The following is a 57523-nucleotide window of genomic DNA, read 5'->3' as shown; positions in this document are numbered from 1 at the left end:
CATTGAGCGCCTGCAGCGTGAGGTCGCGCGCACTGTTGTACAGGTCGTTGACCGAGTTGAGCGTGGACTGCGACGTATTCAGGCGCGTGTTGGCCGCATCGATGTTGGCGGTGTACTGGGTATTGGCCGCGATGATGTGGTTGAGGCTGACCATGCGTCCGGCGCCGGCCGGGTCGTCGGAGGCCACGTTGATGCGCTTGCCGGAACTCACCTGGTTCTGCGCAGCGGCCAGCGCGCTCTGCTGGTTGAGCATGGTGCCGAGCGATTGCTGGTACATCCAGTTGGTCGAGAGGCGCATGGCGGTTACCCGTGAACGGCCGAGAGCAGGCTGTTGAAGATGGTCTGGGCGGTGGAAATGACCTGCGCGGACGCCTGGTAGGCCTGCTGGTACTTCACCATGTTGGCGGCCTCCTCATCGAGGTTGACGCCGGAGACGGCCTGCTGCGACGACATCGCCTGGCTGTGCAGGCTGGTCTGCGTGGTGACGTTGCTGGCCGCCTGCGCACCGGCATTGCCGATCTCGGTGGTCAGCAGCGTGTAGTTGCCGATCACCGAGCGGCTGCCGCCGGCGAGGACCTTGCTGTCGGCCAGCGACGAGAGGGCAAGCGCGTTCGAGTTGTCGTTCAGACCGTTGCTGTTGGCGCTCACCGCGTAGCTGTCGCCGGCGGCCGGTGCGCCGGAGAGGGTCAGGCTCCAGCCATTGGCCGCGAGCGCCTGCCCCGGCGTGTAGGCGCCGCTGCCGAGCACAGTGCCGCTGGCGGTGTCGGTGATCGCATAGGTGCCGGCCGTCGGGAAGCTCACGGTCACGTTGCTGGAGAGCGCCGCATTGCTGGCATCGGTCACCTGCAGCGACGACACCGCCGAACTGCCCGTATTCCCGCTGGCCGGCTGCGCCTGCACCGCCGCGGCGGCAGCGATCCCGGACGGATCGGTCATGGCCACCGCCAGCCCGGTGGAAGCATTGCGGGTCGGCTCGATGCGGAAACTGTCGCCCGCCTGCGCCGCGCCGGACACGCTCAGGGTGAGCCCGGCACCGCTCAGGGTGCCGTCGGGGTTGGTGGTGAGCGCCACCGGCTGGCCGGCCGTGGTGCTCATGCTCCAGTTGCTGCCGTCGTAGCGCAGCGTGTAGTCCGCGTTGTCCAGCGCGTTGACGTCGCTGACCTGCACGCCCACCGCGGCATTGCCGGTGTTGTTCTTGGAGGCCATCGCCTGCGGCGTCGGCAGCGAGAAGATCGGCGCGCCGAGCTGGCCGTTGAGATCCAGGCCCTTGCCCTGCTGCGCATTGACGCTGGTCGCCAGCGCGATGGCCGCCTGGCCGAGGCGGTTCTGCGCCGGCTCCAGCACGTTGGCCCGGTAATCCAGCATCGCTCCCAGCGAACCGCCGGACAGGCGCGTGGTGATATCGGTGCCGCTGCTGTCGAACACATTGGTGCGGCTGGCGTCGTAGGCATCGTTGGCGACGCTGAGCTTGAACGCACTGCTGCCGCTGACCAGTGCCTGGCCACTGCTGCTGTAGACGCTCATGGTGCCGTCGGTCTGCGCCACGGCGGTGACCCCGAGATAGCCGGACAGCGTGTTCACCAGCGCGTCGCGCTGGTCCAGCAACGCGTTGGGCGTGCTGCTGCCCAGAGTCTCGTGGATCTTCTTGTTGAGGCTGGCAATGTTGTCGAGCGTGGTGTTGACGCTGGCGACGGTGCTGCCGATCTGCCCGTTGATCTGCTGCTGCTGGCTGGCGAACTGGGTGCCCAGCGTGTTGAACACGGAAGCCAGCGCGGACGCGTTGCCCAGCGCCGCCTGCCGCGCCGAGCTGTCGTTGGGCGTGTTGGCGACCGTATCGAAGCCGCCGTAGAAACTGTCCAGCGCCCCCTGCAGGTCGCCGCTGGCATTGAGCATGCTGTTCAGCGTGCCGGCCAGGTCGTTGTAGGTGGTGGCACGCTGCAGGTTGCCGTTGCTGGTCCACACCGCCTGGGTCAGGTAGCTGGAATAGGCGCGCTCGACCGCGGTCACGTCGACGCCGCCGCCGACCGTGTAGCGCGCGGCCTGCGGCACGACGCGCTCGGCCTGCAGTACCACCTCGCGGCTGTAGCCGTCGGTGCCCGCATTGGCGATGTTGTTGCCCACGGTGTTCAGCGCGACCTGGGCCGCATTGAGGCCGGAGACACCGGTACTGAAGAGATTGGCCATGGGCTAGATCCAGGCGTTCATTCGGAGGACATCGGCGCGAACGCGCCGTTCTTGAGCGCGTCCAGCGCCTGGCGCATCGCCGGGCTGTTGGCGATCGCCGCGATCTTGCGGGCGTAGTCCGGGTCGGTCGCGTAGCCGCCCTGGACCAGGCCGTGGGCAAACCCGGCCACGTCGTCGCCCTTGCCCAGCGCCTGCGCGTAGCGCGGGTTGTCGCCGAGCAGCCGTGCGTAGTCGTTGAACGACTGCGCGGGCGACTCGTAGGCGCGGAACGCCGCGCGCCGGCGCACCGGCACGCCACCCTCCACTTCCAGGGTCGGCACGCTGACGCTGCCGCCGTCCCAGCTGGAGCCGGCCTTCATGCCGAACAGGTTGTTGCTGGACGTGCCGTCGACATGGCGCGGCATGTGCTGTCCCCACTTCGTCTCCAGTGCAGCCTGCGCCAGCACCGCACGCACCGACACGCCGAGCTTCTGCGCCGCCTTCCTGGCGAACGGCGCCATCGTGGTGACGAAACTGACCGGGTCGCCCGGCACCAGCCGGGAGGCCGCCGTGGCCGCGCTGCCCAGCGCGCCGGCGACCGAGCTCATGGTGTCGGCCTCGGGGTCGTCCCAGCCGGACGAGCCGGACGAGCCAGAGCTCGCCGAAGCCGGTGCGGCGGCGCCGGTGGAAGCCCCCAGTGCGGCGGCGACCGAACCCAGCCGGGATTGCCAGTCGTTGCCGGTGGCACCGCTTGCGGCTTGCGCGTCCTTGCCGCCGAGCTGGCGCACCAGCATCTCGGCGATGCCCAGGCCATGCCCCTGCGAGGACAGGGTGACCGCCAGCTGCTGGTCGGCCAGTCCCTGCCAGGAGGTGCTCGCCTGGCTGTCGAAGTTGGGATCGCCGAAGTTGGCGTCGCGCATCGACTTGAGCACCATCTGGGTGAAGATCGATTCGAACTGCTTGGCGACGATCGGCAGCGCGGCCTTGGCGTCGCTCTGCGCGGTGTTGCGCAGCGCATTGAACCCGGACAGATCGGTCCAGGTACTGACGCCCTGCGCAACGCTGTCGACGCCACCGGCCATGTCAGATCACCACGAGGTCCGCATGCAGCGCACCGGCCTGCTTGAGCGCCTGCAGGATCGAGATCAGGTCGCTCGGCGCCGCACCCACCTGGTTCACCGCGCGCACGATGGTGTCCAGGCTCACGCCGGGACCGAACTTGAACATGTGCCCGCCGTTCTCGCTGACCTGCACGTCGCTGGATGGAACCACCGCGGTCTGGCCTTTGCTGAAGGCATTCGGCTGGCTGACCAGCGGCTGCTCGCTGATGGTCACCTGGATCGAGCCGTGCGCCACCGCCGCGGCGGTGACCCGCACGTCCGAGCCGATCACCACGGTGCCGGTGCGCGAGTTCACCACCACCCGCGCCGGCGGATCGCCGGGGGTGACGTCGATGTTCTGGATGTCGCCCAGCCAGGAGACCTTCTGCGACGGATCCGGCGGACTGCGCACGGCGATCGAGCCGCCGTCCAGCGCATTGGCGGTACCGGCGCCGTAGGCGGCGTTGATCGCCTGAACCACGCGCGAGGCGGTGGTGAAGTCCGGCGTGTTGAGGTTGAGCACCAGGTCGCCGCCGCTGGCGAACGACGAGGGCACGGCGCGTTCCACCGTGGCTCCGTTGGGGATGCGGCCGGAATCGGAGATGTTCACCTGCACGCTGGAGCCGCTCTTGCCCTGCGCGCTGATGCCGCCGATCACCACGCTGCCCTGGGCGATCGCATAGGTATTGCCGTCGGCGCCCTTGAGCGGCGCCATCAGCAGCTGGCCGCCGCGCAGCGTCTTGGCGTTGCCGATCGAGGCGACGGTGACGTCGATGGTCTGGCCGGGCTTGGCGAACGGCGGCAGGTCGGCGGTGACGATCACCGCGGCCGCGTTCTTCAGCTGCGGGCGCGCGTTGGCCGGCACCACGATGCCGAACTGCTGCAGCATGTTCTCCAGGCTCTGGGTGGTGAATGGCGCCTGCGTGGTCTGGTCGCCCGAACCGTCCAGGCCGACCACCAGGCCGTAGCCGATCAACTGGTTGGTCCGCACGCCGGCCACCGAGGTCAGGTCGCGGATCTTGTCGGCATGCGCCGGCCCGACCAGCCCCAGGCCCAGGCCGAACACCGCCAGCAACGCCGCGCCGGCCTGGCGCCAGCGCAGCAGGGCCCGCCGCAGCTCGCTGCGGCGACGGGCGTCGGTCGCCCGTGCGCCGAGCAGCTCGTCCGGCAGCGGGTGCTCCTGCACGCGCACCTCGTGCGGTGCGTGCACGGACGCAGGTACGGCGGTGTTGCGCAGGTGCCTGGTCAACGGGCGCGTTTTCATCAGAACGGCATCCACTTGGAGTTGAAGAAGCGCGCCAGCCAGCCCTGGGTATTGGCATCGGCCAGCGAGCCACGCCCGGTGTAGGCGATGCGCGCATCGGCCACGCGGCTGGAGGAGACGCTGTTGTCGGGGTTGATGTCCTGCGGGCGGACGATGCCGGAGATCCGGATCAGCTCCTTGCCCTGGTTGATCGTCAGCCACTTCTCGCCGCGCACCACCAGGTTGCCGTTGGACAGGCGCTGGGCCACGGTGACGGTGATCTGGCCGCTGAGCTGGTTGCTCTGGCTGGACGAGCCGTCGCCGGCGAAGCTGCGGTCGCCGTTGAGCGAGATGCTCGCCGGGTTGCCGTTGAGGGTGGCCGTCTTGCCCAGCAGCACGGGGGCCTCGAAGCTGTTCTTGTCGGTCTTGCTGGTGCTGGTGGAAGCCTTCTTGCTGGCCTGCGTACTCTCCTGCAGCACCACGGTGAGGATGTCGCCGACGCGATGGGCGCGCGGGTCGACGAACAGCTCCATGTTCTGGTTGTCGTGGTAGATCGAACCGTCGGCGACCGGCGTCGCGGTCGGCTCGACCGGCGCGGTGGCGGCCCACTGGGCGTCGTCGTGCGATGGCGCCATCGTGGCGCAGCCGGGCAGCACCAGCAGCACCAGCGGCACGACGAGACGAAGGATTCGGGGAGTCGCGTTCATCGCCGTCCTCACATCTTGTCGGTCAGGTCCTGCAGCATCTGGTCGGTGCTGCTGATGGCCTTGGAGTTCATTTCGTAGGTGCGCTGGGTCTCGATCATGTTGACCATCTCCTCCACCACGTTGACGTTGGAGGACTCCAGCGCGCCCTGCATCAGCGTGCCCATGCCGTTGAGGCCGGGCTGGCCGGTCTGCGGCGCGCCGCTGGAAGCGGTTTCCATGTAGAGGTTGTTGCCCTTCGGCTGCAGGCCGGCCGGATTGACGAAATCCGCCAGCTGCAGCGTGCCCACCTGCACCGCCGCGCCCGAACCGTTGGTGGTCGCCGACACGGTGCCGTCGGCGCCGATGGTGATGCTCTGCACGTTGGACGGCAGCGTGATGCCGGGATTCAACGGGTAACCGTCGGCGGTGACCAGCTGGCCGTTGGCGTCGGTGTGCAGGGAGCCGTCGCGGGTGTAGGCGATGGTGCCGTCGGGCATCGATACCTGCAGGAAGCCGCGGCCCTGGATCGCCACGTCGAGCGAGTTGCCGGTCTGGCTGGTCTCGCCCTGGGTGAACAGCTTCTCGGTGCCGACCACGCGCACGCCGGTGCCCAGCATCAGGCCGGTCGGCGACAGGGTCTGCTCGGTGGTCTGCGCGCCGGGCTGGGCGCGGTTCTGGTACATCAGATCCTGGAACGACGCCCGCGAGCTCTTGAAGCCGGTGGTGTTGGCGTTGGCCAGGTTGTTCGAGATGACATCCATGCGCGTCTGCTGCGCATCGAGGCCGGTCTTGGCAATCCAGAGGGACGAGAGCATGTTCGGGGACTCCTGGGAGGTGACGGCGATCCGTCACGCATTCGGTCGTTAGTTCGACTGAAGCAATTTGGATGCCGACGACGCGTTGTCTTCGGCCGCCTTGATCGACTTGATCTGCATGTCGTACTGGCGCGAGAGCGCGATCATCTTCACCAGCTCCGACGAGGCGTTGACGTTGCTGTTCTCCAGCGCTCCGGCAGTCACCTCCACGGTGGGATCAGCCGGCGCACTACCGCCCCCGGTCAGGTGCATCAGGCCGTCGCCACCCTGCACCAGCTGGGTCGGATCAGGATTGACCAGGCGGATGCGATCGAGCGCGGCGATGGTGTTCGGACCGCCGCCGAGCGGCACGCTGGAGATCGTGCCGTCCTCGCCGATGCGCAGCTCGGCGCTGGGCGGCAGGCTGATCGGACCACCACCGCCGAGCACCGGGTTGCCGGCGGCATCCGTCAAAAGACCGTCGGGGGTCAATTGCAGGTCGCCGGCGCGGGTGTAGCCCTCCGAACCATCCGGCGCCTGCACCGCGATCCAGCCACTCCCCTTCACCGCGATGTCCAGCGGACGGCCGGTGGTGGTGATCGATCCCGGCGTGGTGTCCACGCCGATACCGCGGGCCACCGCGTTGATGCGCGAGGCCTCGCCCGGCCCCTGCACCGGCAGGCTCTGGAAGGCGGTCAGCTCGGCGCGGAAGCCGGTGGTGGAGGCGTTGGCCAGGTTGTGGCTCACCGCCTCCTGGGCGCGCATGATCTGCGTCGCCCCGGTCATCGCTACGTAGAGGGAGTGGTCCATGGCGGCTTATCAGCGGCTGACGGCACTGAACAGCGTGTTGGCCAGCGTGCTGTCGGTGCTGAGCACCTGCGCATTGGCCTGGTAGTTGCGCTGCGCCTTGATCATGTTCACCAGCTGGGCGGTGGTGTCGGCGGTGTTGGACGTCTCCAGCGCACCGGACTGCAGGCTGCCGAAAGTACCCGTGCCGGCGGTACCCATCTGCGGCACGCCCGAGTCGCCGCTGGCGGCCCAGTTGGTGCTGCCGAGCTGGCGCAGCCCCTGCACGTTGGAGAAGTTGGCAATCGCGATCTGGCCGAGCTGGGTGCTCTGGTTGTTCGAGTAATAGGCGGTGACCACGCCCTTGGAGTCGATGTCGATGTTCGACAGCGTGCCCGCCTCGAAGCCGTTCTGCTCGATCGAGCCGGCCGCGAAGTCGGTGCCGAACTGGGTGCTGTTGGTGATGTTCAGCGAGAGCGTCAGCGGGTTCGAACCGTTGCCGAGATTGACCGCACCGAACGCCAGGGTGCCGTTGGTCGGCGTGGCAAGGTTGCCGCTGGTGTCGAAGGTCATCGGCTGGGTACCGGCGTTGTTGCCGTCCACGTACAGGTGCGCGTCCCAGGCGTTGGTACCGGTCTTGACGTAGTAGATGGTGGCCTGGTGCGAGCCCCCCTGCGAGTCGTACACGGTCACCGGCGTGGCGGCGTTGAACGAGGTGGCGTCACTGGTGCTGAACGCGTTGGTCGGCACGGTGGCGCTGGCCGGCAGGTTCGAGTTGAGCGTGATCAGCGAGGTCGCGGTGGCATTGCTCTGCGAGGACACCAGCTTGAGGTCGGTCAGGGTGCTGGTATCGAAGCCACCGATGCCGTTGGGCGGATACACCTGCAGCTTGGCGCCGGCGGAGGTCTCGACATAGTCGTCGGCACTCTTCTGGAAGGCACCAGCGCGGGTGTAGAGCGGGCCGCTGCCGTCGTTGACCACGAAGAAGCCGTTGCCGCTGATCGCCATGTCCAGCGAGTTGTTGGTGGTCTCGATATCGCCCTGGCCGAACTGCTGCGCCACGTCCTGCGTGCGCACGCCGCTGCCGGTGGCGGTGGAGTTGAGGTTCAGGCCGGTCACCGCGTACACGTCGGCGAATTCGGCGCGCGAGCCCTTGAAGCCGGCGGTGTTGGCGTTGGCGATGTTGTTGGCGATGACGTTGAGGTCGGTCTGCGCGGCATTGATGCCGGTGAGCGCGGTGTTCAGAGCCATGGGGTGTTCCTCGAAGAGAAGGGAGATGCCACGCGTGCGTCAGAGAATCTGGGCCACCTGGCTGAGCGCGACGCCGCCGACGCCAGCCACCTGCAGGTACGTGCCGACCGTGCTGCCGCCGTAGCCCACGGCGGTCACCTTGCCGGCGACATAGGTGTCGAACGACGTGTCGCCGTTGGCGGCCGCGATCGAGTAGCTGCCCGAAGGCAGTTGGTTGCCGGCGTTGTCCTTGCCGTCCCAGCTGAACTGGGTGAGTCCGGAACTGGTCGCGTCCACGGCCATCGTGCGCACCACGTTGCCGCTGGCATCGAGGACGTTGACGGCCATCGTGCCGCGTGCCGTGACGTTGGCCGCGCCGGTGACGCTGCCGCCGGCGTACTGCAGCGTGGAGGTCGGCACCATCACTTCCCGGTTGACCAGGTTCGACGAGCCGAGCACCTGCGAGGTCTGCAGCGCGCCGTTCACCGTGGAGTTGAGCGTCTGCACCGAGCTGACCATGTCCTGGGTGGACTGCAGCTGGCTGAACTGCGCCATCTGCGAGACGAACTGGGTGTTGTCCACCGGATGGGTGGGATCCTGCGACTGCAGCTGGGCGGTCATCAGCTTGAGGAAGTCGGCCTGGCTCATGCTGCCGGCCTTGGCCGCGCTGCCGACCTGGCTGGCGGCACTGGCCGCCGTGTTGGCCGAGCCGAGGGTGTTGGCGGTGTTGATGGTCATGCGTGTGCTCCGAGAGGGCTTACTTGCCCAGATCCAGGGTCTTCACCATCAACTGCTTGGTGGTGTTCATCACTTCGACGTTGTTCTGGTAGGAACGCGAGGCGGAAATCATGTTGACCAGCTCGTCCACGGGGTTGACGTTGCTGCCGTAGACGTAGCCGCTGGCGTCGGCCATCGGGTTGCCGGGCTCGTAGCGGCTGGGAATCGCCGCCTGGCTCTCGGTGATGCCATCGACCTTGACGCCGGTGGCGGCGGCATCGGCGGCGACGCCGAACTGGCCGTCGACCTGCTGCTTGACCGCGGCGAACAGCGGTTCGCGGGCGCGATAGGCGCCTTGCGCGGTGCTGGACACGCTGTCGGCGTTGGCCAGGTTGCTGGCTACGGTGTTCAGCCGCAGCGTCTGCGCGGCCATGCCGGAACCTGCGGTATCGAAGATCTTGAACATCGACATGGCGATTACCCCGTGATGGCGGTGCGCAGCATGCGGATCTGCGCGGTGATGAAGGCCAGGCTGGCCTGGTAGTGCACGCCGTTGGCGGCGAAGTTGGCCTGCTCGGTCTGCTCGTCGACGGTGTTGCCGTCCATGCTCGGCTGGGTCGGGTTGCGCCACAGCAGCTTGTCCGCCTGCTGCGCCACCGGGTCGATCTGCCCGGTCGAGGGCGTGCTCAGCGGCAACTGTCCGCCGGACTGGCCGCTGGCCTGCTCGAGCGCGGCGCGGAAGTCGATGTCGCGCGCCTTGTAGCCGGGCGTGTCGGCATTGGCCAGGTTGCTGGCCAGCACCTCGCTACGGCGCTGCCACAGACCCAGTGCCTGGGTGTGGATGCCGAACAGGTTGTCCAGGGGTGCGCTCATGACTTGCCTCCGCGCGGCGTGGGGCCGCACGGGGCTGGAGGCAATTCGCGTGCCACGAGAGGAAAACCGCGTCAGTACGCGGGTTTGCGGCGGTCACGGGAGGCCGCCCGGAGGGTGGAAGTCGGTTTTCCGTCGCCGTACCGGCGGGCCGGCGACGGCCCGCCGACCCGGGTCAGCCCGGCAACAGGTCCAGTACCGCCTGGGCGAGCTGGTCCGGCTGGAACTTGGCGATGAAGCGGTCGGCATGCACCTCCCGCACCATCGCCTCATTGAAGATGCCGCTGATCGAGCTGTGCAGCACCACCTTGAGCTGGCGCAGCGCCGGCTCCTCGCGGATCGCCCGGGTCAGCGCGTAGCCGTCCATCTGCGGCATCTCGATGTCCGACACGACAAGGTTGATGCGCTCGGACGGGTCAGCGTCGATCAGCTCGTGCAGCTTGGCCAGCGCGCGTACGCCATCCTCGGCCAGCACGCATTCGATGTTCATCTGCTTGAACACACCCTCGACCTGGCGCCGCGCCACGATCGAATCGTCCACCACGAGCACCCGGCGGGGACTCATCGCGTGGCCGTCCACGGCGCGCAGCATGTGCGGCGACAGCTCGCCCGGCACGCCATGGATGCTGGCCAGCACGTGCTCCACGTCGACCACCGCCACCAGCGCCCCGTCGACCCGGGTGATCGCGTTGACCTTGGTGCCGAACCCGAGCGCGGGCTCGGGCGTGACCAGCGTCTCGCCGGCGCAATGGACCATGTGCAGCAGGTCGGCCACCAGGAAGCCCTGCATGCTGCGGCTGAACTCGGTCACCAGCAGGTGGGCCGAGGGTTCGTCCTTCAGCGGCGCATAGCCCAGTGCCGCGGCCATGTCGATCACCGGGATGGTCTGGCCACGGTAGTCGCAGGTGCCAGCGATCAGCGGATGGGCGCCGGGCATGCGCTCCAGCGGCGGACGACGCAGCACCTCGCGCACCTTGAATACGTTGATGCCGAACAGCTGCGGCTCGCCGAGGCGGAACAGCAGCATCGCCACCCGGTTGTGGCCCGCCAGGCGGGTGTGACGTTCGACGCTCTCAAGCAGCGCACCACTCATGCGGCGTTTCCTCGGGTCCGTGGGCACCGCGCGCGCGGTGGACGCATCCCTATCGGCCACGGCCGCCGGGGCTTGAGCGGAAGGCGGCGGTGACGATGGCATGTGCCTTGCTTGTTCAAGTTCCGTCGCCAGCGGCCGATCCGGCGCTTGCCCTTATTTAAAGGAAATGCCCGTCCATGAGCTTCATCCGCAGCCAGCACCTGGCCGCCTTCGTCCAAGCCGCCACCCGGTCGGACGAGGCACAACTCGCCCGGCTCGGCGCCCGGCATCCGGCCCTGGCCGAGGTGCTGGCGCCCCTGCTGAAGCTGGCCGCACCGCGCCCGCCGGCCGGTGTCGCGCTGCAGACCATCGAGCAGCAGAGCCTTTTGCTCGGTGCCTCCCAGCAACTGGCCCGCGAACAGGCTGCGATGGAGGACTCCGCCCGTGAGTGCCGCGACAGCGTCGGTCGTTTGACGGACGGCAGCGCCGGGATCTCGACGGCCCTGCAGCAGGTCGCCGCCAGCCTCGACAGCGCCGACCAGGCCGGTCACGCCAGCGCCGGCAACATCAGCGAGCTGGACGGCCAGCTGCGCCTGCTGCGCAGCGCCATGGCGGCGATGAACCGCAACCAGAACAAGCTGGCCGAGCAGGTGGAACAGATCCGCAAGCTGACCGGCGCGGTGCAGGAGATTGCCCACCAGACCAATCTGGTCGCGCTCAACGCGGCCATCGAAGCGGCGCGCGCCGGCGAGGCCGGTCGCGGCTTCGCGGTGGTCGCCGACGAGGTCAAGCAGCTGGCCGAGAAGACCGCCCAGACCACCACCGAGATCGAGGCGGTGACCGGCTCGATCGGCGAGTTCTCGCTGCAGCTCGATGGCGACGTCCGCCAGGGCATGCAGCGGCTGGAACGGGCCCAGCAGGGCGTGGGCCAGGCCGACAATTCGCTGCAGCGCGGCACCGAGTCGCTGCAGCTGGCGCGCGACCGGGTCGCCGGCCTGCGCCAGAACCACGATGCCCAGCACGTGCGGGCCACCAGCGCCCAGGCCACCCTCGGCGCGCTGCAGCGACGCAGCACCGAAGCGCGCCGCCAGTCCGAAGTACTCGCCCGCTCCGCCCTGCTCTCGCAGCGGCTGGGCCTGGAATGGCTGGAAGGCAGCAGCGGCAAGGACCTGGCGGCACTCAGCCTGACCGTGCGCGAGTCGGTCCAGGGGATGCGCCAGGCGATGGAGCTGGCGCTGGCCGAACCGGCCGCGCTGGACCGCCGCTGGTTCGATACCCACGCGCTGCAGCGCGCACTGGGGCGCCTGCTCGCCCTGCAGGGGGAGAAGCCGGTCGCCGCGAGCATGCTCGACACCTGCCAGAGGCTGGGCGAGCGCGGCACCGCCTTCGTCGACCTGCTGTGCGAGGGTCGCAAGTCCGAGGCCGGCGAACTGACCGCCCCGCTCGAGGCCGAGCGCGAGGCACTGGTCAGCCAGCTGGCCCAACTGCTCGCGGACGAAGCATGAGCCAACGCATCCGGCTGCTGCTGAGCGCCCTGCTGGCCCTGGTCGCCCTGCCCGCCGTGGCCGGCAGCGATCCGGTCAGCGCGTTCGCGCAGCAGTGGCTGGTGCAGCAGTACTCCGCCCCCGGCAGTCGGGTGACGGCGCAGGCCGCCCCGGTCGATCCGCGACTGGCCCTGGCCGACTGCCGCGGCATGATGGTCGCCAGCCTGCCGCCGAACCTGCCGCCACGACCGCGAATGAGCGTGGAGGTGCGCTGCACCGCCGGCGCGGGCTGGTCGGTGCGCATCCCGGTGAGCCTGCAGATCTTCCGCGACGTGCTGGTCACCAACCACCCGCTGCAACGCGGCGACGGCATTCAGCCAGGCGACGTGCGCAGCGAGTCGCGCGACATCACCCGTCTCGGCTACGGCTATTTCGACCGGCTCGACCAGATCGCCGGCCGCAGCCTGGCCCGCCCGCTGCCCCCGGGCAGCGTGCTGACGCCCTCGGCACTCGGCGGGCGTGACATGGTGCGAGCGGGCGACCACGTCGCCGTGGTCGCCGATCTGGGGGGGATCGAGGTCCGGGCCGGCGGTGTCGCGCTGGGCAGCGGCGACAACGGTGCCCGGTTGCGGGTTCGCAACGAGAGCTCCGGGCGCGTGATCGACGCCATGGTCCGCGGACCCGGCGAAGTATTGGCGCTACCTTAGGGCAAGAAAATATTTTGACTGGCCAGGCCTAAAGTTCTTGCGCAACCGGCCGATTCCGGGGACACAGGGGCTCATACGAGCAGAGAAAACACCCATGAACACGACGATTTCAAACAACGGATTGCCCAAGCTCCCGCAGGCGAACGTCAGCCAGGGCAGCGGTGCCCAGGCCGGCAGCAGCGCTCCGGCGGGTCCGGCCGATGCCTCCGCCAGCACCGCAGGCGGCGCGGACAAGGTCAACCTGACCGACTCGGCCCGCGCGCTGGCCGAAGCCGCCCGCTCCGGCGACGCCTCGCCGATCGACACGGCCAAGGTGGAGCGCATCCGCCAGTCGCTGGCCTCCGGCACCTACCAGGTGAACCCCGAGCGCATCGCCGACGGCATGCTCTCGATGGAACACCAGATGGCCGGCACCAAGCCGGCGGCCGGCGGCGCATGAGCGCCCACCTGCAAGTCGGCCTGGACGGCGCGCTGAGCACCGTGCTGGACGACATGCAGAAGACGCTGGCCGAACTGGCCGGCGTGCTGGACGACGAACGCACCGCCCTGCTCGCCGCCGATGTGGCGGCGCTGGACGCGGCCGGCAGCCGCAAGCAGGCGCTGATGCAGGCGCTTGAGCAGCTCGACGCCGAACGGCTGCAGCTCAACCTGGCCGAACCACGCACTGCCCTGGCGCTCGAGTCGCGCTGGCAGTCGCTGCTGCCGGCACTGGCGGACTGCCGCGACATGAACCAGAGAAACGGCCAGTTGGTCGGGCAGCGGCTCGGCAGCATCCGCCGCGCGCTGTCGATCCTGACCGGGCAGGACCCGGACGGTGGTGTCTACGGGCGAACGGGCGGCGTACAGCTGCGCTCGCGCTCGCAGCCGCTGGCCGAAGCCTGAACCCACGAATTCCGCGGGGCTCCCCCGGCCCCGCAAGCACGCGCGAAGCCCCTCCCCATGAAAGAAGCCGTCGCCACCGTCTCCGCTCCTGCCGCCCCGGCAGCCCTCAACAGCGAGCAGCCGCTGCCGGTCGTGCGGCTGCCGATGCTCGACGCCAAGCGCCAGCTGTTCGCCTACGAGATCCTGTTCCACCGCGAGGGCATCGAGGAGTCCGCGCTGATGCAGCGCGTGCTGTCGACCATCCTCGACGGCGCACTCACCCGGCTGGTACGCGGCAACCGCACCTTCCTGCGCCTGTCCCGCGACCTGCTGCTGGAGCAGACCGACGTGCTGCTGCACCAGCCCCGCTTCGGCGTGCTGCTGGAGCCGTCGGCGGCCCAGGACGTCGACCTGATGGAGCGCCTGCAGCAGATGGCGCAGCGCGGCTGCCTGCTGATGCTCGACATCACCGATGCGGAAATGGCCGGTTCGGCCGCTCTGGAGGCGCTGCTGCAGATCGTGCAGTTCGTGCGCCTGGATGCCGGCAAGATGAGCCCGGAGAACCTGCGCGAGACCAGCCAGAAGCTGCACGACCGCGGCATCTGGGTCGTCGCCGGCCAGGTCGACGACCACACCACCTACCAGCGCTGCCTGGAACTGCCGCTGCAGGCGATCCAGGGGCGTTACCTGCTGATCCCGGAGACCGTCGAGGTGCCGGTGCTCACCGCCAACCGGCTGAGCATGCTGCGCCTGATGCGCGAACTGCAGGAGTCCAATCCCGGCCCGGTCGAACTGGGCGACATCATCCGTGACGACGCGATCCTCAGCTACAAGCTGCTGAGCTGCGTGAACTCGGCGTACTTCGCGCTACCCCGGCAGCTGAAGTCGGTGCAGCAGGCGGCGATCTTCTTCGGCGTCACCCGCATGCGCAACTGGATCTACACCATGTCGCTCAGCGGCCTGGACGATCGCCCGCCGGAACTGCTGCGCGCGGCGTTGATCCGCGCCCACATGTGCGAAAAGCTGGCTGCGGGCACCGGCATGCCGCGCGACAAGCAGGAGATGGCGTTCACCACCGGCCTGTTCTCGCTGCTCGACACGCTGATGTGCGCACCGATGGAGTTCGTGCTCAGCCACCTGCCGCTGGTGCCGGAGATCGCGGACGCCCTGGTCGGCGGTCGTGGCCCGTTCGGCCCGCTGCTGGAACAGATCTTCGCCTGGGAAGCCGGCGAACTCACCGGCCAGAACGCCCAGCCGCAGCGCATCCAGCGCATGGCCGCGATCTACCTGGAAGCCACCCAGTTCGCCGACCAGGTGTTCTCGCACGCCGAGGGGCGGGCGAACTGAATCGCCCCTGCATCGCGGCCCGACCGGGCCGCGACAGGCCGCCGCCGGGATGCGTCCCCGCTCAGCCCTCGTCGTGACTGCGCCGCCGCCATAACGGCCACGCGGACAGCAGCAGACCGAGCAGGGCGATCTCGAACCAGTGCATGCTGGCGCGGCCGCCGCCGCCCAGCCACATCACGCCGCCTACCGCGCCAAGCACGAGCGCACCCAGCCCCACGGGAAGCAGCAGGTCGCTGGGGTGCTGGCGACGCTCCCACAGAAGCATCAGCACGCCCAGAGCCGCCAGCAGCCCCGCCACGACGCGGCGAAGCATGGCGCCATCGGGTGGCACCGGCAGATCCGGGAAAATATCCACCAGCGAACGGTCGCCGACCTGCACTTCGTAGCCCTTGCCGTCGGGCGCGTCCTCGGCCGGCATCAGGGTGTCGCCCTTGAGCCGTGCCACCACCGTCACGGCCTGCAGCGGAACCATGGTCCAGCTCACCCTGAGGTCGCCCAGCCGCGGCGTGGAGGGATGCTCGCTGGTCGTCAGGTAACCGTCTTGGAGGGAGAAGCTCGCCGCAAGGTTCGGCGGCAGCACCTTCGGATCGGGCGACATCTGGACGCTGCCAGGCAGTGCATGCAGGAGTGCCGACGACAGCTTGAATCCCCCCACGTCGACCTGGCCGGAATCGAACTGGCGCCCGGCGATCGGGAAGCGCCGGGGATTGACATGCCCCCCCGGCTGCGTGAAGTGGCTCGAATCCACCGGCCGGTCGACCCAGTCCAGTTCGTAGTGGGCCTCGCCCGCCACCACCACCTCGCGCCACTGGAACATCTCCACGTGACGCACCAGCACCGGCGTGGACGCGCTCTGGTTGAAATCGTCGTCGCGCGGTGGGGCCACCACGTCGATCGGGCCGGCGACCCGGACCATGTACCCGTACAGGCCGGGGCGCGGCCCGCCCTGGTGCGCCATGTCGATCACCTCGCCGCCATGGCGCTGTTCGGCCTGGCGGTAGGCGAGCAATGCGTTCTCGGTGGATGCGAGCATGCCCAGCGCACCGAGCAGCAGTACCGCGCCGAGCACCTTGAGCAGGGCGCCGCCGGAGACCTGTCGCCGTGATGGATGCACCCCTGCCATCAGGCCGCCACCCCGGCCAGGGCGCCGGCGATCGCGCCGCGTTCGTTGCGGGTGCCGAAGCGGCCGCGCTCGTCGCGTACGACCTCGGCCAGCGCACAGTCGTGATCATGGGTGAAGAACAACTGCACGCCACGGGCCAGCTTGTCCTCCAGGAATCCCCGCTTCTCGTCGATGAGCTTTTCCGGCCAGCGGTCGTAGCCCATGGTGATCGGCAGATGCACCCAGTGGCGGCCGGGGATCAGGTCGGCGCAGAACACCACGCCGCCCACCTCGGCCATCATCAGGCCGGGCGTGTGGCCTTCGGAAAAGTGGAAGCGTACCGACTCGCCCAGCGTCGCCGAGCAAGGGCCTTCGACCAGCTCCAGTCGGCCGCTGGCCTCCAGCAGGCCGTTCAGTTCGGGGATGAACGAGGCGCGGTCGCGCGGATGCGGGTGGGTGGAGCGACGCCAGTGGTCCGCCCCCACCAGGAAACGCGCCCTCGGAAACAGCAGTCGGGGCGGCTCGCCCTGTGCCCACGGCGCCAGCAGCCCGCCGGCATGATCGAAGTGCAGGTGCGAGAGCACCACCACGTCGATGTCCTCGTGCGAGAGGCCCAGCGCAGCAAGCGAGTCGAGCAGCACATGGCGCTCCTCGACCACGCCGTAGCGCTCGCGCAGCGACGGCTCGAAGAATGCGCCGATACCGGTCTCGAACAACACGTTGCGGCCGTCCAGCCCCCTCACCAGCAGGCAGCGGCAGGCCAGCGGGATGCGGTTCTCGGCGTCCGGCTCGATCCAGCGCGACCACAGCGCGCGCGGCGCATTGCCGAACATGGCGCCGCCGTCGAGTCGCTGCGAGTTGCCGGTGAGGGAGAAGAATTCCATGGGTCGGCCCTGCCGTTGAGGGATGCCGACTCAATGGCCGTCGGCGGCCCCGGTCAGCTGTCGGTACTTCAGGTCGAGCTGCGCTTCGGTTTCCACGTGGTCCGGGTCGACGATGATGCATTCGACCGGACACACCGCGACGCACTGCGGCTCGTCGAAATGCCCGTGGCACTCGGTGCACCGGGCCGGATCGATCACGTAGAACTCCTCGCCCAGCGAAATCGCCTGGTTCGGGCAAGCCGGCTCGCAGACGTCGCAGTTGACGCAGGTATCGAGGATTTTCAGGGACATGGCAACTGCACGCATCCGCCCGCCCCCGGCCGGATGCCGGGAGCGGGCGGATGCCGACCATCACATCGCGACGAAGCGGATGTTGGCGGCGGTCGGGGTCAGCACGTCCGTCACACGCTGCTTGTCGGCCTCGTCGCCGATGAACAGCACGATCACATCCTTGAACGAGCCCGGCTTGGCGTCCTTGAACGCCGCGGTGATGAAGTCGGCGGTCTTGGTCGAGCTCGGGCCGGCAAACACCAGCATGTTGCCCGGCAGCACGCCACGGGCGACCACGTCCTGCACCGCATCCAACTGGCGGCCGTACTTGGCCTGGGAGTCGGCATCGTCGCCAGCCGGCACCAGGTAGGCATACGGGCGGTCGGCAGTCATGCCCTGCATGTTGGCCGTGACGATCTGGCCGAGATAGGCGTTCCAGGCCTTGGTGTCGTTCGGATCGGTCGGCTTGGCGACCTTCTGGACCTGCTGGGCGGCCTTCTGCGCGTCGTCCTGCTTGTGGCAGGCCGAGAGCATGACGGTGCCCGCCAGGGCGAGCGTGACGGCAAGGACGAACTTACGCATGGTGATCACCTTCTTTTTCAGGTTGCTTTTTGTGCCAGCGCTGGCGCATGGCCTGTTGCACCGCCGGATGCACGAAACCGGAGATGTCGCCGCCGAGGCGACCGATCTCGCGCACCAGCGAGGAGGAAATGAAGCTGTACTGTTCGGCCGGCGTCAGGAACAGCGTCTCGACCTGGGGAATCAGGTGCCGGTTCATGCTGGCCAGCTGGAATTCGTACTCGAAGTCGGACACCGCGCGCAGGCCGCGAATGATCACGCCCGCACCGATCTGATCGACGAACTGGGCCAGCAGGCAGTCGAAACCGCGCACCTCCACGCTCGGCAGGTCGGCCAGCGCCAGCCGGGCCAGGGCGATCCGCTCCTGCAGGGAAAAACCAGGCCCCTTGCCCTTGTTCGGGCTTTCCGCCACCGCCACCACGATCCGGTCGAACAGCGGCGCGGCACGCGCCACCAGGTCGGCATGACCGTTGGTGATCGGGTCGAAGGTGCCCGGATAGACGGCAAGGCGCGTATTGACCGGCGGCTTGATCACGGAATCTCGGGAGCCCGAATGAAGGGCGTTTAGCTTAACGGAAGCGTTTCCGCGCGGCGATAGAGTGCGTGGCGCACCTCGCCCGCCTCCGCCTCGCGGTGCAGAGCCCAGGCCGGAGGAAGCTCCGGCACCCGCCCCCGCGGCGACTCCACGTACAGCCAGGCCGAGGGACTGAGCCATCCCTGCTCCAGCCGCGCGGCCAGCCCGGCCCACAGGTCGGCATCGAACGGCGGGTCGAGCCATACGAGATCGAACGGCGTGGGAGAACCGGTCAGGAAGCGCTGCGCTTCCATCGTCGCCACCTGGCCGCCGACCGCCTTCAACCGGGCCAGGTTGTCGCGCAAGGCCTGCGCCGCTCCCGGATGTGCCTCGACGAATTGCACGCTGGCCGCTCCGCGGGACAGCGCCTCGATGCCCAGCGCGCCGGTGCCTGCGCACAGATCCAGCCCGCGGGCGCCGGCCACCACGGGCGCCAGCCAATTGAACAGGGTCTCGCGCACCCGCTCCGGCGTGGGCCGCAGACCCGGCAGTTCAGGCACCTCCAGGCGGGAATTGCGCAGGCTGCCGCCGATGATGCGGATGCGACCGGATCCCCGCCTCATCGGGTCGCGGCCTCAGCGGGAAGTCGGGATCGGGGTGATAGCATGCCGCCCATTGTCTTTGATTCCCCCCTGACATGCTCAAGTTCTGGAAGAAGAAGCCTGCCGACGACGTGCCGGAACAGGACCAGGCCGCCGTGCCGGAAAACGCGGCGGCGGAGGGTGGCGACAGCGCGCCCCTCTCGACCGCCACGCCGCTCCCCGAAGCCCCTGCAGCCCCCGCCCCCACCACGGAACCGGCGGCGGAAGCGCTTCCCGCCCGACGCGGCTGGCGCGAGCGACTGGCCGGCTCGGGTTTCGCGCGCAGCCTGGGGGCCCTGTTCGTCCGCAATCCGCGGCTGGACGATGACCTGCTCGACGAGTTGGAAACCGCGTTGATCACTGCCGACGTGGGCGTGGAGGCCAGCACCCAGCTGGTCGAGTCCCTGCGCAAGCGCATGAATGCCCGGGAATTCGCCGATGCCGGCGTCCTGCTGCAGGCCCTGCGCAAGGCACTGATCGACCTGCTGGTACCCGTGCAGCAACCGCTGGAGGTGGCCGGCCGCAAGCCGTTCGTGATCCTCACCGTCGGCATCAACGGCGTGGGCAAGACCACGACCATCGGCAAGCTGGCCCGGCGCTATCGCGACGAGGGCCGTGGCGTGATCCTCGCCGCCGGCGATACCTTCCGCGCCGCAGCGGTGAACCAGCTCAGGACCTGGGGCGAACGCAACGGGGTCCCGGTGATTGCCCAGGGCCAGGACGCCGATGCCGCCAGCGTGATCTTCGACGCGCTGCAGGCCGCCCGCTCGCGCGGTGCCGACGTGCTGATCGCCGACACCGCCGGCCGCCTGCACACCCAGGGCGGCCTGATGGACGAGCTGGGCAAGATCGCCCGCGTGATGAAGAAGCTCGATGCCGATGCCCCGCACGAAGTGCTGATGGTGATCGACGGCACCACCGGCCAGAACGCGGTGAACCAGGTGCGCCAGTTCCGCCAGATCGTCGGCGTCACCGGGCTGGTGGTGACCAAGCTGGACGGCACGGCCAAGGGCGGCGTGGTGTTCGCGCTGGCCCGCGAATTCGGATTGCCGATCCGCTACGTCGGTCTGGGCGAAACGGCTGCCGACCTGCGCGTGTTCGATGCCGAGGCCTTTGTCGACGGCCTGCTGCCTTCCAGCATCGGTCATGGCTGAGGTTTTCCCGGGGAGCGCAGGACGGTGAGCCGCCGCTGGCGGCTCGCACTGCTCGTTGCCGCCGGCGCGGTGGGCGTGCTGCTGCTGGCCGCGGTCATCGGGGTCTACTGGCTGCTGCAGCCGGACCGCTTCACCGCGACACTGCAGGCGCAAGCGCGCGCCGCGGGGCTCGACCTCAGCCTGGCCAGTCCGGCCAGGCCGGCGTTGTTCCCGCACCCGGCGCTGGAACTGCAGGGCATCACGCTGAACGAATCCGGCGCATCGATGCCGATCCTGCTGGCTGCGCGGGGTCGATTGGCGCTGCCATGGCACACCCTGTTCGGCGGACCGACCACGATTGCCCGGCTGGAGATCGACGCGCCGAGGGTGGATCTCGATGCGCTGCAGAGCTGGCTGGGGCACCTGCCCTCCAGCGAGGGCAATCGTGTACCGCAGATTCCACGCATCGACACCGGCATCCTGATCAGCCGCGCGAGCGTGGTCCGCGGCAACGACATCCTGCTCGACAACCTGGCGCTGGAGACCGGCCAGCTCCACCCCGACAAGCCGTTCTCGCTCGACCTCACCGCCCGCGACGCGAGCGGCGACCCGGTCCAGCTGCGACTACTGGCGACACCGCGCGCCAGCGGCGAGGGGATGAGTTTCGAGAACATCGACCTGCATCTCTCGCACGGCGCCGACACGACGCTGGACCTGCGCGGCAGCGCCCACTGGCACGGCGCGGCAGACGCCTCCGCGGACCTGGCCGGCAGCGTCGACCTGGCCGATGCGGGGCGCTACGACCTGTCGCTGCGGCTCACGCCAGCCAACCTGCGCGATCCGCTACTGCTGACACTTCATCTGGCCGGCCCCGGTCGCAACGCCGATGTCCGCCTGCCACCGCTGCAGTTGGCCAACTGGTGGTCGCAACTGAGCGATGCGGAGGGAGGACAGCTGGTCATGCCTCCGGGCAGCGGTCACCTCGACGTCGATCACGCCGCCTTCGGCGGCGTCAGCGCCGAGGGACTGAGCCTGGATCTCGGCGAAGGGATTCCTGCCGCGGCCGGCAGCGCCCCGGCCCCAGCCAGCAGCTCGGCGCCATGAGCGACCGGTTCGCCGAACGCCTGCTGCGCTGGTTCGACCAGCACGGCCGCAAGGACCTGCCCTGGCAGCGGCCCGGCCCGGACGGGAGGCGCGACGCCTACCGCGTGTGGCTGTCCGAAGTCATGCTGCAGCAGACCCAGGTCGCCACCGTCATCCCCTATTTCAATCGCTTCGTGGAGACCCTGCCCACCCTGCGCGACCTCGCCGAAGCCGACGAGGACACGGTGCTGGCGCTGTGGTCCGGGCTGGGCTACTACCGGCGCGCCCGCTTCCTGCACGCCGCGGCGCAGCGATGCGCGACCGAGCACGGCGGCACCCTGCCACGCGCCATCGATGCACTGCTCGCGCTCCCCGGCATCGGCCGCTCGACCGCGGGCGCGATCCTCGCTCAGTCCCACGGGCTGCGCTTCCCGATCCTCGACGGCAACGTCAAGCGTGTGCTCGCCCGCTACCACGGCGTGCACGGCGACCCGGGGAAATCGACCGTCGAGAAGCAGCTGTGGGAGCACGCCGAAAGGCATACCCCGGCACAGCGAACCGCCGACTACACCCAGGCGATCATGGATCTGGGCGCCACCGTATGCACCCGCAACCAGCCCCGCTGCGACGACTGTCCGGTGCGCGAGGACTGCGTCGCCCGCCGCGACGGCCTCACCACGCAACTGCCCACCCCGAAGCCGGGCAAACGCACGCCGACCCGACAGACGGTGATGCTGGTACTGCGCGACACCGAGGGCCGCATCCTGCTCGAGCGGCGGGGTCCCCAGGGCGTGTGGTCGGGCCTGTGGAGCCTGCCGGAAGCAGCATCGCCCGAGGAGGCATGGCACGTCGCCGGACAACGCGCCCGGCTCGGCGACGCATGCGCCCTGCCCTCCTTCATTCATGTCTTCAGCCATTACAAGCTCGCCGCAGAACCCTGGCTGTTCGACCGCGTGACTCCTCTCACCGGGATCGCCGACCAGGCCGAAGTGCGCTGGATCGCGCCATCCCAGGGCATGCAACTGGGCCTGCCCGCCCCGATACGAACCCTGCTCGACACGCTGTCCGAGAGCTTTCCGGAGGATTCCCCATGAGCCGCACCATTCATTGCAGCAAACTCGACATCGATGCCGAAGGACTCGACTTCGCCCCATGGCCGGGCGCGCTCGGTCAGCGCATCTACCTGGAAATCTCCAAGCCCGCGTGGCAGCAGTGGCTCGCTCACCAGACCATGCTGATCAACGAGAACCGGCTCAATCCACTCGATCCATCCACACGCAGCTTCCTCGCGCGCGAGATGGAAAAGTACCTGTTCGAGGGCGGTACCGAGCAGCCGGCCGGCTATGTCCCGCCCGATGCGGAGTCTTGACGCCACCGCACGCTTCCAGTTTAATGCGCGGCTCCACGAGGCACCGGCCATCGCCCGACAGCCTCGATCTGGAACGCAAGGCCCGTGGCCGGGTAGCTCAGTTGGTAGAGCAGGGGATTGAAAATCCCCGTGTCGGCGGTTCGATTCCGTCCCCGGCCACCACGCATTTTCGAAGCCCGCCTCACGGCGGGCTTTTTCGTGGGCCCCTCGCGCGAGGGTCGCGTGAACCTGTCTTTGTGCAGTTGCGAAGCAGTTCACGGAATCGCACTCTCGCTCTGCTTCACTCGGACAACAGGCCAAACCATCGGGGCGGCCTGTCGCCCGTTGTCGCACTCACGGACGCTCCACACTCATACCCAAGGGGACACACATCGATGATCAGGAAATCAGCAGTTGCGCTTTTCTCGTCCGCCCTGCTGGTCGCGGGACTCGCGACCAGCGCCATGGCCACGGATACGCCGTCCTCGGGGCTCGGCCAGTCGTGGCCCAATGCCACCGACGTCAGCGCGAATCCGCACTGGCATGTGTACGTGTTCGAAAAGGACGGTATCCGCTACGTCCAGGTGAACGACCTCAACGGCGGCGTCCACGGTGCGATCGCCACCGCCGGTGGCCAGGTGCTGGTGTTGCCGATCGGCAAGGACTCGCAGAACGTCTCGACCGCGACCGCCACCAGCGGCACCACCTCGAGCCAGACGGTGTACAGCGACAGCCAGGTGACGATCAGCGCCACGCCGCTCAGCACGGGCGCCACGCAACTAACCGTGTCCACGTGCACCGGCGACCCGTTCGAGTGCAACACGCACGTGAACTGATGTCGGCCCGGTCTCGCTGACCTGTCATTCGATGCTGCCGGCCGGATCCCGCGATCCGGTCGGCGGCATCGATTCTCAGGACGTGGCGAGTGACAGGCTCAGGCGCACCGAATCTCGGGCAAGCCGCTCACGCAGTACGCCACCAAAGAGCGAGATGCGGTCCCTGACCGCCTCAGGCCCCAGGCCACTGGCGGAGAGCCCCATCGAAAGCTCCTGCAGACGATCCGCACAGAGCGACGACGCCGGATTGCAGGTACCACGCATGCGCACCAGCACCCAGCCAGCGCCCGGCCTGCCGCCGACGCGCAATTGCATGCTGATGCCGGTGACCTGACGGGACTGACACAGGTGCACGACGAGGTCGCAGATCGAGCGGTAAAGCACCACCTGCACCTCGCGCTCGACCTCAACGTTCCGGTCATTGCGGAACGAGCACCAGTACCGGACACCCAGGTCGTCGAGCACGCGGGCGATCGTGCCCTGCCGAAGTGCGGCTGCCAGGCCACCTTCCTGCCACAGCAACGGATACAGGCTGTCGGCCAGCCGGTAGATCTGCTGCTGGGTCTCGGCTGCGCGGAGCCGGTACTCGCGCTCGTCAGGTGCCGGAAGCGCATGGCGGACCCGATCGAGCAGTTCGGAATAGCTTGTGCGGAAAGTCTCCTGCAGGCCCTCCAGCGCGTGCGAGGTCTGCCGCAGCTGCATCTCGCCCAGCCACAGGTTCCGCTGCGCCAGCGCCAGGTTCATGCGCGCTTCCTGCTGCTTGCGTGCTTCCTGCTCGGACAACACCGCAATCCGCTCGCCCAAAAGCAGCAGCGTGGTGATGGCGAATGCCATGAATACCTGCGCCTCGAGCGTTCCCGCGTCATACAGCGCGGGCATGGTGGCGACGATGGCGATACTGGCTGCCGCTCCACCAACCGAAGCCCCCCTCCAGCCGTGGCGGAGCGCCAGCATCACCACGGGCAGGAACATGAATATCCGCGCCGTCTGCTTGATGCCGTCCTGGTGTGCATGTGCGCCTACCCAAGCCAGCAGCACGAGCGCCGGAAGCATGATGCTGGCCGCCTCCACGAAGAGCCGATTGCGCACCAGGCGACTCGGTTCGAACTCACCGTCCGCATGCATTTCGCGGATGCAGAAGACCAGAGGCACGACCGCCAACGCCCCCGTGAAGCTGCCGACGAACAGGCGCGCGGCGTAGACGAACATACCCGCCCAGACATAGTCGGTCGGAAGCTTCATCACCGAGAACGAGAGAATGTTCATCGACGCCCACAACACGGAGCACACGAACGTGCAGAGAATCAACACCGGCATCTTGATTCGACCGGCGGTATCGAACAGCCCCAAGCGCTCCTTGCAGAACGCCACGACCGGCATCGCGGCACCGGCCGGGGGCAAGCTGTAGAGCACGGCCCAGGCGAGCCCGAACCGGTCCACGGACTGGATGGCATTCAGCGCGAGATAAACCGCCTCGCCGGTCAGCAGGGCCGGCCAGTAGCGGTAACCCACCAGCAGCAGGACGCACAGGCGAAAGCCTGCGAAAACCTCCCAGTGGGAAAATGAAATCTGCCGGAGTGCAAGCAAACCGGCGGCGTACAGCCCAGCTGCCAGCAGCTGCCTTGCCATCAACCTTCCGTAAGTGGACTGCAGCATTGCTTCCCCCGAATTCCGTACTGGCTACATCCCGTGTATCCCGGTCACCCGATCAGCCGGGCGAAATGCGTGCGGCCCGGCCGACCTGCCTGCGCAGACATCGCGTCCTGCTCCCTTTCTGCCATGCAAACCGCTTGCCATCGCGCCAAGCAGACGGAAATTTCCTGCGGAAGCATCGCGGCCCGGTCTTTCACTGCGCATACATGGCCCCTGAACAGCTATCGGCCGGCCCATGCCCCAGCTTGAGCAACGTCCTGCAAAGATACACCGAACGCCGTCACAATTAGTGCCGCGCCGAGCCTTGACCACCCCCATGCACAAGAAACCCGTGTTTTTCGATCCCACCGGACGCCGGGCCAGCCGGCTGTCCCGCATGGGACTGACGCTGGCGGTCATAAGTACCCTGTTCGCCGTCGCATTCGTACTCAGCCTGTTCATCGCCCCGAGCATGACCGGCATCCGCCTGGGACAGCACGGCAAGGGGCTTCATGCGCTCGCCGGGGTCAAGATGGCGGCGCCCGAACTGGCCCGACCGGCGGCGAAGCTCGCCGCGGAGGTCCGGGCCAAGCAGAAGGCCGCGCACCATCACGCCCGCCCCGGGCGCCTGCACGGCCCCCCTCATGTTGCCCCGCCGCCTTCGCTGGACAAGCCCGATGGTCGCGCCCTGGCGATCGGCTTCTACGTGAACTGGGACGACAGCAGCTACCCAGCCCTCAAGCGCGCCCTGCCCACGCTGGACTGGGTGATCCCCGGCTGGATGAGCGTGAGCGGCCCGGACATGGCGCTCGACACGCACATCGATGCCAAGGCGCTGGATCTCATTCGCCGCGTCAAACCTTCCACGCCGATCCTGCCGCTGCTGCAGAACGCGGTGAACGGCGAGTGGGACGGCACCGGCTTGGCGAAGATGCTGGCCAACCCCACCCTGCGCCACCAGCGCATCGCGCAGATCGTGGCCTTCCTCGATACCAACAGGTTCCAGGGCGTCACGGTCGATTTCGAGAACCTGCCCGACAGCGCCCAGCCGGACCTCAAGCAGTTCCTCGGCGAACTGGCTGACGCCTTCGCCCCGCACGGCTGGGGCATCGTGCTGTCGGTACCTTTCGACGACGAAGCCTGGGATTACGCCGGGCTGGCCAAGATCGTCGACTTCGAACTGCTGATGGCCTACGACCAGCACTGGGCCGGCCAGGATCCGGGCAGCATCGCCGCGCAGGACTGGTTCGAGAGCACGCTCGACAAGCGCATGAAGGAGCTGGACCCGGACCAGACCATCATCGCCATCGGCAGCTACGGTTATGACTGGGCCAAGGGCAAGACCGCCGAGGCGGTGACCTTCCAGGACGCCATGGACCGCGCCGCCGATGCCCAGGCCGACATCAGCTTCGACGACGACACCCAGAATCCGCACTTCTCCTACAGCGAGGACAACGGCACGGTCCACCAGCTGTGGTTCCTGGATGCGGCGACCGCGTACAACCAGATCCACGCCGCCGATGGCTACCAGCCCTACGGGTACGCGGTGTGGCGGCTGGGCTCGGAGGATCCGTCGATCTGGCCGCTGCTGGGACGGCCGTACGACTCGCCCGTGCCCGACTCGCTGCGCGAGATCGACGCCGGCCAGGACATCGACATCGAGGGTCAGGGCGAAATCCTGCAGATCGCCTCCAAGCCCGAAGCGGGTGCACGCACCTTCACCGTCGACAAGGAAAGCGGCGAGATCGACGGCGAGCAGTACACCGCCCTGCCCAAGTCCTACGTGATCCAGCGCGTCGGCACGCAGCCGAAGAAGATCGCGCTGACCTTCGACGACGGTCCCGATCCGGACTGGACGCCGAAGATCCTGGACATCCTGAAGGAAAAGCACGTCCCGGCCACGTTCTTCATCATCGGCGAGAACGCCGAGGCCTCGCCGCGGCTGATCCAGCGCGAAGTGGCCGAAGGCCACGACGTCGGCAACCACACCTTCACCCACCCGAACCTGGGCGAGACGTCCCCGGGCATCACCGCGCTGGAGCTCAACGCCACCCAGCGGCTGTTCGAGGCGTTGACCGGCCGCTCCATGCGGCTGTTCCGCGCGCCCTACTTCGGCGATGCCGAGCCGACCACGTCGGACGAGCTGGACCCGATCGCCCAGGCGCAGAAGATGGGCTACATCGCGGTGGGCCTGCACATCGACCCGGACGACTGGAAACGCCCCCCGGCCGACGTGATCGTGCAGCGGGTGATCGACCAGGTGAACCACCAGTCGCCGGATCGGCAAAGCCGCGTGGTGCTGCTGCATGACGGTGGCGGCGACCGCGAAAACACCGTCGAGGCGCTGCCGCGGATCATCGACGCACTGCGCGCCGAGGGCTACCAGTTCGTCACCGTCTCCGAGCTGGCCGGCCTGACCCGCGACGAAGGCATGCCGCCGCTGACCATCGACTCGCTGTCGCAGTGGGCGGACCGCTCGGTATTCCTTACCCTGGGTGGTTTCGGCCATCTGCTCACCTTCCTGTTCAAGGCGGCGATCTGGCTCGGCCTGGCGCGGTTGATCCTGCTCGGCGGGCTGGGCGTGCTGAACTGGTGGCGCGACAAGCGCCGTGCAGTACCCGAGCTGCCCGCACCTGCCCCGCTGGTGTCCGTGCTGATCCCGGCTTTCAACGAGGAAAAGGTGATCGCCAGCTCGATCGCACGCATCCTCAAGAGCCGCTACGACGCGTTGGAAGTGATCGTGGTCGACGATGGCTCCACCGACGCCACCGCCCAGGTCGTGCGCCAGCATTTCGCCGACGAGCCGCGCGTGCAGCTCATCAGCATTCCCAACGGCGGCAAGGCGAACGCGGTGAACACCGCCCTGCGCGCTTCGCATGGCAGCGTGGTCGTGGCGCTGGATGCCGACACCCAGTTCGAGCCGCATACCATCGCCCGGCTGGTGCGCTGGTTCGCCGATCCCGCGATCGGCGCGGTCGCCGGCAACGCCAAGGTCGGCAACCGGATCAACCTGATCACCACCTGGCAGGCACTCGAATACGTCACCGCGCAGAACCTGGAGCGTCGTGCGCTCGCCGCGCTGGGCGCGATCACCGTGGTGCCCGGCGCGGTCGGCGCCTGGCGGCGCGAGGCGCTGGAGCAGCTCGGAGGCTTCCCCGGCGACACGCTGGCCGAGGACCAGGACCTCACCATCGCGATCCAGAAGGCCGGCTACCGGACCCTGTTCGACGCCGAGGCGGTGGCCTGGACCGAGGCCCCCGACACCGCGCGCGGACTGGCCCGCCAGCGTTTCCGCTGGGCGTTCGGCACCCTGCAGTGCCTGTGGAAGCACCGCGACGCCACCTTCCGCCCGCGCTACGGCGCGCTGGGCATGGTCGCGCTGCCGCAGGTGTGGCTGTTCCAGATCGTGTTCTCGGTGGTGTCGCCGCTGGTCGACCTGCTGCTGGTGTGGCAGATCATCGCCACCTTCCTCGACTACCTGCAGCATCGCGGCCAGTTCAACTACAGCAACCTCGTCACCATGGCCATGTTCTACGGTCTGTTCATGGCGGTGGACCTGGGTGCCGGCGTGCTCGCCTTCGCGATGGAGAAGCGCGAACGCTGGAGCCTGCTGTGGTGGCTGTCGCTGCAGCGCTTCGGCTATCGCCAGCTGATGTACTACGTGGTGGTGCGGTCGGTCTCCACCGCGCTGCGCGGCCCGTCCGTCGGCTGGGGGCGACAGGAGCGCAAGGCTACGGTGCAGGCAGGTGGAGACGATGCCGACGGATCGGGCGAGGCCCATGCGCCGGCTTCGGAAAAGGAGCACGAAACCACAGACTGAACGCGGCTCCATCACGTGCCTTGCAGGTCGTCCGGGCCAAACTCGGCGGATCGTCCACGGGCATCGAAGGAGACAGGCATGGACATCGGCATCATCGGGCTGGGCCGGATGGGCGGCAACATGGCCGAACGGCTCCGGCGCGCCGGGCACCACGTGGTCGGATTCGACCCCTCGCCGAAGGCGCGCGAAGCCTGGACGGGCCGGGGCGGCGAAGCGGTCGCCTCGCTCGATGCGCTGATCGGGCAGCTGCCGTCGCCGCGTGCCGTCTGGATGATGGTCCCCGCCGGAGAGATCACCGGAAAGACCGTCACCGCCCTGAAGTCCCTGCTCGGCCGCGGCGACGTCCTCGTCGATGGCGGCAACGCCCACTACAAGGACACCCTGCAGCGCGCAGCCGAGCTGCAGGAGGCCGGCATCCACTACGTGGACTGCGGCACCAGCGGCGGCGTCTGGGGCCTGGTCGAGGGCTACAGCATGATGGTGGGTGGCGACGAGGAGGCGGTCGAGCGTCTGCGACCGATCTTCGAAACGCTGGCTCCCGCGCCGGACAAGGGTTGGGGCCGCGTCGGCGAGGTGGGCTCGGGTCACTTCACCAAGATGGTCCACAACGGCATCGAGTACGGACTGATGCAGGCCTATGCGGAGGGCTTCTCGGTGCTTCGGCACAAGCAGGACTTCGACCTGGATCTGCACCAGGTCGCCGAGATCTGGCGCGAAGGCTCGGTGGTGCGCTCGTGGCTACTCGACCTCACCGCCGACGCGTTGAAGAAGAACCCGTCGATGGACGGCATCGCGCCCTACGTCGCCGACTCGGGCGAGGGCCGCTGGACCGTGGCCGAGGCGATCGACCTCAACGTCGCCGCGCCGGTGATCTCGCTCGCCCTGATCGAGCGGCTGCGCTCGCGCGATACCGATTCTTTTTCCGACAAGCTGCTGGCGGCGATGCGTAACCAGTTCGGCGGCCACGCGGTGAAGTCCGAATGAGCGCGGCACGATCCCGCCGCCGCGGTCCCGCCACGCTGGCCATCGACGTCGGTGGCAGCGGCCTCAAGGCCAGCGTGCTCGGTCCGGACGGAGCGATGCTCTCCAGCCGTGTCCGCGTCGACACGCCTGATGCGCCATCGCCCGACGAACTGGTCGACGCGCTGGTCGCGCTGGTGCTCCCGCTGCCGTCCTTCGATCGCATCTCGATCGGCTTTCCCGGCGTGGTGCGCGACAACCGCGTGCTCACCGCCCCGCACTTCGGCAACGAGGCATGGAAGCGCTTTCCACTGGCCGAGCGCCTGGGCCAGCGTCTGGGCGACAAGCCCGCGCGCCTGCTCAACGATGCCGAAGTCCAGGGCTATGGGGTGATCGCCGGCCAGGGGCTCGAGCTGGTGCTCACCCTGGGTACCGGCCTGGGCTCGGCGCTGTTCCGCGACGGCGAGCTGATGCCGCACCTGGAGTTCGCGCAATTTCCCGCGTTCGGCAAGCGGACGATGAACCGCTACGTCGGCAAGGCCGCCCGGCACAAGGTCGGCGGCAAGAAATGGAACCACCGCGTCGAAAAAACCATCGAGGCCTTCCGCACCCTGCTGCAGTTCGACCGGCTCTACCTCGGTGGCGGCAACGCGAAGAAGCTCGACATCGACCTGCCGCCGGACGTGCTGATCGTCTCCAACGAGGCTGGACTGACCGGCGGGATCCGGCTTTGGGACGAACGCCGCGGCTGAATCAGCCTGCCACGCCGAACAGCATGCCCACGCCGGTGGTGATCGCCATCGCCAGCGCGCCCCAGAAGGTGATGCGCGTGGCGCCGGTCCGCACACTGGCGCCGCCGGTGCGGGCGGCAACGGCCCCCAGCAGCGCCAGAAACACCAGGGATGTGCCGAACACCCAGGGCAGCAGCCCCTTTGGCGATGCCAGCGCCACGACCAGCAGCGGCAGCACGGCACCCGCGGCGAAGCTGACCGCCGAGGCAACGGCCGCCTGCAGCGGTCGCGCCTTCAGCGCCTCGGTGATGCCGAGTTCGTCGCGCATGTGTGCGTCCAGCGCATCGTGCGCCATCAGCTGCTCGGCCACCTGGCGGGCCAGTTGCGGATCGAGCCCGCGGCCGACGTAGATCGCCGCCAGCTCCTTGTGCTCGCCCTCCACGTCGGTTTCCAGCTCCTGCCGCTCGCGCTCCAGGTCCGCCTTCTCGCTGTCGGACTGCGAATGCACCGAGACGTACTCGCCCGCGGCCATCGACATGGCCCCGGCCACCAGGCCGGCCGTGCCGGCGACCAGGATCGCGGATTGGCTGGCATGCGCCGCCGCCACGCCCATCACCAGGCTGGCGGTGGAGACGATGCCATCGTTGGCTCCCAGTACGGCGGCGCGCAGCCAGCCCATGCGCTCGGTGACATGGCGCTCGCGGTGTCGGTGGTGCATGCGATATCCCCTGTGGTCGCGATCGGTCAGAGCATGCGCCGCAGGGTGTTGTCCTTGCGGCCGAAGTGATGCCACAGCGCGCCGAGGATGTGCAGCCCGATCACGTAGTAGAAGATGGTGCCGACCGTGCCGTGGATTTCCTCCCACTGGTGGGCCAGCTCGCGGTTGCCGGGCCCGAACAGCGCCGGAAGCACGGTCACCCCGAAGAAGGTGATCGGATGGCCGCCGATCTGCAGCGTGGCGATGCCCATGATCGGCTGGGCGATCAGGAACAGGTAGAGCGCCAGGTGGGTGACCTTGCTCAGCAGACGGGTCCAGCGATCCGGCGGCGGCAGGATCGGCGGATCGACATGGGCGAGCCGCACCGCGAGCCGCGGCAGCACCAGCAACAGCACCGCGATGCCCGCCAGGAAGTGCCCAGCCAGCACGTTGCTGCGCAGGGCGCTGCCGCGCGGGAAGACCTCATGCAGATTGATCGCCAGGTAGGCGACCAGCACGAAAGCGAAGATGGTCCAGTGCAGCCAGCGCAGGGCCGGCGCATACCGGCTGGGCGTCGTCGGGGACATCGGGGGAGGACTCCTTGGAGTAGGTCTTGGGTCAGGCGGCGAGCGCCGCATCGACCATCTTATTCGCCTCGGCGATGAGACTGTGCAAATGGTTCTCGTCACGGAAGCTTTCGGCGTAGATCTTGTAGATCGCCTCGGTGCCGGAGGGGCGCGCGGCGAACCAGCCCTGCGCCGTCATCACCTTGATGCCGCCGATCGGTGCGCCGTTGCCCGGCGCCTTGTCCAGCACCGCCGTGATCGGATCGCCTGCCAGTTCGGTGCCCGACACCTGCGCCGGTGACAGCCTGCCCAGCCGCGCCTTCTGATCGGCGGTGGCCGGCGCATCGACGCGATCGGAATACGGCCTGCCGAGATCGGCGACGATCCGCTCGTACAACTCGCCGGGATCGCGCCCTTCGCATGCGGTCATCTCCGCCGCCAGCAACGACGGCACCAGGCCGTCCTTGTCGGTGCTCCACACGCCGCCATCCATGCGCAGCAGCGAAGCGCCCGCACTCTCCTCGCCGCCGAAGCCGAGCGAGCCGTCGAACAGGCCGTGGGCAAACCACTTGAAGCCCACCGGCACCTCGTACAGCCGGCGGTCCAGTCGTGCGGCCACGCGGTCGATCAGCGACGTGCTGACCACCGTCTTGCCCACCGCCGCGTCGGCGCGCCAGTGCGGCCGGTGCCGGAACAGGTAATCGACCAGGGTCGCCAGGTAGTGGTTGGCCAGCATCAGGCCGCCGCTCTTCGCCACGATGCCGTGCCGGTCGTGGTCGGTATCGCAGGCAAAGGCCACGTCGAAGCGGTCCTTCATCGCGATGAGGCCGGCCATCGCGTACTTCGACGAGGGATCCATGCGGATCTTGCCGTCCCAGTCCACGCACATGAAGGCGAAGCGGGGATCGACCACCGGGTTGACCACGGTCAGGTCCAGCCGGTAGCGCTCGGCGATCGCTCCCCAGTAATGCACGCCCGAGCCGCCCAGCGGATCGACGCCTAGCCTGAGCCCCCCGGCGCGGATCAGGTCGAAGTCGACGATGTTCGGCAGGTCGCTGACATAGCTGGCCACGTAATCGTGCGTGACCACCCGAGGCGAGCGGCGCGCCTGCGCATAGGGCACGCGGCGGACCTCCTTCAGTCCGTCGGACAGCAATGCATTGGCGCGATCCTGGATCCAGCGGGTGACGTCGGTGTCGGCGGGGCCGCCATTGGGCGGGTTGTACTTGTAGCCACCGTCGGCCGGCGGGTTGTGCGAGGGCGACAGCACGATGCCGTCCGCCAGGTGCTCCGTGCGCCCCCGGTTGTAGACAAGGATCGCGTGCGACAGCACGGGCGTCGGCGTGTAGGGCGTGCCGACCGAGACCATGGCGGTGACCTCATTGGCCACGAACACTTCCAGCGCGTGCTCGAACGCCGGCGCCGACAGCGCGTGCGTGTCCATCGCGACGAACAGCGGTCCATCGATGCCTTTCATGGCGCGGTAATCGCAGATCGCCTGGCTGATCGCCAGCACGTGTGCAGCATTGAAGCTGCGCTGCAGCGAGCTGCCGCGGTGGCCGGAGGTGCCGAAAGCGACGCGCTGCGCCGGGTCGGCCGGATCGGGCGCGAGGTCGGCATAGGCGGCGAGCAGCTGCGGCACGTCGATCAGGATCGAGGCGGGGGCCGGTTTGCCGGCGAGCGGGCTGAGGGTCGGGCTCATGGTTTCTCGAAGAAGTTCATGGAACACGGCCTGTGTAGGAGCCGCCTTGGCGGCGATGCTCCTGGCTCGTGCGAGGAAAGGCATCGCCGCCAAGGCGGCTCCTACAGGGGCGCGCGTCAGGTGGCGTCGCGCAGTGCGCGGTAGCGGCGGATCAACGCATTGGTGGAACTGTCGTGGGTGAGCTCGGGCTCGCCGCGACCGGTGAGTTCCGCCGCGGTGCGTTTGGCCAGCACCTTGCCCAGCTCCACCCCCCACTGGTCGAACGAGTCGATACCCCACACCACGCCCTGCACGAAGGTGGCGTGCTCGTACAGCGCGACCAGCGCACCGAGCACGTGCGGGGTGAGCCGTTCGGCCAGGATCGTGGTGCTCGGCCGGTTGCCCGGGAAGGTCTTGTGCGGCACCAGCGCCTCGGCCACGCCTTCGGCGCGCACCTCGTCGGCGGTCTTGCCGAAGGCCAGCGCCTCGCCCTGGGCGATCAGGTTGGCCATCAGCAGGTCGTGCTGGTCGCTGCCGTCGGGCAGCGGCAGGGGGCTGAGCGGCTGGCCGAAGCCAATGAAGTCGCAGGGAATCAGCCGCGTGCCCTGGTGGATCAGCTGGTAGAACGAGTGCTGGCCGTTGGTGCCCGGCTCGCCCCAGTAGATCGCGCCCGTGGCGTAATCCACCGGACGACCATCCAGCGTCACGCCCTTGCCGTTGCTCTCCATGGTGAGCTGCTGCAGATAGGCGGGGAAGCGCTTCAGGTACTGCTCGTAGGGCAGCACGGCGACGGTTTCCGCGCCGAGGAAGTCGGTGTTCCAGATCCCGATCAGGCCCATCAGCACCGGCAGGTTGCGCTCCAGCGGCGCGCTGCGGAAATGCTCGTCCATCGCGTGGAAGCCGGCGAGCAGCTGACGGAAGCCATCCGGGCCGATCGCCAGCATGGTCGACAGGCCGATCGCCGAGTCCATCGAATAGCGCCCGCCGACCCAATCCCAGAAGCCGAACATGTTGGCGGTGTCGATGCCGAACTTCGTCACCTCTTCCGCGTTGGTCGACACGGCGACGAAGTGCCGGGCGATCGCCGTCTCGTCCTTCAATGCGGCCAGGCACCAGCGCCGCGCCGCCTGCGCGTTGGCCAGCGTCTCCAGCGTGGTGAAGGTCTTGGAGCAGACGATGAACAGTGTCTCGGCCGGATCCAGGTCGTGCGTAGCTTCGACGAAATCGATGCCGTCCACGTTGGAGACGAAGCGGAAGGTCATGTCGCGACGGCTGAAGTGACGCAGCGCCTCGTAGGCCATCACCGGACCGAGGTCCGAACCGCCGATGCCGATGTTCACCACATTGCGGATCGGTTTACCGGTATGACCGAGCCAGCTGCTGCCACGCAGCTTGTCGGCGAAAGCGCCCATGCGATCGAGCACCGCATGCACCTCGGGGATCACGTTCTCGCCATCCACTTCGACCTTCGCGTGCGCCGGCGCGCGCAAGGCCGTGTGCAGCACCGCGCGTCCCTCGGTGGCGTTGATCTTTTCGCCCTCGAACATCGCCCGGGTGCGTCCGGCCAGGTCGCAGGCCTCGGCCAGCGCGCGCAGCAGGTGCAGGGTCTCGTCGTCCACGCGCTGCTTGGAAAAGTCCATGTACAGGCCGACCGCCTCGGCGGTCAGCCGCTCGCCGCGCGACGGATCGGCGGCGAACAGCTCGCGCAGGTGGCGCTGGCCCCTGGCCTCGGCATGCGCGCGCAGCGCCTGCCATTCGGGTCGCTGGGTGAGTTCGGGCATCGGGGAAGCAGTCACGGGCGTTCCATCAGAGTGAGGGACGCCGGTCGTCGGGACCCGGCATCGGGGAAAGGCGGCCTTCTAGAGTAAACCGAAGCCGGTGCGATCAGCGCTTCGCGGGGGAAGGCACCGATCCGGCGCCTGCCGCATCGGGCGCCGGGTCGTGCCAGCCATCGCAGTCGGTGACCAGCGCGGCCGCGGCGTCGGGGCCCCAGCTGCCGGACCGGTAGGTATGTACCGGCTCGGGCAGGTCGAGCACCGGATCGACCACCGCCCAGGCCGCCTCGACGCTGGCATCGGAGGTGAACAGCGTGGCGTCGCCGCGCATCGCGTCGCCGAGCAGGCGTTCGTACGGGGTCTGCTGGTCGGCGGTGTCGCGCCGGGCGACCAGTTCCACCGACTGGCCGCGCATCTCCGCCCCCGGCTGCTTGACCCGGGTACTGGCGGAAATCACCACCTCGGGGCTGAGCCGGAAGCGGAAATAGTTCGACTGCGGCGGCTCGATGGTGTCGAAGATCGCCAGCGGCGGCACCTTCAGGTCGACCAGGATCTCGGTGGCGGTCACCGGCAGGCACTTGCCGGTGCGGATGTAGAACGGCACGCCGGCCCAGCGCCAGGTATCGATATGCAGGCGCAGCGCGGCGAAGGTCTCCACGTTGGAGTCGTCGGCCACGCCGTGCTCGTCGCGGTAGCCGTCGAACTGGCCGCGCACCACGTCCTCGGGCCGGAGCGGACGCATGCCGCGGAACAGCCGCAGCTTCTCCGCCTGCAGCGAGGCGGCGTCATGCCCCACCGGCGCATCCATCGCCAGCAACGCGGTTACCTGCAGCAGGTGGTTCTGCACCACGTCGCGGATGGCGCCGGCCTCCTCGTAGAACGCGCCGCGGCCCTGCACGCCGAAGTCCTCGGCCATGGTGATCTGCACGCTCTGCACGTAGTCGCGGTTCCACACCGGCTCGAGGAAGGTGTTGGCGAAGCGGAAGTACAACAGGTTCTGCACCGCCTCCTTGCCCAGGTAGTGGTCGATGCGGAAGATCGCCGACTCGTCGAACGCACTGTGCAGCACGCGGTTCAGCGCGCGTGCCGAGGACAGGTCGCGGCCGAACGGCTTCTCCACCACCACCCGCGCGTCGCGTGCGCAGCCGGCCTCGGCCAGACCCTGCACCACGGTCGGGAACAGGCTGGGCGGAATCGCCAGGTAGTGCAGCGGGCGCCGGGCATCGCGCAGCGCCTCGCGCAGTTGCGCGTACGTGGTGTCGTCGGCGTAGTCGCCGTCGATGTACTGCAGTTGCCGGCACAGCCGGGCATAGGCGTCCTCGTCGACCGTGCCGGCGTGCTCGAGCGACTCGCGCGCCCGCGCCTTCAACTGATCCAGCGACCAGCCGGCCTTGGCGATGCCGATAATCGGCATGTCCAGCTCGCCGTCCTTCAGTAGCGCCTGCAGCGCGGGGAAGATCTTCTTGTAGGCGAGGTCGCCGGTGGCACCGAAGAAGACGAAGGCGTCGGAGCGGGAAGTCGCGGGTGTCATCCATGGTCTCGCAGTGAAAGGAGCGGGGGCGGACGCGCGCGTCCAACCCCGCCACTATCCACACGCCGCGCATAAGCGACGTTAAAACTCAGGTGCGGATCTCCACCAGATGCTCGCCGCCATCGTCCACCAGGGCCACCACGTCGCCCTCGATCGGGCGCCCGTTGATCGTGATGCCGCGCACCCGCTCCGGCTCGTCGCCCTGATGCACCACGATGCGGTAATCGGTCTCACGATGCCGGTACGCAAGTTCATACGTGAGCCAGCCCGACGGCAGCACAGGTTCCACGTGCAGGCTTTCGCCCTCCACACGCAGGCCCAGCAAGGATTCGACGATCAGCCGGTACATCCATCCCGCCGAGCCGGTGTACCAGCTCCAGCCGCCGCGTCCCTGGTGCGGCGGTACGCCGTAGACGTCGGCGGCGACCACGTAGGGCTCCACCTTGTACACCTCGATGTCGCCCGTGCCGCTGCCATGATTGACCGGATTGATCAGGCCCAACAGCTCCCATGCGCGCGCGCCGTCGCCGAGTGCGGCGAAAGCCATCGTTGCCCAGACCGCGGCATGTGTGTACTGGCCGCCGTTCTCGCGCACGCCCGGCACGTAACCCTTGATGTAGCCCGGGTCGAGCGCGGAGCGGTCGAACGGCGGTTCCAGCAGCTGGATCAGGCCGGCGCGCCGCTTGACCAGATGCGTGTCCAGCGACTCCATCGCCTGCCGCCGGCGCGCTTCCGGCGCCGCGCCCGAGAGCACCGACCAGCTCTGCGCGATCGAGTCGATGCGGCATTCGAGATTGGCGCTGGAACCCAGTGGCGTGCCGTCGTCGAAATAGGCGCGGCGATACCAGGCGCCGTCCCAGCCATGGGCCTCCAGCGACTCGCACAGGGCAGCCGCCTCGCTCTCGCACTGCTCGGCGAACGGGCCGTCGCCATACCGGCGCGCGGTCCTGGCGAAGCGTCGGAGCACATCGACCAGGAAAAAACCCAGCCAGACGCTCTCTCCCCGCCCCTGCTCGCCCACGCGGTTCATGCCGTCGTTCCAGTCGCCGGTGCCGATCAGCGGCAATCCATGCGGGCCGCGTGCGCGGCTGTGAATGATTGCGCGCACGCAGTGCTCGTACAGCGTGGCCGACTGTTCCGAACGTGTGGGCAGGTCGTAGTACGACTCCTCGTCCCGCTTCACCAGGCGACCTTCGGCAAAGCCCACGGGCTCGTCCAGCACGCCCGTGTCGGCGGTGGTGTGCACGTAGTGGCTGGTGGCGAGCGCCAGCCACAGGTAGTCGTCCGAACAGTGCGTGCGCACGCCGCGGTCGGTGGGTGGATGCCACCAGTGCTGCACGTCGCCCTCGACGAACTGGTGCGACGCGCTGAGCAGCAGGTGCTGCCGCGCGCTGAACGGACTGGCGTGGATCATCGCCATGGTGTCCTGCAACTGGTCGCGGAAGCCGAACGCACCGCCGGACTGGTAGTAGCCGCTGCGGGCCCAGAAGCGCGAGGCGATCACCTGGTACATCAGCCAGCCGTTGGCGAGCACGTCCACCGCCGGATCGGGCGTGCGCACCCGCACCTTGCCCAGCGTCCAGTGCCAGTGCGCGCGCACCTCGTCGAGCGCCATGGCCGCCGCGGCCGAACCACGCAGGCGCTGCACCAGGTCGCTGGCGCTGGCCGCGTCGCTCCCGGCGCCGAGGCGGAATACCACCTCGCGCGTCTCTCCCGGCGCCAGCTCGAAAGGCACCTGGATCGCCGCACAGGGATCCAGCCCCGGGCCCAGACGGCCCGACAGGCCGCTGCGCCCCATCGCCGCCGGCGCGCGCATGTTGCCGTTGCGGCCGAGGAACTCGCGACGATCGCCGGTGACGCTGCGCGCGCCGCCGTCGACGTCGAGGAAACCCACCCGCCCGCCGAAATCCATGTGGTAGGCATTGCGGGCGAACAGCGCACCGGTGGCCGGGTCGGACTCGGTCACCACGTGCATCGCCGACTTCGCGCGCAGGTCACCCAGCACCCATTCCACGTAACCGGTGGCCGACAGCCGGCGCGGCTGGCGGCTGGTGTTGCGCAGGCGCAGCACCGAGAACTTCACCGGCGAGTGGAGTGCCACGTACACCCACAACTCCGTTTCGATGTCGTCCTCGACGTGCTCGAACACCGAGTAGCCGAAGCCGTGCCGCGTGACATAGCGCCCTGAACCACGGCGCGGCAGCGGCGTGGGCGACCATACGTGGCCGCTTTCCTCGTCACGCAGGTAGATCGCCTCGCCGCTGGCGTCGGTCACCGGATCGTTGTGCCAGGGCGTGAGGCGGAACTCGTGCGCGTTCTCGCTCCACGTGCACGCGCCGCCGCTTTCGGAGATCACGCAACCGAAGCCCGGATTGGCCAGCACGTTGCACCACGGCGCCGGCGTGGGGCTGCCCGGAAGCAGCACGATCACGTACTCGCTGCCGTCCGCGCTGAAGCCGCCATAGACGTTGCCCAGCTGAAGCGTGGCCAGCTGAGGATCGGGCGCGGATACCGTAGCCAGCGGCTCGGGCGTGCGGATGCGGGTGGGATCGAAGCGCGGCAGCTGCGGCTCCATCCGGCGACGCTCCAATTGCTCGGCCAGCGAGCCGCGGACGTCGCTGAGCACCACGCGGGCCACCGAGCGCACCAGCACCCGATCCTCTACCGACAGCTGCTGCGCGGGACGCACGAAAATGCCGCCGGGACGATCGATCAGGCTGGCCTCCGTGCCCGAGGCGATCAGCCCCATGATCAGGTCATGCAGCCGCTGGCGGTAACCGGCCTGGTCCTCGTTCCAGATCACCAGGTCTACCGCCAGCCCCTTCAGCCGCCAGTACGCATGCGCCTGCACCAGCTGGCGCACCAGTTCGATGTTGGCCGGGTCGGTCATGCGCACCAGTACGATCGGCAGATCGCCGGAGATCGACTGCCCCCACAGTCCGGACTGTCCACGCCGGTTTGCCTGAAGCACGCCCGGCTCGGCACGCAGCGAGGTGTTGGCATAGACGATCGATGCCGCCATGCGCTCGTACAGCCGCGCGTCGCCCGGCACGGCGTTGAGCTGCTGCAGCAGCACCTGGCTGTGCGTCCAGGCCAGGTCGAACACGCGGTCGGCGATGTGGCGGTCGCGGTACTTCTCCGCCAGGTGCCGGCAGGCCTCGTCGCTGCCGGCCACGCCGGTAACGATGTCGATGGTGGCCGACTGCTCCGGCGCCAGCGTGATGCGGCAACGGATCGCCACGATCGGATCGAGCACGGAGCCCACGCTGTTGCCCAGCTGTACCTGCAACCGGTCGCTCAGCGCCCTCGGACGCACCAGGCTGCGGCCGCGGCCGATGAAGGCCGCGCGATCGGTTTCGTAGGACAGCGATTCCACCCGCACGTCATGCACCGCCATCAGGTGGCACATCCACGGCACCACCTCGCCGGCCGAGCGCGGCCGCCGCGTGCAGATCAACGCCTGTGCCGCCGGCAGCCACGCGGTCTGCACGAACAGGTTGCTGAAGGCCGGGTGCGCCGCGTCGGCCGCCGCCGGGGCGATCACCACCTCGGCATAGGTGGTGATCTCGATGGTGCGCGCGGTGCGGCCGCGATTGGTCAGGCGCACGCGACGCAGCTCGATGTCGTCTTCCGGCGAGACGACGATTTCGGTATGCGCGTCGTAGTCGCGCTCCCGCACGCGGAACTCGGCGCGCGCGTCGGAGAAGATCGCCTCGAAGTGCTCCGGCTGGTGCAGCGTGGGCTGGTGCGCGGTGGACCAGAACGCTCCGGTTTCCACATCGCGCAGGTAGCAGAACTGGCCCCAGTGGTCGCTGCTGATATCCTCGTGCCAGCGCGTGACCGCCATGTCGCGATGGCGGCTGTAGCCACCGCCGCCGCTGCTCACCATGACGTGGTAACGCCCGTTCGACAGCAGCTGCACCGCCGGGCGCGGCATGTCCGGGTCAGTGAACACGCGCAAGGTGCTCTCGGCCACGGCGGCATCCACCGGCAGGATCGGGAAGCCGGTGGCATGGCGATACTCGGTCGCCGTCTCCGGCACGCGCTCCTGCAGCAGCAGCGCGCCTGCACGAAACTGCGGATCGGCCTCGAAACGCTTCTGCATCGGCTGGTCCAGCAGGGCGTAGGCCAGCGACAGCAGGCTCATGCCCTGGTGATGCGCCATGAACGAGCGCACCACCACGGCGCTCTGCCCGTGCGGCAGGCGCGCGGGGGTGTAGTCGATCGCCTCGTAGAAACCAAAGCGACCCAGGCGACCTTCCTGCGCCAGTCGTTCGAGGTTGGCGCACGCGGCCGCGGGCGCCACCATCAACGCCATCGTGCCGGCATACGGCGCCACCACCACGTCGTCGCCCAGCCCCCGCTTGAGCCCCAGCCCAGGCACGCCGAACGCGCGGTACTGGTAGTTGAGATGCACGTCGACCGTGTTGTAGCCCGACTCGGACACGCCCCACGGCACGCCGAGCTGCTGGCCGTACTCGATCTGCCGCGCCACCGCCGCATGGCAGGTCTCGTCCAGCAGCGTGCCCTCGATGCTGGGCATCACCAGCATCGGCATCAGGTACTCGAACATCGAGCCGGTCCACGACAGCAGTACCGGGCGGTCGCGCGTGGTGGTGGTGAGCAGTCGGCCCAGGGTGAACCAGCTTTCCTGCGGGAGCTGGCCCTGGGCGATGGCCACGTAGTTGGCCAGACGCGCCTCGGAGGCGAGCAGGTCGTAGAAGCCGGCATCGAGACGGCGTTCGTCGACGTTATAGCCGATGCTGAGCAGGTCGCGTCGACGCTCGTAGAGAAAGCTGAAATCCATCACCGCCATGTCGCCGGCGAGCGCTGCCAGTCGGCCCAGTTCCGCGATGCGGGCACGAGCGCGACCGGCCACTCCGCCGGGCTCCGCCGCCGACCCGGCCGGGGTTGCCGCCAGCTCGCGCAGCGTGGGAATGGCGTCGGTGTCCGGAGCGTCCGCCAGGTCATCCAGCTCGCCAAGCACGTCCCGCACCTGCTCCATCAGCCTGCCGTACCAGAGCGCCGTCTCGTCGTGGGCCTCGGCCGGCACGTGCGGCTGCATCGCGAGGATGCCGGCGTGGATCGGCCGCACCGCGTCCCGCGCCTGCGGCAACGTGCGCGGGGGCGCTTCGCGCGCATCCTCCAGACGCCGCAGCAGCTCGCCGCAGGCAGCAACCAGAAAGTCGTCGTCCGGACGCGCGTTGGCCAGCAGGTCGAGCGTATCGACCAGGCCGTCGAGCAGGCGCGGATGGAATACCGGCGCGTCGATCAGAGCGAGCAGTCCGGGGCGCAGGGTCAACAGGTGGCCGGCCAGGTTGCCGCTGTCCACGGTCGAGACATACTGCGGCGCCAGCGGCTGCAGCGTCACGGTGTCGTACCAGTTGAAGAAATGCCCGCGATAGCGCGCCAGGCCCTGCATGGTGTGCAGCGTGTCGGCGGTGCGCCGGATCAGTCGATCGGCGGTGATGTAGCCGAAGTCGCAGGCAGCCAGGTTGGACAACAGCGCCAGCCCGATATTGGTCGGTGAGGTGCGGTGGGCGACCGTCTCGACCGGATGCTCCTGCATGTTGTCCGGCGGCAGCGCATTGTCGTGGCTGCCGACGTGGACCTCGAAGAAAGCCCAGATACGCCGCGCCAGCATGCGCAGGAAACGCCTCTGCGCAGCCGTCGGCGCGAATACCTCGCGCCGGCGCGGCTCGCCGGAAAACCACACCAGGCCCGGCGCCAGCGCCCACAGCGCGAGCAGTGGCGCAGCTACCGGCAGCGCCGGCAGGCGCAGCACGGCGAGCGCGACCGCCGCGGCGAGCGCCAGCGCGGGGTTGATCCACATCCGGCGCAGCACCAGCGACGGGGCGCTGCGCGCCTCCTGCGCGCCGTCGCGCGAGGGACGCCACTGCAGCAGGTGCCGCCGGCTCACGGACATCCGCCACACACTGCGCAGCACTGCATCGAGGCTATACAGGGCCTCGTATGGCAGGGTCATCACCCAGAATCCCGCGCGCAGGCCCTGCGCGATGCCCGCACGCATGACGACGCGCAGATGCGCGCGCCACTGCACGTCCGGCGACTTCTGCACCAGCACCAGCATCGTGCCCAGCACCGGCGTCAGCACCACCAGGCCAAGGATGGCGAGTGTCCACGACACCACCCCGGCTACGCCCAGCCACCCCACCACCAGCAGCAGCACGAAGGCCGCCGGCACCAGGCTGCGCCGCAGGTTGTCGAGGATCTTCCAGCGCGACAGCACCGACAGCGGATTGCGCAGCCAGCCCACCGGCCCGGGCGCGCGCGGCAGCAGCCACGGCAGGATCTGCCAGTCGCCACGGATCCAGCGATGTCGCCGCTGGCTGTCGGCCAGGTAGCCCGACGGGTACGGCTCGTACAGCTGCACGTCGGAGAGCAGACCGGAGCGCGCAAAGGCGCCCTCGATCAGGTCGTGGCTGAGGATGGCGTTGTCGGGGAAGCGCCGGTCCAGCGCAAGGCGGAACGCATCGATGTCGTAGATGCCCTTGCCGATGAACGAGCCTTCGCCAAACAGGTCCTGGTAGACGTCCGAAACCATGCGCGTATACGGATCGATGCCGGCCTCGCTGCCGAACAGCTGCGCATAGCGCGATCGCGCAGCGCCGGGCAGGCTCACGCCCACCCTCGGCTGCAGGATGCCGTAGCCGCGCACCACGCGGCCCCGTGCGGGGTCGTACATCGGGCGATTGAGCGGATGGGCCATTGCGCTGGCGAAACGCCTTGCCGCGTCGCGCGGCAGCTCGGTGTCGGAATCCAGCGTGACCACGTAGACGACACCCTGCAGCGCAACCACGTCGCCGACGATCCGCGCGAAGCATTCGCGACCGCCCCCACGCAGCAGCGCGTTGAGGTCGGCCAGCTTGCCGCGCTTGCGCTCGCGTCCCATCCACACGCGGTCGGGCGCGTGGTAGGTGCGCGGCCGATGGAACAGGAAGAACCGGTCGGCCGCGCCGCCGGCGTAGGCCGCATTGAGGGCCTCGATGCGCGATGTCGCCCGTGCCAGCAAGGCGGCATCCTGCGGCAGGGTTTCGACGGCGGCGTCGGTGAAATCGCTGAGCAGGCCGAAGTGCAGGTTCGGGTCGCGATTGGCCAGGTAGCGCACCTCCAGCGCATCGACCAGCTCGTCCACGTCCGCCAGGCTGCCGAACAGGGTGGGAATCACCACCAGCGTACGCGCCTGGTCCGGGATACCCTCGGCAAAATCCATGCGCGGCAGGATCGCCGGCGGCACGAACACCGTCACCAGCCAGTTGACCAGCCCCGTGGCCAGTTGGCTCACCACCAGCAGCGCGGGCACGGCCAGCAGCAACAGCGCCCACGGCGGCACGCGACTCCGTGCCACCGCCTCCAGCAGCGGCTCGGCCATCAACAGGCTGAGCAGCGCGATCAGTCCCAGGTAAGCCGTCAGCGGCATGCGCGCCACGCGGCGGCCGAGCCGCGCCAGCAGCCCGAGGCGCAATTTCACCGCCTCCTCGAGCGCGTTGCGCCCGTCGTCGATGAGGTAATAGCCCACGTGTGCCTCGATGCCGGGCGCGACCTCCACCGCCGCCGCGTGTTGCGCCAGCGCCAGCGCGCCTTGCGCGACCTCCGGCTCGGATCGTCCGCAGCGCCGGGCGAGGCGTTCGATCACGTGGCGATAGTGATCGCGCGTGACGAAGTCCATCCCCGCATGGATACCCGCCGGGTCGCTGCGCAGCAGGTTCTCCACCACGCTCAGCCGCTCGACGAAGGCGTGCCAGTCCACCGCCGCAAGGTGACGCAGGCTGCCGATGCTGTTGCCGATCGACACCTGGTCGGCGGCCTGTTGCTGCGCCTCGATCTGCACCTGGTGCTCGACGCTCGATCCGCTCTCGGCGAGGCGCTGCTCCAGCCACGTCAGCGGCATGGTCAGTCCCGGGCCCTGCCCCTGCAACCGACGCGCAAGCTCCGCCACGAAGGCGCTGGCCATCGGTGGGTTGGACCGCGCCATGTCGGCCACGCCGAGCACCACGCTCTTTGGATCGTGCTCGGCGATCTCGGTGATCGTGTCGGCCCACTGGCCGGCCAGCTCACGATAATTGCCGTCGGCGATCACCCGTGCGGCCACGCGGCGCAGATTTTCGATCAGCGCCAGCCGCAGCATGATCGGGATCGCCCACAGCTCGCCCAGGGTAAGCGGCTGGATCCCCTGGTAGGCGGCAATGAAGCGCCCCAGACTGTCGTCGTCCACCCGCCCGTCGCCGTGCGAGATGATCTCCAGCGCCAGCTCGTACACGCGCGGCCAGCCCTCGGCGCCGCTGTCGGCCAGGCGCGGCAGTTCGCGGTTGTAGCCTTTGGGCAGATGCCGCTGGGCCGTGCGGATCTGCTCCTCGACCAGGTAATAGTTGTCCAGCAGCCACTCGCCTGCTGGCGACACGCGGCGGCTGGCCTGCGAGGCGGCGGTGAGTGCCTCGCAGGCCTCGGCCAGCACGCGGTCGTTGTCGTCGAGGCGGCGCAGCAGGCGGTCGGACGTGGAGCGTGGACTGAGCCGGTGCCGTCGCGCCAGCAGCACGCCATGCAGCTCCATCTGTTCGGCGCTGAACAGCTCGCCACGCAGGGTCGGCTCTTCGCCCTCGTGACCGGCCAGCGGCCCGTCGCGACCCGGGGTCGCGCCGATGCGCACGGACGGGTGGAAAGTCGATCGGTGCTGGTTCTTCAAGGCACGCGGCTCCCGTTGCGGACCGGCTGTCGGGCGTCATCGCGGCGCAGCGCGGGGCGTTGGCAGTCGTGGCGTAGACGACCAGATCCGGGGCAAGTGGCCATCCACCCGGCATGGATACGCCCTGCCGCGTGAAATCCGGGTTCCGGCCGGACGCACGTGTGCCGGTGTAACCACAGCGTTCGGTCTGGCGAATGTGTGCTGGCCAAGCCTGGGCCGAAGCCGCACGTCGGCCGGACGCGCCCACGGCGAGGCCGCGTCGCGCATGCCGCGCGCCGCTTCACAGCCAAGGCCGCACGGGGGGAGACATGGGCACATTCACGCGGCGCTACACTGCCGCCATCGCCGATCCGGGCGACGCTTCTGGGGGCAGGGCATGAGCGCGCAGTTGGAAAGCAACGCAGATCCGGCGTTCCCGGCCACCAGCACGGACGCCGCAGCCGATGGGCTCCGTCGGCCGCCCGGCCGGCTGGTCTATCGCCACCGCTGGCCGATCCGGCTGATGCACTGGATCAACGTGATCGCGCTGTCGATCCTGTTCATGAGCGGCCTGCAGATCTTCAACGCCCACCCCAGCCTGTCGCTGGGCAACCGCTCCGATCCCGGCAAGGAAATCCTGGCGCTGGACGCCCGCATGGGTGCCGACGGCAAGCTGGTGGGCGTCACCCGCGTCGGCCGCCACGAGTTCGTTACCACCGGGGTGCTTGGCGTGTCCGCCGGGCCCGATGGCCAGCCGCAGGTACGCGGCTTCCCCTCCTGGCTGACCATTCCCGGTCCGCGCTGGCTGGCGATGGGCCGCCAGTGGCACTTCTTCTTCGCCTGGGTGTTCGTGCTGAATGGGCTGTGCTACCTCGGCTACTCGCTGGCCACGCGCCACTTCCAGCGCGACCTGGTGCCGACCAGGCAGGACTGGCGCGGCATCGGCCGCTCGATCGTCGACCACCTCAAGTTCAAGCACCTGCACGGCGAGGAGGCACTGCGCTACAACATCCTGCAGCGGCTGGCCTACTTGGTGGTGATCCTGGTCTTCGGCATCGGCATCGTGCTGATGGGGCTGGCGATGTCGCCACGGATGGATGCGGTGCTGTCGCCGCTGGTGGAGGCGGTGGGTGGCCGCCAGAGCGCGCGCACCATCCACTTCATCATTGCCTGGGGCTTCGTCGCCTTCGTGCTGATCCACGTGTTCGAAGTGATCATCACCGGTGCCTTCAACCAGCTGCGCGGCATGATCACCGGCTGGTACCGGATCGACGAGACCCCCACTCCCGGCAAAGCCGACGAGGCCACGGAGAACCGCCATGACTGACCGCCGCTCGTTCCTGCGCCTGGCCATCGGCGGCGCAGCCAGCCTGGTGCTCGCCGGCTGCGACAGGATATCCGGGAGCAGCTGGGGCCCCAAGGTGCTGAACAAGGCACAGGGGCTCAATCGCCGCGTGCAGGCGCTGCTGGCGCCGTCCAGCGCGATGGCGAAGGAATACACCGAGGCAGACCTGTCCCCGGTGTTCCGCTCCAACGGCACCGCCATGCCGACCACCCCGGCCTACCAGGCGCTGCTCGCCAACGGCTTCCGCGACTACCGGCTGCAGGTCGGCGGCCTGGTCGATCGCCCGATGTCGTTCTCCATCGACGACCTCAAGCAGATCGAGCAGGTGGCGCAGATCACCCGGCACGACTGCGTGGAGGGCTGGAGCGCGATCGGCAAGTGGCACGGCACGCGGCTGTCGCACGTGCTGGACAAGGTCGGCGTGCAGGCGAAGGCACGCTACGTGGTGTTCCACTGCTACGACGAGATGGACCCGGGCGAGCCGTACTACGAGAGCGTGGACATCCCCGAGGCACGCCACCCGCAGACCCTGCTGGCCTGGGGCCTCAACGACAAGCCGCTGCCGATCAAGAACGGTGCCCCGCTGCGCCTGCGGGTCAGCCGCCAGCTCGGCTACAAGCAGGCCAAGTACATCGCCCGCATCGAACTGGTCGACTCGTTCGCCCACATCTCCGGCGGCAACGGCGGCTACTGGGAAGACTACGGCTACGAGTGGTACGCGGGGATCTGAGTGCTCCCCGCTAGAGCTCCAGCGTCATGAAGCAGCTGTAGGGATCGTCCACGTAGTCGGCGAACGGTCCGCACGGTACGAAGCCGGCCGACGCATACAGCCGGTGGGCCGGCTCGAACGCCGCGGCAGTGCCCGTCTCCAGACTCAGACGGCGATAGCCGCGGCGGCGCGCCTCGGCCACGACATGTTCCAGCATCGCCCGCGCAGCTCCCCTGCGCAGATGCGCGGCAGCCGTGCGCATCGACTTCACTTCGCCGTGGGTCGCATCCAGTTCCTTCAATGCCCCGCAGGCGAGCAACTCCTCACCGTCCCACAGCGTCCAGAAGCTCATGCCCGGCGCGCGCAGGCCTTCGAGGTCCAGCGCATGGATGCTCTCCGGCGGCGAGTGCAGCGCCACGCCTGCCAGGTGCTCGCGCAGCAGCGCGTGCACCGACGCACCCCGCAGGTCGTCCAGGCGAATCCGGAAGCTCACGGCGCGGTCAGCCGATGGCCGCGTACATCACCGCATGCGCAGGCAGGTGCAGCGCGCTGCCGTCGATCGCCCCTGATGCAAGGCCGTGGCCATCCAGCGGCGAGAGCCGGCCCAGCGCCGACACATCGAGCGAGGCGGCCTGCGACGAGAGGTTGAACGCGGCGAGCACAGAACGGCCATCCAGCGTGCGGGTGAACGCCAGTACCGGCTCGGCAGCATCCAGGAAACGGATGTCGCCCCAGCACAGGGCCGGCTGCGTGCGGCGCCAGTGCATGAAGGTGCGGAACCCCTTCAATGCCGACTCCGGGGCATCCTCCTGCTCCAACACCGAGCGCGCCGCATGGTCGGCCGGCACCGGCAGCCACGGCTTGCCCGCGCTGAAGCCGGCGTTGGGCTGGTCATTCCACGGCATCGGCGTGCGGCAGCCGTCGCGTCCCTTGAAGTTCGGCCAGAACGCGATGCCGTAGGGATCCTGTAGCGCCTCGTACGGCACCTCGGCCTCGGTCAACGCCAGCTCCTCGCCCTGGTACACGCAGACCGAGCCGCGCAGCGAACAGACCATCGCAGTGAGCAGGTTGGCCAGCTTTGGCGAGGCATCGCCGTTGCCCCAGCGCGACAGCACGCGCTCGACGTCGTGGTTGGAGATCGCCCAGCATGGCCAGCCCTCGGTCATCTGCGCTTCGAGGCGCTCGACCGTGCCACGGATGTAGCCCGCACTGAAATCGTCGGTGAGCAGCTCGAAGCTGTAGCCCAGGTGCAGTCGCTTGCCGGTGGTGTACTCGGCCATGGTGGCCAGCGAGTCTTCCGACGAGATCTCGCCCAGCGCAGCCACTTCGTCGTAACAGTCCAGCAGCGCACGCAGCTGTTCGAGGAATGCGAGGTTCTCCGGCTGCGTGTTGTTGTACCAGTGGCGCTGGAACGCGTACGGGTTGTCCGGACTGAAGCCGCGGCCGACCCGCTCGTGCGGCGGCTTGGCCGGGTTGTCGCGCAGCAGGGCGTCGTGGAAGCAGAAGTTGATCGCGTCCAGCCGCAGGCCGTCGACGCCGCGATCGAGCCAGAACTTCACGCTGTCCAGGATCGCCTCGCGCACCGCCGGATGGTGGAAGTTGAGGTCCGGCTGCGAGGTGAGGAAGTTGTGCAGGTAGTACTGCCCCCGCCGCGGCTCCCACTGCCAGGCGCAACCGCCGAACAACGACAGCCAGTTGTTCGGCGGTGTGCCGTCCTCGCGCGCATCGGCCCACACGTACCAGTCGGCCTTCGGGTTGTCGCGACTCTGCCGGCTTTCCTGGAACCAGGCGTGCTCGATCGAGGTGTGGCTGAGCACCTGGTCGATCATCACCTTCAGGCCGAGGCGGTGCGCCTTGGCCAGCAGGCGATCGAAGTCATCCAGCGTGCCGAACAGCGGATCGACGTCGCGGTAGTCGGCGATGTCGTAGCCGAAGTCGGCCATCGGCGACTTGAAGAACGGCGAGATCCAGATCGCATCGACGCCGAGGCTGGCCACGTAGTCGAGCCGCTCGATGATGCCCGGCAGATCGCCGACACCGTCGCCGTTCGTGTCCAGGAAACTGCGCGGATAGATCTGGTAGATGACGCCTCCGCGCCACCACGGTTGCTTTTGCATGTATTGATCCCTGCGAACGCGCCCTACCCCTGTCCGGGCTCGCGCGTGCTGCGTTGGAGTGCAGCGATGGCTGGGGAGCTTAAAGGTGCGTCCATCACCTTCCGATGGGTCTGCATACGTATTCATCCGGCGCACTCGCGGGCCACGCAGGCCGCTTCGCATGATGCATTGCGGTACTTTCCCCGTTCCCCGGCATTGCCCCGTTGCCGGCAGCCACGGCCGGAAGCTCCACCCACAGCCGTTTTCGACTTGCCAACGACCTCGCAGCCGCGCCATCGCATGCGCAACATCCACATGGCTGTATCGGCTGGGCCGATTTTGGCGACGCCCCGTGGGCAAGCTGACCTCCGATCGTCCGTGCGGGCGACCTCCTTCGGCCCGGTCCTACGCGCACAAAGCGTTGCCCTCGATGCCGCGGAAGCCGCACCACAGAAGGCGTGGCGCGATATCGACGTCTGGACGTCCATACCGTTCCGGCAATGCCGTGCAGAACGCATGCACGATGTCCCGAAGGTGTCCGACGCTGCTCCGTGGCGGATGTACCGCCACCCGACGCAGAGGCCGGTGAGGGTCATCGCGGCAGCCCGGTTTTGCGGCAACGCATCAACACCAGAAAGCCATGCACAGACTGCGTGAAAACGTTTTCCAGAACCATGTTGTATTGCGCCGCCGCAAGGAAAAATATCAATTGCAACAAAGCGATAGCGGCGTGTCGGGTTGTTATGAATACGTATGCAGGTTTGCGCGAAAGCGAGTTGGGCAGGACTAACATCCCGCCCCGACGGCAAACCACAAATGTCGTTCGCAACGGGCAGACCGGGTCACTCATCCAACGGTACTCCCGGCGAAATCAAATCGATTTTCCAAGGGGAGGCGTACATGTTGAATCTCAAGCGCAATCTGCTGAGCGCAGCGCTGGCATCGGCCATGTTCATGGTGGCCACGCACGCGCAGGCGGATGCAGCAACGGCCGCGGGCCAGCAGTCCAGCGATAGCTCGCAGAGCTCGGACCAGGCCGCCGGCAAGGACACCAAGACGGCTGATGGCAAGCAGCGCCCCAGCAGCGCTACCAAGCTGCAGTCGGTGGAGGTGAGCGGCTTCATCAGCTCCCTGGAGAACTCCACTGCGGTCAAGCGCAACGCCGACTCGATCGTCGAGGCCGTGTCTGCCGAGCAGATCGGCAAGCTGCCGGGCGTGTCGATCGCCGACACCCTGGGTCGCCTGCCGGGCCTCGCGGTGCAGACCGTCAGCGGTCGCCCGCAGGTGCTGACCATCCACGGCCTGGGTCCTGACTTCTCCACCGCACTGGTCAATGGCGGCCAGCAGGTGTCGACCTCCAACAACCGCGACGTGCAGTTCGATCAGTATCCGTCGAGCTGGTTCAACACCGTGGTGGTGCACCTGAGCCCCTCGGCCAACCTGATCGGCCAGGGCCTGGCCGGCACGGTCGACATGCAGACCATCCGTCCGCTCGAGAAGTCCAAGCCGGAAGCCGCACTCAACGCGCGCTACGTCTGGAACGACATGTCCGAGCTGTCCCCCGGCAAGGGCGTCAGCAACAAGGGCTACAACCTCAACGGTGTGTGGGTGAACCAGTTCGCCGACCACACCATGGGCGTGACCCTGGGCGTGGACTTCGAATCCAACCCGGCGGAGATCCAGCACCAGGCTCCCTGGGGCTACCCGACCGACAATTCCGTTGCGGCCGGCAACGGCGTGGTGGGCGGTGCCAAGAACTACGGCATCTCCGACACGATGAAGCGCAACGGTCTGCTCGCCACGTTCCAGTGGGAGCCGAACGAGCACTACACCGGCACCATCGACATGACGTACGACAACTTCAAGGAAGTGCAACAGGCCAAGGGCATGGAGCTGCCGCTCGCCTGGGGTTCGGCCACGCTGCAGCCGGGCTACACCGCCAGCAACGGCCTGATCACCAGCGGCACCTACACCACGCTGTCGCCGGTGATCCGCAACGACTACAACCAGACCAGCGCCCGGGTCTACAACCTCAACTGGGACAACAAGTTCCACATCAACGACAACTGGTCGGCCGACCTCGTGGGCAACTACTCGCGCGCCACGCGCCGCGACATCAACCTCGAGAGCTACTCCGGCCTGGGCTTCAACAAGTCCGGCCCGACCGACACGATCGGCTTCGTCGAGCAGGGCAACGGCCTGCTGTACGTCAACCCGTCGTACGACTACACCAACGGCATCGTGCTGACCGACCCGCAGGGTTGGGGCGGCGGCAACGACGTGGTGCAGGCGGGCTTCATCAATGCGCCACATACGGTCGACTACCTGGCCAATCTCAAGCTGGCCGTCGAGCGTGACTTCGTCAGCGGCCCGTTCTCCAGCCTGGAGTTCGGCGTGGCACGTAGCGAGCGCCACAAGACCTACCACATCGACCAGAGCTTCCTGACCCTGGGCGGCGGCACCATCAGCGGCGGCAGTGCGGTCACCTCCGCGCCGTTCAGCGGCTCGACCTGCAGCCCGCTGGCCTGGATGGGCATCAGCCGGCAGCTCTGCTACGACCCGCTGGCCGAGATCGCCAACGGCACCCTGGTCGGCGTGCCGACCTTCGGCTCCTCGCTCAACACTCCTCCGGACTGGAAGACGAAGGAGAAGGTGCTGACCCCGTACTTCCAGTTCAACCTGGACACCTACCTGGGCAACGTCAGCCTGCGCGGCAACTTCGGCGTGCAGATGCAGCACACCTCTCAGTACGGAGAAGGTGAGCGCGTGGCGCCGGGCAGCGCGGTCACCGGCAATACGATCACCCTGATCCCGGTCAAGGGCAGCACCAGTTACAACAAGTACCTGCCCAGTGCGAACCTGATCTTCGGCCTGACCCAGGATGACGACTTCCGCGTCAGTGCGGCCCGCACTCTGGCCCGTCCGCGCATGGACCAGATGAATCCGAGCGTCACGGTGCACAGCCATATCGACAAGCTGGCTTCAACCGATCCGAACCAGGCTTATTTCAGCGCCGACGGCGGCAACGCGAAGCTGAAGCCGACCATGGCCGACAACTACAACGTCAGCTATGAGCACTACTTCTCTGGCGGCAGCGGCTTCCAGTGCAGCTCCAGCGACCAGAAGAACTCCGACCTGTGCCGCACCGGCGGCGGCGGCTACTTCGCGGTGTCGGGCTACTTCATCGCGCTGCATGACTATATCAATCCGAACTCCGCGTTCCTGTACGACTTCAGCTCGTTCCTGCCGTTCGGCCTCACGCCAGCGCAGGTTGCCCAGTTGGGCACCACGCTGGGTACGGTCTCCGGCCCCCTTAACAACGGCCGCGGCTACGTGAAGGGCGCCCAGGTCACGTTGAACCTGCCGTTCAACCTGATCGCCCAGCCGCTCGACGGCTTCGGCACGATCCTCACCGCCAACCGCACCAAGAGCTCGCTGGTCTATCCGGGCAACCCGAACCCGATCACGGTGCCGGGCCTGTCCAAGTGGGTCGCCAACGGCACGCTGTACTACCAGCACGCCGGCTTCGAGGCGCGCATCAGCGACAGCTACCGCTCCAGCTTCCTGGGCGAGGTGTCGGGCATCAGTGCCTCGCGCATCGAGCAGACGGTGGGTGGCGGCAGCACGTACGACGCGCAGGTCAGCTACACCTTCGACCACGGCCCGCTGAACGGCCTGACGGTGATCGCGCAGGGCTCGAACCTGTCGAACAAGATCTTCACCACCTATCAGAACAACGACCCGCGCCAGGTGCTGACCTGGGAACGCTACGGCCGTCGTTACGAGGTGGGCGTCTCCTACAAGTTCCAGTAAGCCGCAAGGCTTCCTCCCCGAGCCCCGTTGGTTTCCAGCGGGGCTCTTTTTTTTTTGACAAGCCGGCGGCGGGACGCTAATCAGCTTCCCGTCACGGCGCAGGAATTCCTTCATGCAGGCCAACCCGATCCAGCGCGTGGTCATCGTCGGCGGCGGCACCGCCGGATGGATGACCGCCGCCCTGCTTTCCCGGGCCATCGGCCCACGGCTGGCCATCACGCTGGTCGAATCGGACGAGATCGGCACCGTCGGCGTCGGCGAAGCCACCATTCCGCAGATCCGCCACGTCAACGCCTTCCTCGGCATCGACGAGGACGAACTGATGCGTGCGGTGAAGGGCACCTTCAAGCTGGCGATCCAGTTCAACGACTGGCGGCGGATCGGCGACTCCTACCTGCATGCGTTCGGCGACATCGGGCTGCCGCTGGGGCTGGTGCCGTTCCAGCATTACTGGCTGCGCGATCGGCAGGAACGCGGCGAGGCCGCGCCCGACCTCTGGTCGTATTCGATCAACGCGCAGGCCTGCGCCCAGCATCGTTTCGGCCGACTGGACCGGATCGGCTCCAGCCCGATGACAGGTACGCGCTACGCCTACCACCTCGATGCCGGTCTGTACGGCCAGTACCTGCGCCAGCGTTGCGACCCGCGGCAGGTGCGGCGCGTCGAGGGCAAGGTGGTCGACGTCAAGCTGCGCGAGGACAACGGCTTCATCGAGTCGCTGCAACTGCAGGGAGGCGAGCGGGTCGAGGGCGACCTGTTCATCGACTGCTCCGGCTTCCGCGGTCTGCTGATCGAAGGGGCGCTCAAGGCCGGCTACGACGACTGGACGCACTGGCTGCCGTGCGACCGCGCGGTCGCCGTACCGAGCGAGCGCGTGGCACCGATGCGGCCGTATACCCAGGCCAGCGCGCGCGCCGCTGGCTGGCAGTGGCGTATCCCGCTGCAGCACCGCAACGGCAACGGCCACGTGTTCTGCAGCCGCTTCATCAGCGACGACGAGGCCACCGCCACCCTGCTGGCCCACCTCGACGGCGAGGCGCTGGCCGAGCCGCGCGTGCTGCGCTTCACCACCGGCGCGCGCCGTCGCTTCTGGATCCGCAACTGCGTGGCACTGGGCCTGGCCAGCGGCTTCATGGAACCGCTGGAGTCCACCAGCATCCACATGATCCAGTCCGGCATCAGCCGGCTGATCTCGCTGTTCCCGGACAGGCATTGCGACCCGGCGCTGAGCGACGAATACAACCGCCAGACGCGGTTCGAGTACGAGCGCATCCGCGACTTCCTGGTGCTGCACTACCGCGCGACCGAGCGCGACGACACGGCGTTCTGGCGACATTGCCGCTCGATCGCCCTGCCCGAGGGACTGGCCGAACGCATCGAACTGTTCCGCCGCAGCGGACAGGTGTTCCGCCACGGTGAGGAACTGTTCACCGAGGTGGGCTGGCTGCAGGTCATGCTCGGCCAGGGCATCGTCCCGCAGGCCTGGCATCCGGCCGCCGATGGACTGCCCGCCGCGGAGCTGGAAGGCTTCCTCGGCAACATGCGCACGCTGATCCAGCGCGCCGTGGCCACCTTCCCCGAGCACGGCCAGTTCGTCGCGACGCACTGCCGCGCGATGGGCTGAGCTTGCGCCCTACCCCGCAGCGCGCAGTCGCTGCAATCGCGGCGCCACCATCGGCACGGTGAGCATGGTGGAGGCCACGGCCATCAACAGCAGCGCGGTGAAGGTATCGCCGGTGATGATGCCGCGGTCCAGCAGCACGTTGACGAAGATGATCATGATCAGTGCCTTGGTCTGCAGCAGCCAGCCGACCAGCCAGGCCTCGCCACGGCTCCAGCCCAGCCAGCGCGCCGCCAGATGCACGCCGGCCAGCTTGCCGACGACCTCGGCCACCAGCAGCAGGCCGGCCGCAGCGAACACCGCGCCGCCGCCGACGCTCCAGTGCGTGCGCAGGCCGGTGGACAGGAAGAACACCGGCATCACCACCAGCAGCACGTGGTGGCGCAGCAGGTCCAGGGTCGGGCCATCGAAACTGTCGCGATCGGTGACCGCGCCGGCGAGGAAGGCGCCGACCATGAAGTGCAGGCCGGCACGATCCGCTGCCAGGGCGCAGAGCGCCAGCCAGATCAGCCCCACGTACCAGCGGTCGGCCGCCGGCAGCCGATGCATCAGGCGGCGGAAGGCCCAGGCCACCGGCACGAACAGCACGAGAAAGACGAGCTGCAGGCCGATCCGCTGCCAGTCCACCAGGATCATCGCCAGCACCGCCCATATCGCCACGTCGTCGAGACTGGCGTAGCGCAGCACGCGCTGGCCGAACGGCTGGCGCAGGATCGCCAGCTTCTCCATCAGCAACAACAGGATCGGCAGCGCGGTCACCGCGCAGGCCATGCCGACACCCATGACGAACTGCCAGCGCGCGCCGTGCGGACCGATCCAGCCGTCGCGCCAGTGCAGCAACGCCATCGCTGCCAGCGCGCCGAACAGCAGCGGTACGCCCAGCGCGAGTCCGGCGGTGATGCCGCACTCGCGCCGCTGCCGCCACACCTGCCCCAGATCCAGCTCGATGCCGGCGATCCACACGAACACCATCACCGCCCACCAGGCAATGCCGTTGAGCGCCTGGATCACGCCCGGGTCGAACACCGTGGCGTAGTAGGCGGGAAAGGCCGCACCCAGCACGCCGGGACCGAGCAGGATGCCGCAGACGATCTGCACGACCACCAGCGGCGCCACGTACTCGGTGCGCCCGAGGCGCCACAGCAGGTAGGGCACGGCGAGGATCAGCAGCATCGCCAGCAGGAACAGATCGGTCTGGTGCATGGAGCGCTTCGGCAGATGGCGAGTGGCGATCATCCCCGATCCATGCCCAGGCCGTGAAGAGCTTGCGAATCTGCCGCACTGCACCACGGAAAACCGCACAACCACGCCGATGAATACGTATGCAGCACGGCCGCACGACGGGGGCACCGGCCTACCATGGGGGCCGCTTTGGACGTCCGAACGAGACGATGCATGATCTCGTCCGCGCAGCGTCCGCCGATCGTCGGGGAGACTGCCTTGATCCGTTCCGTCACGCTCGCGTCGCTGCTCGCATCCGCCCTGCTGCTGGGCGGCTGCACAACGGCGCCCGCTCCGCTATCCCCGGTCACCCAGGCGCACGCCCAGGCCGCATCCACGCCGCGTTCCGGCGTCTACTACGAGATCTTCGTACGCAGCTGGTACGACACCAACGGCGACGGCGTCGGCGACCTCAACGGCGTCACCGCCAAGCTCGACTACCTCCAGTCGCTCGGCGTGAGCGGGATCTGGCTGATGCCGATCAATCCCTCGCCGAGCTACCACGGCTACGACATCACCGACTACGAGGCGATCAACCCGCAGTACGGCACGATGGCCGACTTCGAGCACCTGCTGGCCGAGGCGCACAAGCGCGGCATCAAGGTGATCATCGACCTGGTGATCAACCACACCAGCAACGAGCATCCGTGGTTCCTCGCCGCGCAGGATCCGCACGATCCGCATCATGACTGGTACAGCTGGGCCACGCCGACCACCGACCTCTCCGCGCACAGTGCCGCGGGCGACAAGGCGTGGCAGGCGCTACCGGATGGCCGTCACTACCTGGGCATCTTCTCCCCGGGCATGCCCGACCTGAACTACGACAACCCCGCCGTGCGCCAGGCGATGGTCGATGTCGGCCAGTTCTGGTCGCGCAAGGGCGTGGACGGCTTCCGCCTGGACGCCGCGCGCCACATCTATCTCAACTTCCAGTCGCAGGAAGGCGACCCGGACGTTCTCAGGGAAAACCTCACCTGGTGGCGGCAGTTCATGCGCGGGGTGCGTGCGGTGAATCCGGGCACCTACGTGGTCGGCGAGGTCACCGAGAGCAGCTGGCAGCAGCTCGCCCCGTGGTACGGCGCGCTCAGCGCGGTGTTCGACTTCCCGCTCGCCACGCGGATGATCGACGCGGCGCGCAGCGGTACAGCCGGCGACCTCGCTGAGCGCCTGCAGCAGCGCTACGCCGGCTTCG

At 68.3% G+C, this 57523-nt stretch carries 47 protein-coding genes and 1 tRNA gene (2 of these 48 only partly in view); 19 read left to right on the top strand and 29 right to left on the bottom strand.

Features of this window, described 5'->3' with window-relative positions; all coding sequences use genetic code 11:
• The 12 genes from flgL to ATSB10_RS00460 form a co-directional block, all read right to left on the bottom strand.
• A protein-coding gene (gene flgL / locus ATSB10_RS00515; RefSeq protein ID WP_063669935.1) for a flagellar hook-associated protein FlgL crosses the window boundary here: on the bottom strand, positions 1 to 298 show its beginning. 926 nt of this gene lie to the left of the window's left edge; the window shows 298 of its 1224 coding nt (coding positions 1–298); it begins with the start codon at positions 296 to 298; the stop codon falls past the left edge of the window.
• A 5-nt stretch (positions 299 to 303) separates the two neighbouring features.
• Positions 304 to 2184, bottom strand: a complete 1881-nt coding sequence (gene flgK / locus ATSB10_RS00510) for a flagellar hook-associated protein FlgK (RefSeq protein ID WP_063669934.1) — start codon at positions 2182 to 2184, stop codon at positions 304 to 306.
• Positions 2185 to 2201: 17 nt separating this feature from the next.
• Positions 2202 to 3245, bottom strand: a complete 1044-nt coding sequence (gene flgJ, locus ATSB10_RS00505) for a flagellar assembly peptidoglycan hydrolase FlgJ (protein ID WP_063669933.1) — start codon at positions 3243 to 3245, stop codon at positions 2202 to 2204.
• Between the two features lies 1 nt (position 3246).
• Entirely contained in the window at positions 3247 to 4527 is a 1281-nt protein-coding gene (locus ATSB10_RS00500) for a flagellar basal body P-ring protein FlgI (protein ID WP_236886464.1), read from the bottom strand.
• Positions 4527 to 5213: a flagellar basal body L-ring protein FlgH gene (gene flgH / locus ATSB10_RS00495; protein ID WP_063669932.1), complete on the bottom strand. Its 687-nt coding sequence runs from the start codon at positions 5211 to 5213 to the stop codon at positions 4527 to 4529. Before flgH ends, ATSB10_RS00500 begins: the two co-directional genes overlap by 1 nt.
• Before the next feature lie 8 nt (positions 5214 to 5221).
• Entirely contained in the window at positions 5222 to 6007 is a 786-nt protein-coding gene (gene flgG / locus ATSB10_RS00490) for a flagellar basal-body rod protein FlgG (RefSeq protein WP_063669931.1), read from the bottom strand.
• A gap of 48 nt (positions 6008 to 6055) precedes the next feature.
• A complete protein-coding gene (flgF, locus tag ATSB10_RS00485; protein WP_063669930.1) occupies positions 6056 to 6796 on the bottom strand; it encodes a flagellar basal-body rod protein FlgF in 741 nt (246 codons plus the stop codon).
• A 9-nt stretch (positions 6797 to 6805) separates the two neighbouring features.
• Positions 6806 to 8023 carry a flagellar hook protein FlgE gene (flgE, locus tag ATSB10_RS00480; protein ID WP_063669929.1) on the bottom strand — a complete coding sequence of 406 codons (1218 nt, stop codon included), beginning with the start codon at positions 8021 to 8023 and terminating at the stop codon, positions 6806 to 6808.
• 39 nt (positions 8024 to 8062) lie between these two features.
• Positions 8063 to 8740 (bottom strand): flagellar hook assembly protein FlgD, encoded by a 678-nt coding sequence (locus tag ATSB10_RS00475; protein WP_063669928.1) that lies wholly within the window; start codon positions 8738 to 8740, stop codon positions 8063 to 8065.
• A gap of 19 nt (positions 8741 to 8759) precedes the next feature.
• Positions 8760 to 9191: a flagellar basal body rod protein FlgC gene (gene flgC, locus ATSB10_RS00470; RefSeq protein WP_063669927.1), complete on the bottom strand. Its 432-nt coding sequence runs from the start codon at positions 9189 to 9191 to the stop codon at positions 8760 to 8762.
• Positions 9192 to 9196: 5 nt separating this feature from the next.
• Positions 9197 to 9592 (bottom strand): flagellar basal body rod protein FlgB, encoded by a 396-nt coding sequence (flgB, locus tag ATSB10_RS00465; protein WP_017461996.1) that lies wholly within the window; start codon positions 9590 to 9592, stop codon positions 9197 to 9199.
• A 172-nt stretch (positions 9593 to 9764) separates the two neighbouring features.
• Positions 9765 to 10682: a chemotaxis protein gene (locus ATSB10_RS00460; protein WP_063669926.1), complete on the bottom strand. Its 918-nt coding sequence runs from the start codon at positions 10680 to 10682 to the stop codon at positions 9765 to 9767.
• A 176-nt stretch (positions 10683 to 10858) separates the two neighbouring features.
• Here ATSB10_RS00460 and ATSB10_RS00455 point away from each other — a divergent pair, with 176 nt between their 5' ends.
• The 5 genes from ATSB10_RS00455 (at position 10859) to ATSB10_RS00435 (ending at position 15060) form a co-directional block, all read left to right on the top strand.
• The gene (locus ATSB10_RS00455; RefSeq protein WP_063669925.1) at positions 10859 to 12166 is read left to right on the top strand and encodes a methyl-accepting chemotaxis protein; all 1308 of its coding nucleotides are present in this window, start codon (positions 10859 to 10861) and stop codon (positions 12164 to 12166) included.
• Positions 12163 to 12852, top strand: coding sequence for a flagellar basal body P-ring formation chaperone FlgA (gene flgA, locus ATSB10_RS00450; protein ID WP_063669924.1), 690 nt, complete (start codon positions 12163 to 12165; stop codon positions 12850 to 12852). The genes ATSB10_RS00455 and flgA overlap by 4 nt, the downstream gene beginning before the upstream one ends.
• 94 nt (positions 12853 to 12946) lie before the next feature.
• On the top strand, positions 12947 to 13291 hold the full coding sequence (flgM, locus tag ATSB10_RS00445; protein ID WP_063669923.1) for a flagellar biosynthesis anti-sigma factor FlgM: 345 nt from the start codon (positions 12947 to 12949) through the stop codon (positions 13289 to 13291).
• A complete protein-coding gene (locus ATSB10_RS00440) occupies positions 13288 to 13734 on the top strand; it encodes a flagella synthesis protein FlgN (RefSeq protein WP_063669922.1) in 447 nt (148 codons plus the stop codon). Before flgM ends, ATSB10_RS00440 begins: the two co-directional genes overlap by 4 nt.
• A 57-nt stretch (positions 13735 to 13791) precedes the next feature.
• Positions 13792 to 15060, top strand: a complete 1269-nt coding sequence (locus ATSB10_RS00435) for an EAL and HDOD domain-containing protein (RefSeq protein WP_063669921.1) — start codon at positions 13792 to 13794, stop codon at positions 15058 to 15060.
• Between the two features lie 61 nt (positions 15061 to 15121).
• Here the strand turns inward: ATSB10_RS00435 and ATSB10_RS00430 are convergent, their stop codons facing one another.
• From ATSB10_RS00430 to rsmD, 6 genes are read right to left on the bottom strand one after another with little or no spacing between them, the layout of a single operon-like run.
• Positions 15122 to 16183: a TMEM43 family protein gene (locus ATSB10_RS00430; RefSeq protein WP_063669920.1), complete on the bottom strand. Its 1062-nt coding sequence runs from the start codon at positions 16181 to 16183 to the stop codon at positions 15122 to 15124.
• Positions 16183 to 17046 (bottom strand): MBL fold metallo-hydrolase, encoded by an 864-nt coding sequence (locus ATSB10_RS00425; RefSeq protein WP_063669919.1) that lies wholly within the window; start codon positions 17044 to 17046, stop codon positions 16183 to 16185. Before ATSB10_RS00425 ends, ATSB10_RS00430 begins: the two co-directional genes overlap by 1 nt.
• 30 nt (positions 17047 to 17076) lie before the next feature.
• Positions 17077 to 17337: a YfhL family 4Fe-4S dicluster ferredoxin gene (locus ATSB10_RS00420; protein WP_063669918.1), complete on the bottom strand. Its 261-nt coding sequence runs from the start codon at positions 17335 to 17337 to the stop codon at positions 17077 to 17079.
• Positions 17338 to 17397: 60 nt separating this feature from the next.
• Entirely contained in the window at positions 17398 to 17898 is a 501-nt protein-coding gene (locus ATSB10_RS00415; protein ID WP_063674259.1) for a hypothetical protein, read from the bottom strand.
• Entirely contained in the window at positions 17891 to 18430 is a 540-nt protein-coding gene (coaD, locus tag ATSB10_RS00410; RefSeq protein WP_017462007.1) for a pantetheine-phosphate adenylyltransferase, read from the bottom strand. The genes ATSB10_RS00415 and coaD overlap by 8 nt, the downstream gene beginning before the upstream one ends.
• Positions 18431 to 18459: 29 nt before the next feature.
• On the bottom strand, positions 18460 to 19032 hold the full coding sequence (gene rsmD, locus ATSB10_RS00405) for a 16S rRNA (guanine(966)-N(2))-methyltransferase RsmD (protein ID WP_063669917.1): 573 nt from the start codon (positions 19030 to 19032) through the stop codon (positions 18460 to 18462).
• A 74-nt stretch (positions 19033 to 19106) separates the two neighbouring features.
• Here rsmD and ftsY point away from each other — a divergent pair, with 74 nt between their 5' ends.
• The 6 genes from ftsY (at position 19107) to ATSB10_RS00375 (ending at position 23450) form a co-directional block, all read left to right on the top strand.
• On the top strand, positions 19107 to 20204 hold the full coding sequence (gene ftsY, locus ATSB10_RS00400) for a signal recognition particle-docking protein FtsY (protein WP_083966015.1): 1098 nt from the start codon (positions 19107 to 19109) through the stop codon (positions 20202 to 20204).
• Positions 20205 to 20228: 24 nt separating this feature from the next.
• Entirely contained in the window at positions 20229 to 21287 is a 1059-nt protein-coding gene (locus tag ATSB10_RS00395; RefSeq protein ID WP_063669916.1) for an AsmA family protein, read from the top strand.
• On the top strand, positions 21284 to 22360 hold the full coding sequence (gene mutY / locus ATSB10_RS00390) for an A/G-specific adenine glycosylase (protein ID WP_063669915.1): 1077 nt from the start codon (positions 21284 to 21286) through the stop codon (positions 22358 to 22360). Before ATSB10_RS00395 ends, mutY begins: the two co-directional genes overlap by 4 nt.
• Positions 22357 to 22635 (top strand): oxidative damage protection protein, encoded by a 279-nt coding sequence (locus ATSB10_RS00385; protein ID WP_063669914.1) that lies wholly within the window; start codon positions 22357 to 22359, stop codon positions 22633 to 22635. Before mutY ends, ATSB10_RS00385 begins: the two co-directional genes overlap by 4 nt.
• An 86-nt stretch (positions 22636 to 22721) precedes the next feature.
• A tRNA-Phe gene (locus ATSB10_RS00380) sits at positions 22722 to 22797 on the top strand.
• A 212-nt stretch (positions 22798 to 23009) separates the two neighbouring features.
• Entirely contained in the window at positions 23010 to 23450 is a 441-nt protein-coding gene (locus tag ATSB10_RS00375; RefSeq protein ID WP_083966014.1) for a hypothetical protein, read from the top strand.
• 75 nt (positions 23451 to 23525) lie between these two features.
• Here the strand turns inward: ATSB10_RS00375 and ATSB10_RS00370 are convergent, their stop codons facing one another.
• Complete coding sequence (locus tag ATSB10_RS00370; protein WP_063669913.1) at positions 23526 to 25079, bottom strand: MASE1 domain-containing protein; 1554 nt, start codon at positions 25077 to 25079, stop codon at positions 23526 to 23528.
• Positions 25080 to 25419: 340 nt separating this feature from the next.
• Here ATSB10_RS00370 and ATSB10_RS00365 point away from each other — a divergent pair, with 340 nt between their 5' ends.
• The 3 genes from ATSB10_RS00365 to ATSB10_RS00355 all read left to right on the top strand — a co-directional run bounded on the left by ATSB10_RS00365 (position 25420) and on the right by ATSB10_RS00355 (position 30614).
• Positions 25420 to 28902 carry a trifunctional glycoside hydrolase family 18/polysaccharide deacetylase/glycosyltransferase family 2 protein gene (locus tag ATSB10_RS00365; RefSeq protein ID WP_063669912.1) on the top strand — a complete coding sequence of 1161 codons (3483 nt, stop codon included), beginning with the start codon at positions 25420 to 25422 and terminating at the stop codon, positions 28900 to 28902.
• Between the two features lie 78 nt (positions 28903 to 28980).
• Entirely contained in the window at positions 28981 to 29886 is a 906-nt protein-coding gene (gnd, locus tag ATSB10_RS00360) for a phosphogluconate dehydrogenase (NAD(+)-dependent, decarboxylating) (protein ID WP_063669911.1), read from the top strand.
• Positions 29883 to 30614 carry an ROK family protein gene (locus tag ATSB10_RS00355; RefSeq protein WP_063669910.1) on the top strand — a complete coding sequence of 244 codons (732 nt, stop codon included), beginning with the start codon at positions 29883 to 29885 and terminating at the stop codon, positions 30612 to 30614. Before gnd ends, ATSB10_RS00355 begins: the two co-directional genes overlap by 4 nt.
• Before the next feature lies 1 nt (position 30615).
• Here the strand turns inward: ATSB10_RS00355 and ATSB10_RS00350 are convergent, their stop codons facing one another.
• The 6 genes from ATSB10_RS00350 to ATSB10_RS00325 all read right to left on the bottom strand — a co-directional run bounded on the left by ATSB10_RS00350 (position 30616) and on the right by ATSB10_RS00325 (position 45547).
• The gene (locus ATSB10_RS00350; RefSeq protein ID WP_063669909.1) at positions 30616 to 31311 is read right to left on the bottom strand and encodes a VIT1/CCC1 transporter family protein; all 696 of its coding nucleotides are present in this window, start codon (positions 31309 to 31311) and stop codon (positions 30616 to 30618) included.
• A gap of 26 nt (positions 31312 to 31337) precedes the next feature.
• Positions 31338 to 31877, bottom strand: coding sequence for a cytochrome b (locus ATSB10_RS00345; protein WP_063669908.1), 540 nt, complete (start codon positions 31875 to 31877; stop codon positions 31338 to 31340).
• 31 nt (positions 31878 to 31908) lie between these two features.
• A complete protein-coding gene (gene pgm / locus ATSB10_RS00340) occupies positions 31909 to 33558 on the bottom strand; it encodes a phosphoglucomutase (alpha-D-glucose-1,6-bisphosphate-dependent) (protein WP_063669907.1) in 1650 nt (549 codons plus the stop codon).
• A gap of 116 nt (positions 33559 to 33674) precedes the next feature.
• Complete coding sequence (gene pgi / locus ATSB10_RS00335; RefSeq protein WP_063669906.1) at positions 33675 to 35318, bottom strand: glucose-6-phosphate isomerase; 1644 nt, start codon at positions 35316 to 35318, stop codon at positions 33675 to 33677.
• A 103-nt stretch (positions 35319 to 35421) separates the two neighbouring features.
• Positions 35422 to 36843 carry a glucose-6-phosphate dehydrogenase gene (gene zwf, locus ATSB10_RS00330; protein ID WP_063669905.1) on the bottom strand — a complete coding sequence of 474 codons (1422 nt, stop codon included), beginning with the start codon at positions 36841 to 36843 and terminating at the stop codon, positions 35422 to 35424.
• Between the two features lie 88 nt (positions 36844 to 36931).
• Positions 36932 to 45547 carry a glycoside hydrolase family 94 protein gene (locus ATSB10_RS00325; RefSeq protein WP_236886463.1) on the bottom strand — a complete coding sequence of 2872 codons (8616 nt, stop codon included), beginning with the start codon at positions 45545 to 45547 and terminating at the stop codon, positions 36932 to 36934.
• Between the two features lie 376 nt (positions 45548 to 45923).
• On the opposite strand from ATSB10_RS00325, the gene ATSB10_RS00320 reads away from it, so the two are divergent.
• Together ATSB10_RS00320 and ATSB10_RS00315 are read left to right on the top strand one after the other, a co-directional pair.
• Positions 45924 to 46853, top strand: coding sequence for a cytochrome b/b6 domain-containing protein (locus ATSB10_RS00320; protein WP_236886462.1), 930 nt, complete (start codon positions 45924 to 45926; stop codon positions 46851 to 46853).
• Positions 46846 to 47601: a molybdopterin-binding protein gene (locus tag ATSB10_RS00315; RefSeq protein WP_063669904.1), complete on the top strand. Its 756-nt coding sequence runs from the start codon at positions 46846 to 46848 to the stop codon at positions 47599 to 47601. Before ATSB10_RS00320 ends, ATSB10_RS00315 begins: the two co-directional genes overlap by 8 nt.
• A gap of 10 nt (positions 47602 to 47611) precedes the next feature.
• Here the strand turns inward: ATSB10_RS00315 and ATSB10_RS00310 are convergent, their stop codons facing one another.
• The 3 genes from ATSB10_RS00310 to ATSB10_RS19120 form a co-directional block, all read right to left on the bottom strand.
• On the bottom strand, positions 47612 to 48073 hold the full coding sequence (locus tag ATSB10_RS00310) for a GNAT family N-acetyltransferase (RefSeq protein ID WP_063669903.1): 462 nt from the start codon (positions 48071 to 48073) through the stop codon (positions 47612 to 47614).
• A 7-nt stretch (positions 48074 to 48080) separates the two neighbouring features.
• Complete coding sequence (locus ATSB10_RS00305; RefSeq protein WP_063669902.1) at positions 48081 to 49697, bottom strand: alpha-glucosidase family protein; 1617 nt, start codon at positions 49695 to 49697, stop codon at positions 48081 to 48083.
• Positions 49698 to 50268: 571 nt separating this feature from the next.
• Positions 50269 to 50526: a hypothetical protein gene (locus ATSB10_RS19120; RefSeq protein ID WP_157468950.1), complete on the bottom strand. Its 258-nt coding sequence runs from the start codon at positions 50524 to 50526 to the stop codon at positions 50269 to 50271.
• Positions 50527 to 50576: 50 nt separating this feature from the next.
• Between ATSB10_RS19120 and ATSB10_RS00300 the strand changes: the two genes are divergently transcribed.
• Both ATSB10_RS00300 and ATSB10_RS00295 read left to right on the top strand, forming a co-directional pair.
• Positions 50577 to 53489, top strand: coding sequence for a TonB-dependent receptor (locus ATSB10_RS00300; protein ID WP_236886461.1), 2913 nt, complete (start codon positions 50577 to 50579; stop codon positions 53487 to 53489).
• A gap of 112 nt (positions 53490 to 53601) precedes the next feature.
• A complete protein-coding gene (locus tag ATSB10_RS00295; protein WP_063669901.1) occupies positions 53602 to 55113 on the top strand; it encodes a tryptophan halogenase family protein in 1512 nt (503 codons plus the stop codon).
• 9 nt (positions 55114 to 55122) lie between these two features.
• Here the strand turns inward: ATSB10_RS00295 and ATSB10_RS00290 are convergent, their stop codons facing one another.
• Complete coding sequence (locus tag ATSB10_RS00290; RefSeq protein WP_063669900.1) at positions 55123 to 56346, bottom strand: cation:proton antiporter; 1224 nt, start codon at positions 56344 to 56346, stop codon at positions 55123 to 55125.
• Positions 56347 to 56550: 204 nt separating this feature from the next.
• Between ATSB10_RS00290 and ATSB10_RS00285 the strand changes: the two genes are divergently transcribed.
• Positions 56551 to 57523 carry the 5' portion of an alpha-amylase family glycosyl hydrolase gene (locus tag ATSB10_RS00285; RefSeq protein WP_063674252.1) on the top strand. 605 nt of this gene lie beyond the right edge of the window, so 973 of the gene's 1578 nt are visible here — the first part of the coding sequence; its start codon is at positions 56551 to 56553; the stop codon falls past the right edge of the window.

The sequence above is a fragment of the Dyella thiooxydans genome (assembly GCF_001641285.1).
Classification (GTDB): domain Bacteria; phylum Pseudomonadota; class Gammaproteobacteria; order Xanthomonadales; family Rhodanobacteraceae; genus Dyella_A; species Dyella_A thiooxydans.
The sequence above is the reverse complement of the archived record's forward strand: the minus strand, read 5'-3'. Positions and strand labels throughout refer to the sequence as shown.

Bases quoted from the DNA above. Each gene is read 5' to 3' on its own strand.
- flgK (WP_063669934.1), bottom strand. From the start codon at position 2,184: ATGGCCAATCTCTTCAGTACCGGTGTCTCCGGCCTCAATGCGGCCCAG.
- flgJ (WP_063669933.1), bottom strand. From the start codon at position 3,245: ATGGCCGGTGGCGTCGACAGCGTTGCGCAGGGCGTCAGTACCTGGACC.
- ATSB10_RS00500 (WP_236886464.1), bottom strand. From the start codon at position 4,527: ATGAAAACGCGCCCGTTGACCAGGCACCTGCGCAACACCGCCGTACCT.
- flgH (WP_063669932.1), bottom strand. From the start codon at position 5,213: ATGAACGCGACTCCCCGAATCCTTCGTCTCGTCGTGCCGCTGGTGCTG.
- flgG (WP_063669931.1), bottom strand. From the start codon at position 6,007: ATGCTCTCGTCCCTCTGGATTGCCAAGACCGGCCTCGATGCGCAGCAG.
- flgF (WP_063669930.1), bottom strand. From the start codon at position 6,796: ATGGACCACTCCCTCTACGTAGCGATGACCGGGGCGACGCAGATCATG.
- flgE (WP_063669929.1), bottom strand. From the start codon at position 8,023: ATGGCTCTGAACACCGCGCTCACCGGCATCAATGCCGCGCAGACCGAC.
- ATSB10_RS00475 (WP_063669928.1), bottom strand. From the start codon at position 8,740: ATGACCATCAACACCGCCAACACCCTCGGCTCGGCCAACACGGCGGCC.
- flgC (WP_063669927.1), bottom strand. From the start codon at position 9,191: ATGTCGATGTTCAAGATCTTCGATACCGCAGGTTCCGGCATGGCCGCG.
- flgB (WP_017461996.1), bottom strand. From the start codon at position 9,592: ATGAGCGCACCCCTGGACAACCTGTTCGGCATCCACACCCAGGCACTG.
- ATSB10_RS00460 (WP_063669926.1), bottom strand. From the start codon at position 10,682: ATGAGTGGTGCGCTGCTTGAGAGCGTCGAACGTCACACCCGCCTGGCG.
- ATSB10_RS00455 (WP_063669925.1), top strand. From the start codon at position 10,859: ATGAGCTTCATCCGCAGCCAGCACCTGGCCGCCTTCGTCCAAGCCGCC.
- flgA (WP_063669924.1), top strand. From the start codon at position 12,163: ATGAGCCAACGCATCCGGCTGCTGCTGAGCGCCCTGCTGGCCCTGGTC.
- flgM (WP_063669923.1), top strand. From the start codon at position 12,947: ATGAACACGACGATTTCAAACAACGGATTGCCCAAGCTCCCGCAGGCG.
- ATSB10_RS00440 (WP_063669922.1), top strand. From the start codon at position 13,288: ATGAGCGCCCACCTGCAAGTCGGCCTGGACGGCGCGCTGAGCACCGTG.
- ATSB10_RS00435 (WP_063669921.1), top strand. From the start codon at position 13,792: ATGAAAGAAGCCGTCGCCACCGTCTCCGCTCCTGCCGCCCCGGCAGCC.
- ATSB10_RS00430 (WP_063669920.1), bottom strand. From the start codon at position 16,183: ATGGCAGGGGTGCATCCATCACGGCGACAGGTCTCCGGCGGCGCCCTG.
- ATSB10_RS00425 (WP_063669919.1), bottom strand. From the start codon at position 17,046: ATGGAATTCTTCTCCCTCACCGGCAACTCGCAGCGACTCGACGGCGGC.
- ATSB10_RS00420 (WP_063669918.1), bottom strand. From the start codon at position 17,337: ATGTCCCTGAAAATCCTCGATACCTGCGTCAACTGCGACGTCTGCGAG.
- ATSB10_RS00415 (WP_063674259.1), bottom strand. From the start codon at position 17,898: ATGCGTAAGTTCGTCCTTGCCGTCACGCTCGCCCTGGCGGGCACCGTC.
- rsmD (WP_063669917.1), bottom strand. From the start codon at position 19,032: ATGAGGCGGGGATCCGGTCGCATCCGCATCATCGGCGGCAGCCTGCGC.
- ftsY (WP_083966015.1), top strand. From the start codon at position 19,107: ATGCTCAAGTTCTGGAAGAAGAAGCCTGCCGACGACGTGCCGGAACAG.
- mutY (WP_063669915.1), top strand. From the start codon at position 21,284: ATGAGCGACCGGTTCGCCGAACGCCTGCTGCGCTGGTTCGACCAGCAC.
- ATSB10_RS00385 (WP_063669914.1), top strand. From the start codon at position 22,357: ATGAGCCGCACCATTCATTGCAGCAAACTCGACATCGATGCCGAAGGA.
- ATSB10_RS00375 (WP_083966014.1), top strand. From the start codon at position 23,010: ATGATCAGGAAATCAGCAGTTGCGCTTTTCTCGTCCGCCCTGCTGGTC.
- ATSB10_RS00370 (WP_063669913.1), bottom strand. From the start codon at position 25,079: ATGGCAAGGCAGCTGCTGGCAGCTGGGCTGTACGCCGCCGGTTTGCTT.
- ATSB10_RS00365 (WP_063669912.1), top strand. From the start codon at position 25,420: ATGCACAAGAAACCCGTGTTTTTCGATCCCACCGGACGCCGGGCCAGC.
- gnd (WP_063669911.1), top strand. From the start codon at position 28,981: ATGGACATCGGCATCATCGGGCTGGGCCGGATGGGCGGCAACATGGCC.
- ATSB10_RS00355 (WP_063669910.1), top strand. From the start codon at position 29,883: ATGAGCGCGGCACGATCCCGCCGCCGCGGTCCCGCCACGCTGGCCATC.
- ATSB10_RS00350 (WP_063669909.1), bottom strand. From the start codon at position 31,311: ATGCACCACCGACACCGCGAGCGCCATGTCACCGAGCGCATGGGCTGG.
- ATSB10_RS00345 (WP_063669908.1), bottom strand. From the start codon at position 31,877: ATGTCCCCGACGACGCCCAGCCGGTATGCGCCGGCCCTGCGCTGGCTG.
- pgm (WP_063669907.1), bottom strand. From the start codon at position 33,558: ATGAGCCCGACCCTCAGCCCGCTCGCCGGCAAACCGGCCCCCGCCTCG.
- pgi (WP_063669906.1), bottom strand. From the start codon at position 35,318: ATGCCCGAACTCACCCAGCGACCCGAATGGCAGGCGCTGCGCGCGCAT.
- zwf (WP_063669905.1), bottom strand. From the start codon at position 36,843: ATGACACCCGCGACTTCCCGCTCCGACGCCTTCGTCTTCTTCGGTGCC.
- ATSB10_RS00320 (WP_236886462.1), top strand. From the start codon at position 45,924: ATGAGCGCGCAGTTGGAAAGCAACGCAGATCCGGCGTTCCCGGCCACC.
- ATSB10_RS00315 (WP_063669904.1), top strand. From the start codon at position 46,846: ATGACTGACCGCCGCTCGTTCCTGCGCCTGGCCATCGGCGGCGCAGCC.
- ATSB10_RS00305 (WP_063669902.1), bottom strand. From the start codon at position 49,697: ATGCAAAAGCAACCGTGGTGGCGCGGAGGCGTCATCTACCAGATCTAT.
- ATSB10_RS19120 (WP_157468950.1), bottom strand. From the start codon at position 50,526: ATGAGTGACCCGGTCTGCCCGTTGCGAACGACATTTGTGGTTTGCCGT.
- ATSB10_RS00300 (WP_236886461.1), top strand. From the start codon at position 50,577: ATGTTGAATCTCAAGCGCAATCTGCTGAGCGCAGCGCTGGCATCGGCC.
- ATSB10_RS00295 (WP_063669901.1), top strand. From the start codon at position 53,602: ATGCAGGCCAACCCGATCCAGCGCGTGGTCATCGTCGGCGGCGGCACC.
- ATSB10_RS00290 (WP_063669900.1), bottom strand. From the start codon at position 56,346: ATGATCGCCACTCGCCATCTGCCGAAGCGCTCCATGCACCAGACCGAT.